This is a genomic window from Bradyrhizobium sp. Crot121, from assembly GCF_059512385.1.
Genome location: NZ_JCAMOR010000065.1, coordinates 1 through 45,945 on the forward strand (window position 1 = coordinate 1; position 45,945 = coordinate 45,945).

A 45,945-nucleotide genomic window follows, 5' to 3' on the forward strand; every position below is an offset into this window, starting at 1 on the left:
GCGCAGCGCGCCACCCATAGCGCCGTAGCAAGCGCGGCTTGCTTGGAGGGCAGACCGCGGCCCGTTACCCCATCTACAATTCAGCGGTGGCTGATCACACCTGCGGCGTGCCCTGGCGCCATTGGCCACCGGCGATCTTGGCGGCGGCGATCACCGCCTGGGTGCGGCTTTCGACGCCGAGCTTTCGCAGGATTGCTGATACATGCGCCTTGATGGTGGCTTCGGAGACGCCGAGCTCGTAGGCGATCTGCTTGTTGAGCAAACCCTCCGACAGCATCATCAGGACGCGCACCTGCTGCGGCGTCAGCGTCACCAGCCGGTCGCGCAGCCGCGCCATCTCGGGATCGCCGGCCGACGAGAGGTCCGTGTCGGCGGGAACCCAGACGTCGCCGTCCATCACCTTCATGATGGCATCGCGCAGCGTATCGACGCCGAAGCGCTTCGGGATGAAACCGGACGCGCCGAAGTCGAGCGAGCGGCGGATCGTGGTGGCATCATCGCTGGCTGATACGATCACCACCGGAATCGCCGGATATTGCGCGCGCAGATAGATCAGGCCCGAGAAGCCGCTGATCCCCGGCATGGTCAGGTCGAGCAGAATGAGGTCGACGTCGGCGTCCTTCTCGAGCAAGGCGGTGAGCTCGTCGAACGAACCTGCTTCGGTAATGGCAGCCGAACTGACGACGCTCGCGACTGCCTGCCGCAGCGCATCGCGGAACAGCGGATGGTCATCGGCGATGACGAGATGGGTCTGGACAGCAGCAGTCATCGGTATCTCTTGAGCGGGTCGCCGCCCCCTTTTTTATCCTTGTCCTCCGACCGAAGGCTGCGTGCAAGCCGTAATTCTACCGTCTGTCGAAGCAGTTAATGCGCGCGCTTGTGCGTCGCAACACGCGGGCCGAAGTCCGGATCGGGGACCGCACGGCCGGCGTGCTCCTCGCGGCACGAAAGGTCGTGAAGAGAGCCGAAAGTCGTATTGGGGCGGCTTTTGCCGCGATGTTACCCTCTTTCCAAGCCCGTAGCTCATCCGGCCGAACGCGGCAGGCGAGTTTAGCAGCAATAATTTGGGGGGAATGATCCAGATGTCCACAATGACTGCAAGTTCGGCGCGCCGCGCCGGGATGACGAAGGATGAACGCTTCGTCATCCTTGCCTCCTCGCTCGGTACCGTCTTCGAGTGGTACGACTTCTACCTGTACGGATCGCTGGCCAGCATCATCGGCGCGCAGTTCTTCTCGGCCTATCCGCCGGCGACTCGCGACATTTTCGCCCTGCTTGCCTTCGCCGCCGGCTTCCTGGTGCGTCCGTTCGGCGCCATCGTGTTCGGCCGCGTCGGCGACATCGTCGGCCGCAAATACACGTTCCTCGTGACCATCCTGATCATGGGTCTGTCGACGTTCATTGTCGGCCTGCTGCCCAACGCGGCCACCATCGGCTTTGCCGCGCCGGTCATCCTGATCGCGCTGCGCCTGCTGCAGGGCTTGGCTCTCGGCGGTGAATATGGCGGTGCGGCAACTTATGTCGCCGAGCACTCCCCGCAAGGCAAGCGCGGCTACTACACCTCCTTCATCCAGACCACGGCCACGCTCGGCCTGTTCCTGTCACTGCTGGTGATCTTGTTCACCCGGACAATGACCGGCGAACAGGCCTTTGCGGAATGGGGCTGGCGCATTCCGTTCCTGGTGTCGGTGCTGCTGCTCGGCATCTCCGTCTGGATCCGGCTGCGATTGAACGAATCGCCGGTGTTCCAGCGCATGAAGGACGAGGGCAAGAGCTCCAAGGCGCCGCTGACCGAGGCCTTCGCCAACTGGGCCAACGCCAAGATCGTGCTGCTTGCGCTGATCGGCGGCACCATGGGCCAGGGCGTGGTCTGGTACACGGGCCAGTTCTACGCGCTGTTCTTCCTGCAATCGATCCTGAAGGTCGACGGCTACACCGCCAACCTCCTGATCGCCTGGTCGCTCCTGCTCGGCACCGGTTTCTTCATCGTGTTCGGCGCCCTGTCCGACAAGATCGGCCGCAAACCGATCATCCTCGCCGGCTGCGCGATCGCGGCGCTGACTTTCATCCCGATCTTCAAGATGATCACCACCAACGCCAACCCGGCGCTGGAGAAGGCCATCGAATCCACCAAGGTCGAAGTGGTGGCCGATCCCGCAGGCTGCGGCGATCTGTTCAACCCGGTCGGCACCCGCGTGTTCACTGCGCCTTGCGACACCGCGCGTGCCTACCTCGCCCAGTCGTCGGTGAAGTACGCGACGACATCAGGCCCGGCCGGCTCGGGCGTGAAGGTCGTCGTCAACGGCAAGGAAGTTCCTTACGCTGACGCCAAGACATCCAATGCTGCGGTGCTGGCGGCGATCCAGGCAGCGGGCTATCCGAAGACGGGTGACGCCGGCATCGTGAAGATGTCGAACCCGTTCGACATCTTCCGTCCGCAGGTCGCGGCCGTGATCGGGCTGTTGTTCATCCTGGTGATCTTCGTCACCATGGTCTACGGCCCGATCGCCGCGATGCTGGTCGAACTGTTCCCGACCCGCATCCGCTACACCTCGATGTCGCTGCCCTATCACATCGGCAACGGCTGGTTCGGTGGCTTGCTGCCGGCAACCGCGTTCGCGATCGTGGCCTCCACTGGCGACATCTATGCCGGCCTCTGGTACCCGATCATCTTCGCAGCGATCACCGCGGTGGTCGGTTTCCTGTTCCTGCCGGAGACCAAGGACGTCGACATCAGCAAGACCTGAGACGAAGCGCGCTTGAAGCGCTTGCTCGATCGGCCGCGGAGCGATCCGCGGCCGATTTTGTTTGAGCATCTCCGAGTTCGTAGCCCGGGTGGAGAGACGATCTGCATCATCTTGTGCTGCCGATGAACTGCAGCACGACCTCGCGCCGGTGAGGCCTCGTGCGATGCTCGATCAGGTAGATCGCCTGCCAAGTGCCGAGCGCAAGTTCGCCATCCAATACCGGAACCTGGAGCGAGGTCGACGTCAGCATGGTCTTGATATGCGCCGGCATGTCGTCGGGGCCTTCGGTGTCATGGCGCCATCCGCCATCCTCCGGCGCCAGGCGGCGCAGCGCGGTGAGGAGATCCTCGAGCACGGTCGGATCGGCATTCTCCTGGATGGTGAGCGACGCCGAGGTGTGGCGGATGAACAGCGTCACTTGCCCCTCGGCGCCGCGCGCCTCGCGCAGGAATTTTGCGACTTCCGAGGTGAGGTTGGTGAAGCCGACGCCCGGCGTATGAACGGTCAGTAGCGCTGACACGATGGTGGTGACACTGACGGTTGATGGAGCGCTGCGCGAGAGTGAGGTCATGAACGAAGCCGTCGTAGGAGTAGGTAGGATGGGTAGAGCGCAGCGAAACCCATCAACCTTGGTCATTGTGGAGCGATGATGGGTTTCGCTGCGCTCTACCCATCCTACGAAGGAATCAAATCTTCCCCGACGTGTCGCGCTGCACGCGGTTGGCCATCTCGACCAGACGGCGCCAGGCGCGCTCGAGGAAGGACATCACGCGATCCATATCCTGATCGCTCGGCAACGGGATTTCGATCCTGCGTCCGCCCTCGGCGACCTTCGGCTCGCCCTGCTTCAACGAGTCCGATTTAGGCAGCGCCTCGTCGGTCTTGCCGGTGGTGGCCTGATCCCGCTGCGCGAGCTCGGCCCTGAGCGTCTCGTTCTCGGCCTGCAGCCGGCCGATTTCTGCGTCCATCGCGGCGCGCTCGTCAGGCACGGCATAACAGGCCCAGCCTGTCCCCGAATTATTGTTGCAGGTTGAGACCGTGCCGGTCCGCGTGTCGAGCCGCAGCACGCCATCGGCGGTGGTCGACAGCGCGTAACGGCCGTTCTCGGTATCCGGCCGGGATTGGGCAAAGGCTGTGCCGCTCAGGCTCAAGCTCAACGCCACACCGGCCAGGACCGTGGAAACTTTCGAGGATGACGTGGCGTTTCGCATCGGCTTCCTCCCGCAAGATGAGCGTGCCCCTACACCTCCGACGTATAGGGCGGCCTGCCCGACTTCAATGCATCGGCGAGCAAATCCAGCCGGTCCTGCCCCCAAAACACCTCGCCATCCAGCACATAGGCAGGCGAGCCGAATACGTCGGCCGTTATCGCATCCTGACGGTTCTGCTCATAGGCCGCGCTGATTGCCTCCGAGGCGGAACGTTCCACCAGCTTGCTGCCGGGCAGGCCCGCTTCGTCGGCAAGGCGCACCACCGTCGCGGGATCGGCGAGATCGAGCTGATCCTCCCAGACCGCGACAAAACCGCGCTTCAGAAAAGGATCGGGATCGAAGCCGGCCTCGATTGCAGCGATGACGGCACCATCGGCAAGGCGGGCATTGAACGGCCAGTGCGCGGGCTTCAGATGAAACTGCAATCCGCGCCGGTCGCGCCAGCGCTGCAATTCCACCATCCGATAACGTTGCCGCACCGGATGACGCTTCAGCAGCGGCAAGCCGCCGGTCTCCGAGAACAAGTCGACCAGCACCACCGGCTTGTAGTTCACCTTGAGACCAAAGCCAGTGACGAGATCGCGGAACGGCCGGTCGCCGATATAGGCCCAGGGAGATTGAAACGAGAAGTAGTAGTCGACCTGGCGCGACATGGCGGCTCCGAGCGGGATTGGTGCGACGATGCGCCCATCCCAACAGAGCGTCCCGGCCGGTGCAAGACCGCCGCTGCCTGAATGTCAGCTGTTGCGTTGCGATGACAGGTCGCAGACATCTGGAATATCTTCAAAGAAGTGCAATCGAATCAATGCGCTAACTAGTTGTTACGCAATCTTGACTTGATTGGACACGGTAAGTATGGTCCGCGCGGCTTTTGAGGGTGGCGGCGCAATTTCCATCAACCGCAGTATCGTTTAGTGTCTGCCGCATGGCGGAAAACAAAAACGACAACGCAAGTGGAAATCGCGACCAGTCGTCGTCCGACGAAGCTGCGCTTTCCGCAAGGCTCGGAAGTCTGGATCATCGGTTGTCCGAAATTCGCGACAGCCGCAAAATCAGGACTGATCAATCCGGAACAGAAAGCGGAGACGGTGCCGCCAAAGCTTCCGCGATGGCGCTCGGTTTCCGGCTTTCCTCGGAATTGGTCGCGGGCGTTGTCGTCGGGGCGGTGATTGGCTGGGGATTCGACCGTCTGCTGTCGACATCGCCGTTCGGTCTCATCGTGTTCCTGCTGCTCGGCTTCACGGCCGGCGTGGTCAACGTGGTGAGGTCTGCTGGCGTGGCCTCAGGCAAGCGCTGAGTTCTGGCGGAAGTCACGACATCTGTAATTCGATTGCCGGCGGATAAGCCGGGGGACCAAGAGCCGCGCGGATGAAAATCGATCCGATCCACCAGTTCAATATCGAGCCCCTCTTCACGATCGGCCATATCGGCGATCACACGATCGCCTTCACCAATTCGACGCTCTACATGTTCGTGGCGGTGGCGTTGATCTCGGTGCTGATGCTGGCAAGCGGCCGGCAGCTGGTTCCGGGGCGCCTGCAGTCGGTCGCCGAAATCTCTTACGAGTTCGTCGCCAGCACCATCCGCAGCACCGCCGGCGCGGAAGGCATGAAGTTCTTCCCGCTGATCTTCTCGCTGTTCATGTTCATCTGCGTCTCGAACCTCGTGGGCATCATCCCCTACACGTTCACGATTTCGAGCCACCTGATCGTCACCGCAGCGCTCGCGCTGCTGGTATTCTTCACCGTCCTGATCTACGGCGTCTACAAGAACGGGCTGAAGTTCTTCAAGATTTTCGTGCCGTCCGGCGTGCCGATCTACATCCTGCCGCTGGTCATGTTCATCGAGATCCTGTCGTTCTTCCTGCGGCCGGTCTCGCACAGCGTGCGTCTGTTCGCCAACATGCTGGCCGGCCATATCGCGCTGAAGGTGTTCGCGGGTTTCGTCGCGATGCTCGGCGTCTCGCTCGGCGCCGTCGGTTGGCTCGGCGGCGTGATGCCGCTCGCCCTCACGGTCGCATTGACCGCCCTCGAATTGCTGGTCGCTTTCCTGCAAGCCTATGTGTTTGCGATCCTGACCTGCATCTACCTCAACGACGCCATTCATCCGGGACACTGAGCGGTCCGGGGAATTTCCACCCACATCTGTCTTTCTCTCCAAGGAGCAAACTATGGAACCGGCAGCAGCTAAACTTATCGGCGCGGGCATCGCGTGCATCGGCATGGGCGGTGCGGGCGTCGGCGTGGGCGTCATCTTCGGCAACTATCTTGCCGCCGCGGTGCGCAATCCGTCCGCCGCCCAGGGCCAGTTCGGCAACCTGATCTTCGGCTTCGCCGTGACCGAAGCGCTCGGCATCTTCTCGCTGCTGATCGCGCTGCTCTTGCTGTTCGTTCCGCTCTGAGCGGTACACTCTTGCGCCGCCTGCGGGCGGCGTCCGTGACAGCTACAGGAGAACTCCATGGCTGAGAGTCATGGCGAAAAATCAGGCCAGAAGGCCGGCGCCCACACCGAAGCCGATGGCGGCCACGGCGGAGGTTTCCCTCCGTTCGATTCGTCCACCTTCGCCTCGCAACTGGTGTCGCTGGCGATCGCCTTTGTCGCGCTCTACATTATCGTGTCGCGTTTCGCGCTGCCGCGTGTCGGCGGCGTGATCGAAGCGCGCCAGAACATGATCGAGGGCGATTTGGCGGACGCGCAGAAGCTCAAGGATGAGTCCGCCGCTGCGCTGAAGGCCTATGAGAACGACCTGGCGGCCGCGCGCTCCCGCGCTCAGGCCATCAGCAACGAGACCCGCGAGAAGCTGAACGCGGCCTCCGAAGCCGAACGCAAGGTGCTGGAGGACAAGCTTACGGCCAAGCTCCACGACGCCGAGAAAACCATCGCGGCGACACGGGCGACGGCGATGAGCAATGTCCGCGGCATTGCGGCGGATGCGGCGACCGCGATCGTGCAGCGGCTGACCGGCGCGGCGCCGGATGGCGCTGCGGTGAACAGCGCCGTCGACGCCTCGCTGAAGGGACAAGCCTGATGTTGACCGAGCCGGAAACCTGGGTTGCGATCGCCTTCGTCATCCTGATGGTGGTGTTTGCCTATCTTGGCATCCATCGCACGGTGCTGAAGGCGCTGGACAACCGCAGCGAACGCATCAAGGCCGAACTCGATGACGCTCGCCGTCTGAAGGAAGAGGCCGCAAAGCTGCTCGCCGAATACAAGGCCAAGCGCACGACTGCCGAGCGCGAGGCGGAGGAAATCGTCGCGAGCGCCAAGGCGGACGCCGAACGCATCGCGGCTGAAACCAAGACGAAGATGGAAGATTTTGTCGCGCGGCGGACCAAGACCGCCGAGAACAAGATCGCGCTCGCCGAAGCCCAGGCTCTGGCGGATGTCCGTGCTGCTGCGGCGGATGCCGCGGTGACAGCGGCGTCCACCATCCTGTCGCAGTCGGTCAAGGGCTCCATTGCCGACGACCTCCTCGCCAAGGGGATCGCCGAGGTTCGTTCCAAGCTGAACTGAGCGGCTTCAACGCCAATCAAAAAGCCGGCGCGAGATGATCGCGCCGGCTTTTTTTGTTGTCTTGCTCGTTTGTTGTGCCGCTCTCTGGTCATCGCCCGCGAAGGCGGGCGATCCAGTACTCCGCGGCGTCTCGACCAAGCTACGAGCGCTGTCGTGTACTGGATACCCCGCCTTCGCGGGGTATACGGGCTCCGCGTGCTGGCCGCGCAACCTTCCGCTACTTCTTCCGCGCTGCCTTGGGCTTTGGCTCGGGCTTCAGGGCCTGCGGGTCGAAGCCGATGTAGAAGATGTAGTTCTCGGCAACGTCGGCTGACGGCGCCGGAAAGGTCAGATCCTCAGCCACCAGCGTAAAGGGCTCGCTGCCGCTTTCGCCCATCGTCACTGTGGTCTGATAGGCCTTGGTCGCGATCGTCTTTTCCGAGACGCCGCCCTGCACGACGGCGACGCGCAGCGGCACCTGAACGGTCGGCGGGGCGCCGGCAGGACCGACGATGATCCGGCCCTGGATGCCGATCCGCGCCGTGATGTCGCCGCCATTGAGCGCGCATTCGCGGGCGGTGCGGGTGATCGTCGCCTGGAACCTGAGGTCGCTGCCGACCGGTTCCTTGCCGGGCGCCCCCACCGCGTAAGTCGAGGCACCGGAACGGATCGCCACCGGCGGACAGAGGACGTCCGATTCGTTGCTCTGGCTCCCGGCGGGCGCTGGCGGCTTCTCAGCCGGCTGCTCCTCGGACTTGCCGCCGCCGAACAGGCTCTTGAAGCGATCGGTCAATGACTGTGCCGCCGCCGGCGCGGCCAGGGTGCCGCAACCAAGCGCAGTCGCCACCACAGAGGCGATCGCGGCCCTGATCACACGATGTCTTGCCATGAGAATCCCTGCCATCCCATTTCCCGCGGCGTTATAGCAGCGCAATGGCGGCGAACCCAAGGCGCTAACAAAGGCGCGACCGAGGCGCCAGGAACCCGAGGGCTAGCCCCGGAAATCCTCGTGCAACAGGCCAAACAGCAGGTGATCCTGCCAGATGCCGTTGATACAGAGATAGCGCCGCGCTGAGCCCTCGCGGGTGAAGCCGCATTTCTCCAGCACGCGGATCGAGGGCGCGTTGGAGGGGATGCAGGCGGCCTCGATGCGGTGCAGATTGAGCTCGCCGAACAGCGAAGGCAACAGCACCCGCAGCGCCGTGGTCATGTAGCCGCGATGCGCATAGGGCTCGCCGACCCAATAGCCGATGGTGCCGGCCTGCACGATGCCGCGGCGGACATTGGCGAGCGTGATGCCGCCGACCATCACGCCGTCCACTTCGCGGAAGATGATGAAGGGATAGGAGCGGTCGGCGGCGATATCCTCGGCGTAGCGGCGCAGGCGGCGGCGGAAGCCGGAACGGGTCAAATCATCGGACGGCCAGATCGGCTCCCAAGGCGTGAGATAGGCGCGGCTCGATTCGCGTAGCTGCGCCCATTGCGGAAAGTCAGCCATTTGCGGCGCGCGTAGCAGCAGGCCATGACCCCGCGGCATCAGTGCAGCCGGTCCGCTGGACGGCAAACGAAACAGGGCCATGCCCTTGAACTCCCCTGCCCGCTAGCGGGCTGCCGGTCTATCTTTTAGGGCATGATCTTTTCGGAAAACCGGTCTCCACTTTTCCGGATCATGCCCTTCCGTTTGGGCATGATCTCTTCGGAAAACCGGAGACCACTTTTCCGGATCATGCCCTAGTGCAGGAGCGTCTTCGCCTTCGACTGGGTTAATCCTTCCGCAAAAGACACCGCGGTGTCCAGACCTCTACCGCTGCCGAGCGCCACCACCGCCGGCCGGCTGCGCGCGAGCAGCGCACGGGCGGCATTGCGGGTCGATTCGACACTCACCGAATCGATCCGGCTGACCAGTTCGTCCACCGTCAGCGGCCTGCCATAGGCTAGCACATGGCGTGCCAGTTGCTCGGCGCGGGAGGAACAGCTCTCCAGCGCCATCAGCAGCCCCGCCTTCATCTGCGCCTTGGCGCGCGCGATCTCGGCCTCGGTCAGAGTCTCCACGGCCTCGTTCATCACGTCCACGATCACCTCCATCATTTCCGGCGCATCCGACGGGTCGGTGCCGGTGTAGAGGCCGAAGAAGCCGGTGTCGCTATAGGGGGCATGGAAGGTGTAGATCGAGTAGCACAGTCCTCGCTTCTCCCGCACCTCCTGGAACAGCCGCGACGACATCCCGCCGCCGAGCGTGTTGGTGAACACCTGCAGCGAGAACAGCGACAGGTCGGTCTGCGGCACGCCTTCCAGCGCCAGCGTCAGATGCGCCTGTTCGAGGTCGCGGTGCACGACGCGGGAACCGCCCTTGCCGAACATCGCCGCCTGCGGCTTCGGCGCGGGCGCCGCGTCGAAATTTGCGAACTTCTGCGTTGCCTCTTCGACGATCCGCTTGTGGTCCACCGCGCCGGCAGCGGAGATCACCATATCGGGCCCGCGGTAATGCGTTGCGAGGTAGCTGCGCAGCATGTCGCGGTCGAACCCCTTCAGCGTCTTGGCGGTGCCGAGCAGGGAGCGGCCCATCGGCTGGTCGGGGTAGCAGAGCTCGTTCAGGTGCTCGAACACGACGTCGTCGGGCGTATCCTGCGCCGCACCGATCTCCTGCACGATGACGCTCTTCTCGCGCTCGAGCTCATCCGGCACGAAAGAGGGATTGGCGAGGATGTCGGCGAGCACGTCGAGCGCCAGCGGCACGTCCGCCTTCATCACGCGCGCGTAATAGGCCGTCGTCTCGGTCGAGGTGCCGGCGTTGAGATCGCCGCCCACGGCCTCGATCTCCTCGACAATCTCGCGGGAGGAGCGGCGCGTCGTGCCCTTGAATGCCATGTGTTCGAGCAGGTGGGAGATCCCGTGCTCGTTCGGCTTCTCGTCGCGTCCGCCGACGCCGGCCCACACGCCGAGCGCGGCCGTCTCCAGATGCGGCATGGTGTCGGTGACCACGGTCAATCCGGACGGCAGCTTGGTGATCTCAACGCTCATCCGGTTACTCCCTGCTTGGCGGCGCGGCTCACCGACAATACGAACTTTTCGACTTCCGCCTGATCGCTTTTCATCACCTTGAGGTGTTCGGGTTTGGTCATCAATCCGTCGAGCCAGGCCGGCAATTGCGGTCGCACCCCGCAGGCGGCCTCGACCGCATCGGGGAACTTGGCCGCATGCGCGGTCGACAGCACGATATTTGGAATCCTCGAATCGGCGCTATCGCGGTCGGCAACCGCCAGCGCCACCGCGGTGTGGGGATCGACCAGATCCCCGGCCTCGCGCCAGGCGGCACGGATCGCGGCCGCTGTCTCGGTCTCATCCGCCTTGCCTGCGTCGAACTCCTCGCGGATCGCAGCTAACATCGCAGCCGGCAACACGAAGCGGCCGGACTGCTTCAGCGAATCCATCAGCCGCCGCACACTGTCAGCGTCGCGCCGGCTTGCCTCGAACAACAGCCGCTCGAAATTCGAGGACACCTGGATGTCCATCGACGGCGAGGTCGTGGCGTGAACCTCGCGGACCTCGTAGATGCCCGTCTTCAGCGTGCGCGGCAGGATGTCGTTGACGTTGGCCGCGATCCGCAAGGATCGGATCGGCAAGCCCATGCGCTTGGCGACGTAGCCCGCAAAGATGTCGCCGAAATTCCCGGTCGGCACCGTGAAGTCCACCGTCCGCTCCGGCGCGCCGAGCGCGACCGCCGAGGTGAAATAGTAGACCACCTGCGCCACGACCCGTGCCCAGTTGATCGAGTTCACGCCTGACAGCGACACCGCATCGCGGAAGTCGTGATGGTTGAACAGCCCCTTCACGATCGCCTGGCAATCGTCGAAGGTGCCTTCAATCGCCAGCGCATGGATGTTGGCGGCGCCGGTCGTCGTCATCATCCGCCGCTGCACCTCGGAGATGCGCCCTTGCGGGAACAACACGACAAGGTCGACATTTTCGAGATTGGCAAAGGCCTCGACCGCGGCGCCGCCGGTGTCGCCTGATGTCGCGACCACGATCGTGGTGCGCTGTGAACGTTTCGCCAGCACGTGATCCATCAGCCGCGAGATCAACTGCATCGCGACGTCCTTGAACGCCAGCGTCGGGCCGTGGAACAGCTCCAGCAGGAATTGATTCGGGCCGATCTGGTCGAGCGGCACGACGGCGGGATGGCGGAACGTCGCGTAGGCTTCGTTCGCCATGCGACCGAGATCGGGATCGGAAATCTCGCCGCCCGCGAACGGCCTGATGACGTCGACCGCGACTTCCCAATAGGGCCGTCCGAAGAAGCCGGCGATGGTTTCGCGCGACAGGACCGGCCAGCTTTCGGGCACGTACAGGCCACCGTCGCGGGCAAGCCCGGTCAGCATCACATCACAGAAACCAAGAACCGGGGCCTCTCCCCGGGTCGAAACATACCGCGTCAAACCGCCCTCCAAAGGCTCAAGCCTTTACCTTAAGCCCTTGATATCATGGAATTTATCGAGTTCTCGCTGCGCGGACCCGAAGCGCCACCATAAAGGGTTTTCGTGCCAAGGGGAAACCGCTTCTTGTGCGGCGCTGCCGCAAAGCAGGGCAGGCTAGACGGAGGTGCGCCGTCAAGCGCGCTGGGATGCGCTAGTCCATCGCTGGCGCGGTGCGGTTCTTTCTTTCTCGCACCTTTCTACAGGCCCGTGGTGCACGACCGGCAAGACTCGATCGCTCGCCGATCTCTGGCGCGTCGGAACCATTGCCGTTTCTTCCCGTTTATGTCCGCCATTGAGGCCAGCGCAGCAGCGATCAGCGGCGCGGCCGACGCTCCGGCACATTGGATCAGAAGCTCTAGGAATCGCCTGCACCGCCCTGCTGTTCCCGAATTGCCCCGGCAGAAGCGAATGCAAGCGATGGGAACGGTCGCGCCTTCGGGCGCGACCAGTTCCGCAGGCGGTGAGGATCAGCCCAACGCCATTTCGACGGCGATACGGATCAGGTCGGAATGGCTCTTGGCGCCCAGCTTCTGCTTCAGAAGCGAAGTGGTGTTGGCGACGGTCTTGTAGGAGATGTTGAGCGCCGCGGCGACCTCGCCGATCTTGTCGCCCCGGCCAAGCAGCCGCAGGATTTCCAGTTCGCGCGGCGACATCAGCGAGGCCGGATTGGCCTTGATGGCGGCGCCCGAAAAGGTCACGGCTTCGGCAAGGTGCGGCGATATGTAATTGTCCCCTGCCGCGACCTTGCGGACGGCTTTCACGAACACCCTGGGATCGTCGGTCTTTGAAACATAGCCCTGGGCGCCTGCTTCCACCGCGCGGACGACGAAGGCCGGATCGTCGTTCATGCTGAACATGATGATCCTGGCCTCTGGATCCTCCTTGCGGATCCGGCGCATCAACTCGAACCCGGAAACATCCGGGAGGTTGATGTCGATGACGGTAACATCAGGCTTCTTGCTGACATAGGCGCGGTGTCCCGACTTGGCGTCGGTGGCTTCCTCGATCTTCACCGAGCTGTCGGAAGCGAACAGCGACCGGCACCCGGACAACACTACCGGGTGGTCATCGACAATCAATATTCTTGTGGCCGGTTTCGGCGTATCTTGCATCACTTGCATTCTGTATCCAGAACATAGGTCCCCGGGAACCGGTGAAAAGAAAAAACCACCGGAGCGAATTAGAATTATCCAAATGTGGAAAAAATGTTCGCTCCGAACGCGGTTCTTCCTTCCGCTCGGTATCATGTTCGTGGCGGCGCTCCTGATCGGAGCGGGTTCGCTGCAGCTTTTCGTGCCGGAGCAACTGTCGGACGAGAGCGCACCGGCCGCACGTTCGGCCAGGGTGGTTGCCGACGCGCTCAACAGCGCGCTTCGGACCTCGGCCAATCCGCAAGCGACGCTGGATGCCTTTGCGCAAGCGCTCGGCACCTCCGAAGCCATCCGCTTCCAACCCGACGGTGCAAGCCACCCGCGGCCGCGGGTCGAGGTGCAAACCCCGATCGGACGGGTGCCGCGATGGTTCGTGGACCTGCTCACGATACCGGAGGTGGGCGCATCGTTCCCCGTCCGGATCGAAGGCAAGCAGGTCGGTGAGATCATTTTCTCGCCCGACCTGTCGGCCGATATTTTCGAGAAATGGATCGGCTTTGTTGCGATCACATTCTCCGTGGTTGCGCTGACGCTGCTCACCGGCGCTATCGCTTATTTCACCTCCGGCGCCGTGCTGCGTCCCCTGCAGGATCTCGGCGAAGGCCTCACCCGCATGCGCGGGGGTGATTATAAGCAGCTCATCCCCCCGTCGGGCCCGCCGGAGATCCGCCGAAGCGCCGAGGAAGCCAACGAACTTGCCCGCACGCTGAGCTTGCTGAGCCAGGACAATCGAGGTCTGCTGCGCCGGATCGTCTCGCTGCAGGATGACGAGCGGCGCGATATGGCGCGCGAACTGCACGACGAGCTCGGACCGCTGTTGTTCGGCATTCGCGCCAAAGCGGTTGCGCTGCTCGAAGCTCTCCCGCATGGCAACCTGCAACTTGCGGCCTCCGTCGACGGCATCCTGCAATCGGTCGAAGCGCTGCAGCAGGCCAACCGCCGCATCCTCGACCGGCTGCGGCCGCTCTACATCCAGGACTTGGGGCTGGAAAAAAGCATCGAGACGTTACTGCAATATGCGCGCGCGCAAGCGCCCGGGCTCAAGCTCGTCTCGCACATCGACGGCAGGCTGAATGCGATCGAGGGTCTGCTCTCGCAGACCGTCTATCGCGTGATCCAGGAGAGCATCACCAACGTGCTGCGCCATGCCCGAGCCCGCTCGGTCACCGTGGAGGCTTCGATGAAGGCGGCGGAGCTGATCGTGGAGGTATCGGACGACGGCATCGGCCTTCCCAAGGACTCCGTCTTCGGCCGAGGGCTGACCGGGATGCAGGAACGGGCCCGCGCGCTGAGCGGCACGCTCGAGCTGGTGCGCGAAGACGGACGGACCATCGTGCGCTGCCTCCTGCCGGTCGGCGACAGCGCGCTTGGCTGATCGCCGCGCTCGGCGCGGCATGATCTACGCGCGACGTTGGCCGCGAAACCACAATGCGAAGACGATCAACACCGCCACGGCGAGCGTGAACCAGGTGATGGCGTATTGCATGTGGTCGTCCTTGAGATTGACCTTCAGCGGTCCCGGCTTGGGAATGCCGCTGTCGGGCACGGGCGACTCGAGATCGATGTAGAAGGGCGCGACGGCCTTGCCGCCCTCGCCCCAGCCGAGCGCGCTCGCCATCGCGAGATGATTGCGGACGAACCATAGGCGTTTTGCTGGATTTTCCTTCGGTGTCAGCGAGCCGGCCCCCTCGGGAAAGCGGAGATAGCCGCTCAGCTTGACCGGTTCGCCCGTGATCAGCGGCGCGACCGCGCGATCCTGTTGGGCACGATCCTGCATCGTGTTCTGCACAAAGCCGGCATTGATCACGGCGATCTCGCCGTCAGGCAGGCGCGCCGGCAGAAACGCCCAGGTGCCGGGACCGGAAATGTCGTCACGGACCGCGGAGCCAGAACTGAATACCATCGCATCCGGCAGCTTCGCATAGGTTGCAGTGAAAGTGACGCGGCGGAATTCGTCGCTCACTGGACGTAGCGCGGCCCATTGCGAAGGCTGCGGCAGCGCTTCGGGCGCCGCCGCCAGGCGCTCGTTGAGGGCCGCGATCAGCGCATGCTTCTCGACCCGGCGCTGCAACTGCCAGATCCCGAGGCCCGTGAACACCACCACCAGGATCAACGTGAAAATGCCGAAGCCAGCGGCGCCGCGCCGTTGCGTGGATGCTGCGGTCATTTCTGCTCGCGCTTGATCAGCCGGCCCTCCGCCGCCTTGTGGTGGAACTGGAGTGCGATCAAAAGCGATTTCATCGAACGCAGCGGCAGCAACGTGACGACGACGATGAGCGGCAGCCAGAGCACCGCATGCACCCAGAACGGCGGCTGGTACTTGACCTCCACAATCAGCGCACAGGCAACGACGATCGCGCCGGCCAGCATGATGATGAAGATCGCCGGCCCATCGCCGGAATCGATGAAGGCATAATCCAGCCCGCAACTCTCGCAGCGCGGAGCCAGCGTGAGGAAGCCCGCATAGAGCTTGCCCTTGCCGCAGCGCGGACAGCGGCAGGCGATGCCGCGGAGCGCGCTCTCGGTGACCGTCGGGGGAGTGTCGGCTGGCATCAAGTCGTTCGATCTTTACTCGCGAAAGCAAAAGGGCGGCCATCTGGCCGCCCCTTGTAGCACGTCACGGCGGGTTAGTGCGCGGCGTGCGCCATGGTTTCGGCGCCGCGGCCCCACACGTAGATGCAAATGAACAGGAACAGCCAGACCACGTCGACGAAGTGCCAGTACCAGGCGGCGAACTCGAAGCCGAGGTGCTGCTTCGGCGTGAAGTGGCCAGCATAGGCGCGGAACAGGCAGACCAGGAGGAAGATGGTGCCGATAATCACGTGGGCGCCATGGAAGCCGGTCGCCATGAAGAACACGGAGCCGTAGACATTGCCGCCGAACGAGAACGTCGCATGGGCGTATTCATAGGCCTGCACGCAGGTGAAGGCCGCGCCGAGCAGCACGGTGAGGATCAGGCCGTATTTGAGGCCCTGGCGATCGTTTTCCAAGAGCGCATGGTGGGCCCAGGTCACCGTGGTGCCGGAGGTGAGCAGCAAGAGCGTGTTGAGCAGCGGCAGGTGCCAGGGATCGAAGGTCTCGATGCCATGCGGCGGCCAGGTGCCCGGCACGGCGCAGGCGCCGGCGGCGGTGCCGGCGCCGCAACCGAAGATCGCGTCGCGGGCGGCATGGACCGGATCGGCCGGGAACAGCGCGGCGTTGAAGAACGCCCAGAACCAGGCGACGAAGAACATCACCTCGGAGGCGATGAACAGGATCATGCCGTAGCGGTGATGGAGCTGCACCACACGGGTGTGGTCGCCCTTGTACTGGGCCTCGCGGATCACATCGCCCCACCAGCTCGCCATGGTGTAGAGCACGCCGATCACGCCGATGCCGAACACGATCGGCGCGCCCGTGAACATGTGATGCATCCAGCCGATGGCGCCGAAGCACATGATGAAGGCCGAGATCGAGCCGACCACCGGCCAGGGGCTCGGATCGACGAGATGGTAATCGTGATGCTTGACGTGCGCCTCAGCCATTGCAGTCTCTCCGTTCGCGTGCCGTCAGGCACGTATTCGTCTCAGAAATTCAAAGATTGCCCTTGCGCTTGTCCGACTCGCCGGAGGCCACTGGCTTCGGGACCGGATCGCGCACGGAATAGAAAGTGTAGGACAGGGTGATCGATTTCAGGCTGTCGTTCTCGCGGTCGGCAACCAGCGCCGGATCGACATAGAACACGACAGGCATCTCCCGCTTCTCGCCCGGCGCCAGGGTCTGCTCGGTGAAGCAGAAGCAGTTGATCTTCTGGAAGTAGGCCCCGACCGTCAGCGGCGCGACATTGTAAGCCGCCTGGGCCGTCGTCGCCCGCGCCGACTGGTTGGTCACCGTGTAGAAGACGGTGACGACCTCACCGATCCTGACTTCGATCTCGTTCTGCTCGGGCTCGAACTTCCAGGGCAGGCCCGGCGCGACATTGGCATCGAAGCGAACCTCGATCTTGCGGGCGAGCGGACCCTCCGCCGGCGCAGAGGTCGCAACCTGGGTGGTGCCGTTGAAGCCGGTGGCGCGGCAGAACCAGTTGTAAAAGGGCACCGCCGCATAGGACGCGCCGACCATCAGCACGACGACGAAGCCGCAGATCGAGGCAACCACCGCGTCACGCGTCAGCGTGCGGCGGGACGCCTTTTGGCTCGTGCCGGACTGCCTGGGCGTGGTCGTCTCTTGCGCCATCTCGATCACATCTCAGATCGGCCGCACCAGGACGGCCGGGCCCTTGACCAGGGTGACCGCGAAGAACAGCACGACCAGGACACCGAGCGCGAGCGCAATGGCGATCGAGCGCTGGCGGCGGCTCCTGAGCTGCGCCTCGGTAAGGACAATTCCTTCTTGCTCGCGTTTGTCATCCATTGCGTGTTCATGCGCTCCTTACCCGACCCATGATGCAACGGTGCGGAAGGCAACCTCGACCAGCAAGGTCGCGAACAGCGCGAACAGATAAAAAATGGAGAAAGCAAACAATTTGCGGCAGGCGCGATTGGCTTCCTTGCCCTCGCGGCGGCGATAGACGTCGACCGCGAGCCAGAGCATGCCCGACCCGAGCAGGAGCGAGGCGACGCCATAGACCGCATCGAAATAGCCGAGCGGCCACGGCGCCACCGCGATCGCGACAAGCACGATCGTGTAGAGCAGGATCTGCAGCCGGGTCGCGTCGGGACCGGCGACCACGGGCAGCATCGGCACGCCGGCGCGGGCGTAGTCGTCGCTGCGGAACAGCGCCAGGGCCCAGAAATGCGGTGGGGTCCAGAAGAAGATGATCAGGAACAACAGCACGGGCTCGATCGACAACGAGCCGGTTGCCGCCGCCCAGGCCACCACCGGCGGCAGCGCGCCAGCGGCACCGCCGATCACGATGTTCTGCGCAGTCCAGCGCTTCAGCCACATCGTGTAGATCACGACATAGAAGAAGATCGTGAAGGCCAGCAGCGCGCCCGCGACCCAGTTGACCAGGATGCCGAGCGTCATCACCGAGAAGAACGCCAGCGTCAGGCCGAAGGCGGTGGCTTCTCCACTTGTGATGCGGCCGCGTGGGATCGGCCGGTTGGCAGTGCGCGTCATCAACGCGTCGATATCGCCTTCATAGGCCATGTTCAGCGCGCCGGAGGCGCCGGCGCCGACCGCGATGCAGAGGATCGAGGTGAAGGCCAGCACCGGATGGACGTGACCAGGCGCGATCATCAGGCCGACCAGCGCGGTGAAGATCACGAGCGACATCACCCGCGGCTTCAGAAGCGCGATGTAGTCGCCGACCTCGGCCTCGGAGATCCGCGGCAACTCGATGGCATTGTGATCGACAACCGACACGATGGTCTCGTTCCCTTAAAATCAAGCAGAGAGCGTGACGCGCCCCTAAGGGCGCGTCACTGTTTCCTTTACTGCACGCGCGGCAGCACTTCGAACTGGTGGAAGGGCGGCGGCGAGGACAGCGTCCATTCCAGCGTGGTGGCGCCGGCGCCCCACGGGTTGGCGGCCGCCTGCTCCTTGCGGACGAAGGCGTCGATCACGCCGTAGATGAAGATCAGCACGCCGAAGCCGGAGATGTAGGAGCCGACCGAGGAGACCAGGTTCCAGCCGGCGAACGCGTCCGGATAGTCGACATAGCGGCGCGGCATGCCCGACAGACCGAGGAAGTGCTGCGGGAAGAACACCAGGTTCACGCCGATGAAGGTGAACCAGAAGTGCAGCTTGCCGATGGTCTCGCTGTACATGTAGCCGAACATCTTCGGGAACCAGTAGTACCAGCCTGCGAAGATGCCGAACACGGCGCCCAGCGACAGCACGTAGTGGAAGTGGGCCACCACGTAGTAGGTGTCCTGCAGCACGCGGTCGACGCCGGCATTCGCCAGCACGACGCCGGTGACACCGCCGACCGTGAACAGGAAGATGAAGCCGATCGCCCAGATCATCGGCACCTTGAACTCGATCGAGCCGCCCCACATCGTGGCGATCCAGGAGAAGATCTTCACGCCAGTCGGCACCGCGATCACCATGGTGGCGGCGACGAAGTAGGCCTGCGTCGCCGACGACATGCCGACCGTGTACATGTGGTGCGCCCACACCACGAAGCCGATGCCGCCGATCGCGACCATCGCGTAGGCCATGCCGAGATAGCCGAACACCGGTTTGCGCGAGAAAGTCGAGACGATCTGGCTGATCATGCCGAAGGCCGGCAGGATCAGGATGTACACTTCAGGATGGCCGAAGAACCAGAACAGGTGCTGGAACAGCACCGGGTCGCCCCCGGCATCGGGCGCGAAGAAGGCGGTGCCGAAGTTACGGTCGGTGAGCAGCATGGTGATGGCGCCGGCGAGCACCGGCAGCGACAGCAAGAGCAGGAACACCGTCACCAGGATCGACCACACGAACAGCGGCATCTTGTGCAGCGTCATGCCTGGTGCGCGCATGTTGAAGATCGTGGTGATGAAGTTGATCGCGCCCAGGATCGAGGAGGCACCGGCGAGGTGCAGCGACAGGATCGCAAAGTCGACCGCCGGCCCCGGATGGCCCGAGGTCGACAGCGGCGCGTACATGGTCCAGCCGGCGCCGACGCCGTTGGCGCCCGGCTCGCCCTCGACGAAGGTCGAGATCAGGAGCAGCGCGAAAGAGGCCGGCAACAGCCAGAACGAGATGTTGTTCATGCGCGGGAACGCCATGTCGGGCGCGCCGATCATCAGCGGCACGAACCAGTTGCCGAACCCGCCGATCATCGCCGGCATGACCATGAAGAAGATCATGATCAGGCCGTGCGAGGTCACGAACACGTTGTAGGTATGGGACTCGTGGAAGATCTGCACGCCCGGATACATCAGCTCGGCGCGGATCGCGATCGACATCGCAGCCCCGATGATGCCCGCAATGACCGCGAAGATAAGGTACATCGTGCCGATGTCCTTATGGTTCGTGGAGTAGAGATAGCGGCGCCATCCGGTCGGATGGCCGTGATCATCATGGGCGTGATCGTGTGTCGCTGCGCCTGTTGCCATGTCCTAGATCCTTAAGCCAATTCCCTTTGGACCTTTGCGGTCCCATCGCCCTTATTCTTCCGATGCGCGCCCGCCCCCGGGCTTGCAGCCTTACCGCGACGCCTGACCAATCGAGGCGTATGAATTCGCCGGGCTGCTGGCAAATTTCTTCTTCGCGGCGTCCACCCAACTCGCGAATTCCTGATCCTCCACGACCCGCACCGCGATCGGCATGAACGCATGATCCTTGCCGCACAGCTCGGAGCACTGGCCGTAATACATGCCGGTCTTGGTGGCCTTGAACCAGGTCTCGTTGAGACGGCCCGGGATCGAGTCGATCTTGATGCCGAAGGCCGGCACCGCAAACGAGTGGATAACGTCCGCGCCGGTGGTCTGGATCCGGATCACCTTGTTGACCGGCACCACCATCTCATTGTCGACGCCGAGCAGCCGCGGCTGCTTGTCCTGGGCAAGCAGCGAGTCGAACTCGAACTTGCCGTTATCCGGGTAGGCGTAGGACCAATACCACTGCTTGCCGGTGACCTTGATGGTCAGGTCCGACTTCGGCACGTCGAGCTGCAGGAACAGGAGGCGGAACGACGGCACCGCAATGCCGACCAGGATCAGCACCGGAACCAGCGTCCAGGCCACCTCGATCAGCGTGTTGTGGGTGGTCCTGGAGGGGACCGGATTCGCGCGCGCGTTGAACTTCATCACCACCATGACGAGCAGCGCCAGCACGAACAGCGTGATCACAGTGATGACCACCAGCAGGAAGTTATGAAACCAGACGATGTTCTCCATCACCGGGGAGGCCGCCTGCTGCAGGGTGACTTCCCAGGGCGCCGGCTGCCCCAATTCGGCGAATGCCGTCCCGCCGGCCGCGAGCGCCATGCCCGCTACCGCACCCCCCAGCAACCGCCGGCCCATCAGGCCCATCGACATCCTCATGCCGCTCGCGCTCCCTATGATTTATCCCCTTAGCACCCCCGCCACACGGCGTGGATGCAGCACGATCCGCCCTCACAAACGGCCTGCCGGACGCACTTTCGGAAAGTACAGGGGCCAGATCGTTAGAACGCGTCGAAATCTAGCCTCTCAAACCATAATTCGCAGGCGCTCGCAATGCAGTAGTAGGGCCTCAGGCCATGCGCGATCGGCTATTCCCGTGATGTGACATTTTCTCGATAAATCAGGCGATAGCGCCACTTCCGCGGGCAACGCCGCTTGACAGGGCGATTGCTGGATGTACCCACAGGCTGGGCGCTCCGCAGGAACCTGATTCGCGCGAAGCGTCCCCACCGCGGCGCGAGATTTGCTTGGGGATCGCCTTCAAGGCGCCGTCATTGCGGTATCAGTCGTTTTGCGTGCCGCCGGCAGCCGGGCAATGCACCCGACCTTGGCCGGGGAAACCAAGCCGGCATGGCCGGCCATCAAAGGATCGACCCGGATGGGCGCTTTGAAACATCACAGCGGACGTAGCTGGAGTGCCGCCAACTGGCTGGGCGGCCTCCTGGCGCTCGTGTTCATGTTAGGCCTGCTGCAAGCGGCCCACGCCCAGGGGGCGGTCCGCTCGGTCCATGGCGATTGGCAGATCCGCTGCGACACCCCGCCGGGCGCCCAGAGCGAGCAATGCGCGCTGATTCAGAGCGTGGTCGCCGAGGACCGTTCCAATGCCGGCCTCACCGTGATCGTGCTGAAGACCGCCGACCAGAAAAGCCGCCTGATGCGCGTGGTCGCGCCGCTCGGCGTCCTGCTTCCCTCCGGGCTCGGGTTGAAGCTCGACAATCAGGACGTCGGCCGCGCCGGTTTCGTCCGCTGCCTGCCCAACGGCTGCGTCGCCGAAGTTGTGATGGACGACAAGCTGCTCGGCCAGCTCAGGGGCGCCAAGACCGCGACGTTCATCATCTTCGAGACCCCCGAAGAGGGCATCGGCTTTCCGCTCAGCTTGAACGGGCTGGCAGAGGGGTATGACAAGTTGCCGTGAGGCGACCTCTCCCGAATTGCTGCAACAGCGCCTATCTTGAACGATGATGTCCCGGCCAAGCCAAACATGAACGGGATGTAATTGCGTTGAATTCGGAGTCGTCATGACCAGTCCCGCCACAACCTCCCTGCTCGACCGCGCCAATCTCGACCGCGATGCCGTGCGCCGCGAGCTCGCGCGCGGGCTCCAGGGGGCGGACGACGGCGAATTGTTCCTGGAATTCGGACAGACCGAGGCCCTGGTGTTCGACAATGGGCGCTTGAAGCAGGCGACTTATGACACCAGCCAGGGGTTCGGCCTGCGCGCGGTGAAGGACGACGCGGTCGGCTACGCGCATTCCTCCGACGTCTCGCTGCCGGCGCTGATTCGCGCCGCCGATGCGGTGCATGCGGTGCGCGGCGGCTATTCCGGCAGCTTCGCCGCGGCGCCCGCGCACACGAATGTGAAGCTTTACGGCGACGAGAACCCGCTGGATGCGCCTGGCTTCGAGGCCAAGGTCAAGCTGCTCGGTGAGATCGACGCCTATATCCGCGACAAGGACCCGCGGGTGCGGCAGGTTTCCGCGAGCCTGACTGCGACCTGGCAGGTGGTGGAAATCGTCCGGCCGGACGGCGAGAGCTATCGCGACATCCGGCCGCTGGTGCGGGTCAACATTTCCGTCGTTGCGGGTCAGGGCGACCGGCAGGAGAGCGGCAGCAAGGGTTATGGCGGCCGCGAAGGTTACGCCCGTTTCATCGAGACCAAAGCCTGGCGCGACGCTGCCGACGGCGCGCTGCGCGAGGCGCTGGTCAACTTGGAATCGGTGCCGGCACCGGCCGGCGAGATGGACGTGGTGCTGGGCGCCGGCTGGCCCGGTGTGATGCTGCATGAAGCCGTCGGCCACGGGCTCGAGGGCGATTTCAACCGCAAGAAGACTTCGGCCTTCGCGGGCCTGATGGGCCAGCAGGTCGCCGCCAAGGGCGTCACCGTGGTCGACGACGGCACCATGGCCTCGCGCCGCGGCTCGCTCTCGATCGACGACGAGGGCACGCCGACCAACCGCACCGTGCTGATCGAGGACGGCGTCCTGGTCGGCTACATGCAGGACCGCCAGAACGCGCGGCTCATGAACATGAAGCCGACCGGCAATGGCCGGCGACAGAGCTATGCCCACGTGCCGATGCCGCGCATGACCAATACCTACATGCTGGCTGGCAACAGCGATCCCGCGGAGATCCTCGCCTCGGTGAAGAACGGCATCTATGCCGCCAATTTCGGCGGCGGTCAGGTCGACATCACCTCGGGCAAATATGTGTTCCAGTGCACCGAGGCCTACAAGATCGAGAACGGCAAGCTGGGAGCGCCGCTGAAGGGCGCGATGCTGATCGGCAACGGCCCGACCGACCTCAACCGCATCACCATGATCGGCAACGATCTCGCGCTCGACACCGGCATCGGCACTTGCGGCAAGAACGGCCAGGGCGTGCCCGTGGGGGTCGGCCAGCCGTCGCTGCGCATGGAGCGGATCACCGTAGGAGGAACCGGCTAGTGAGCAACAACGAAGTGGCGGTCAGCAAGCCGACAAGCTGGCGTTCGCAAGCAGCGCAACTCGCGGCGATCGTCGCTGTCGTGTTCCTCGCCAAGGGCGCGATCGCCGAGCCGTTCTACGTGCCGTCAGGCTCGATGGAGCCGACGCTTCTGATCGGCGATGCGCTGGTCGCGTCGAAATACCCTTACGGTTACGGGACAGCCTCGCTGCCGATCCAGATCACGCTCCCGGAGTCGAGCGGCCGGCTGTTCGGCGAGCCGCCGCAGCGCGGCGACGTCGTGGTGTTCCGCTGGCCCGGCGACCGCTCTCAGGCCTGGGTCAAGCGCGTGGTCGGCCTGCCCGGCGACCGCATCCAGATGCGGCAGGGCCAGCTCTTCATCAACGACCATCCCGCGACGTTGAAGCCCGACGGCATCGGCGAAGCCGAGGACGACCGTGGCCACACCGAAACCGCCTATCGCTATATCGAGACGCTGCCGAACGGCGTCAGCCACGCGATCTTCAAGATGCGCGACAATGGCCGCCTCGACAACACGCCTGAGGTCACCGTGCCGCCGGGAGAACTGTTCGTGCTTGGCGACAACAGGGACAATTCCGCCGACAGCCGTGTCTCCGTGCGCGACGGCGGCGTCGGACTACTGCCGGTCAACAACCTGATCGGCCGCGCCGACGCAGTGGTCGGCTCATGGGACATGGGCATGCGCAGCCAGCCGGTCTGGACCTGGCCGTCAGGCTTTCGGTTCGCGCGGTTCTTTACCTCGGTGCACTAATGCCAGCTCCTCATGGTGAGGAGTGCGTCTTCGCGCGTCTCCGGACGATGCTTCGCATCGCCGGGAGAACCATGAGGCCCGTGGCCCATCCCTCGTGACGCCGCTTCGCGGCTCCTCGGGATAAGGGAGACGATGGGGCTACCCGCATGACCTTCGACGACGTCAGGAAAATCGCGCTGGCGTGGCCGGAGGTCGAGGACGGCACCTCCTACGGCACGCCGGCATTGAAAGTGCGCAAGAAGATGCTCGTGCGCCTGAAGGAAGACGGCGACAGCCTGGTCATGCCTGCCGTGCCGCAGGACGAGCGTGACATGCTCATCGAGAGCCGGCCGAAGATATTCTACTTCACCGATCATTATCGCGACTATCCGATCGTGCTGATCCGACTGTCGAAGGCGAGCCGCAGCATCGTCGAGCCGCTGTTGCGCCGCTACTGGCGCATGCTGGCATCGAAGGCTGCGGTGAAAGCTCACGATGTTAATTCGTAGGGTGGGGCAAAGCGACGCGTGCCCCACCATCCCGAGCAGAGTGCTGGTGGTGGGCACGCGTCGCTTTGCCCACCTTAGGGGACTACTCATCCTACGGAGCCTCATGAATCGAGACGAATTCCTCGCGGCGGCGCTGCGCAATCCCGCCAATGCCGCCATCGCCGATGAGCTGCTGCGGCTGGCACTGCCCGACGCGTGGCTCGTGGCGGGGTGCCTGGCGCAGACGGTCTGGAACGTCAGGACGCATCGTGCGGTCGATTACGGCATCAGCGACTACGACATTTTCTATTTCGATTGCGATACATCCTGGCAAGCCGAGGACCGGATCATCAAACGCGTGCATGATGCGGTTCGGCACCTCGGCGTCGCCGTCGAAGTGCGCAACCAGGCGCGCGTCCATCTCTGGTATCCCGAAAAGCACGGCCTGCCCTACCCGCCATTGACACGCTCGACCGATGGCATCGACCGGTTTCTTACCAAGAACACCCAGATCGGAATCCGCCGCACGGCGGAAGGCTATGAGGTCTATGCGCCCCACGGATTCGATGACGTCGCCAACATGATCGTGCGGCCGAACCCGGGAGCGAATTTTTCGGCGGCGAATTACGAGAAGAAGGCGGCGAGGTGGAAGGCGCTGTGGCCGGAGATCAGGGTACTGCCGGCGGACCACTGACAAGAATTACCGCACCACGCCCGAGGTGAATCCGGCCTTGCGTCGCGGCGGCTTGATGTCCTTTTTCAGGAAGCAGTGCGGCTCGCGGCCGGCATAGCCGGGGCGCGCAAAGGTCCAGGCGCGACACTTGTTGTCGGCGGCGCAGGCGGCCTTGCAGATATCGTCGCCCTCGCCTGCTTTCAGGTCGAAGCTCTTGTAGTCGCCGCCGAAACGATCGATCGAGGTCTCGACCGTGCCGTTGCGCGGCTCGACGACGCCGGCGCCGCGCACGCCGGCGACGCAGCAATTATTCTGCGCGCGCTGCGGCACGCTGTTCTTGAGCCAGCACACCGCGCCGGTGGTGATGTCGGTCGGATAGTTGAAGCTCCAGGCCCGGCAGCGGCGATCGCGCTCGCACAACAGCGCGCAATCGGCCGGGTCGCCCGAGGCAACGGGCGAACTGAGGTAATCTCCGCCGGGGCGATCGAAGTTGACCTGCGCCTGCGCCGGCCGCGACGTCGCTACGGCCGCCAACAAGGCGAACGTCACCACACTCGCCCAGAAGAGGCGGCCAATTCTCATATCCAACGCTTTCGACTGTCCCCCGCGCTCACCGCGGGTGGTCATTTGAGCGCCGCCAACCTGTACGCTGGATGAACGGCTCAAAAATGCGGCAAGCTGGCACACCAGTTGCTGTGACGGCCGGCCTGCGTGTGGCGTGAGCGCCACGCAGGCAAAGAACATGCATCAAAACAAGCGGATAGGGTTAGAACGCGCATTCATCATAGGCCGGCTCGACGGAGCCGTTCCAGGCGCCGTTGAACTTGTCCAGCAGCTCTTCCGCCGGCGTCCGGCCACAATCGATGATCCGCTCCAGCGGCTCGAGATAGCGGCTCTCGTCGCGGCCGATCTGGTCGATGCGGTTACGCCGCCGCAAACCGGCATGTGACAGTTTGAGACACTCTTTAGCGATCTCGAACAGATAGCGGTCCTTGATCCGCGCCTTGAAGCCGAAGCGCGGCACGTCGTCGCGCAGCGCCTGCCGCTCCCGCGCGGTCCAGTTCCGCACCAGATCCCAGGCCGCATCCAGCGTGTCGTTGTCATAGAGCAGCCCGACCCAGAATGCCGGCAATGCCGGCAGCCGGCCCCATGGCGCGCCATCGGCGCCGCGCATTTCCAGATAGCGCTTGAGCCGCACCTCCGGAAAGATCGTCGAGAGATGATTGGCCCAGTCCGACAGGGTTGGACGCTCGCCGGGCAATGCAGGATTCTTGCCCTCGAAGAAATCGCGGAACGAGGTGCCGGAGACGTCAAGATAGTCGTCGCCGCGCTTGACGAAATACATCGGCACGTCGAGGGCATAATCGACCCAGCGCTCGAACCCCATGCCGTCCTCGAACGCCCATGGCAGCATGCCCGAGCGCGCATTGTCGGTGTCGCGCCAGATCTCGGACCGGAACGACAGGAAGCCGTTCGGCTTGCCTTCCGTGAACGGCGAGTTGGCGAACAGCGCGGTCGCGATCGGCTGCAAGGCAAGCGATACGCGCAGCTTCTTCACCATGTCCGCTTCAGAGGAGAAGTCGAGATTGGTCTGCACCGTGCAGGTGCGGTACATCATGTCGATGCCGTATTTGCCGACCTTCGGCATGTAGCCGGTCATGATCTTGTAGCGGCCCTTGGGCATCACCGGGATCTCTGCCCGAGACCAGGACGGCGTCATGCCGAGGCCGAGAAAGCCGATACCGAGCGGCGTTGCGATCTCGCGCACCTGCGCCAGATGCGCCATCAATTCGCTCTGGGTCTGATGCACGGTCTCGACCGGCGCGCCGGACAATTCGAACTGGCCGCCCGGCTCGAGCGAGATCGCGCCTCCCCCGGTGACGTCGTAGAGACCGATGATGTTGCCGTTCTCCACGATCGGCTCCCAGCCGAGCAGGAGCTTCATGCCGTCGAGCAAGGCGCCGATGCCGCGCGCCCCTTCATACGGCACGGGCTGATGGCCCTGCAGCGTGAACGGCGTCTTCTCATGCTCGGTCCCGATCCGGAAATCGGCAGGATCCTTCACGCCCGCCTCGATCCACGCGACCAGTTCGTCGCGCGATTGGAGTGGCGTCATATCGATCTGGTCACGCGCCATACGAATTCCGATACTGAAGCGCTTCGATCGAATGCGCGCGGTGGCAGGGGCATCCACGAACCAGGCGGCCCGCGGATGCTGGTGGCAACAATGATATCATCGGGCAGTCACGCCGTCTCTTATCGCAGGCGACTTGGCGTCGCTGCAGGAACATCCCAGCCGGTCCAGAAGCGCGCAGAGCTTGACCGCGTCGACGTCAGACAGTTTCGACCCGACATGCTTCTCGATCGCCGCCGAATAGGCGCCCCACATCCGCTTCTGCAATTCACGTCCCGCCTCGGTAATCTCGACGAATTGGCCGCGCTTGTCGACCTTGCATTCGCGCCTCGCCGCCAGCCCCTCGTCCACCAGGCGATCGATCAGCCGCGACGTCGAATATTGCGGCAGCAGCATCTGCCGCTCCAATTCCACCGGCCGCAACTCTCCCGACGGCGCGCGCGACAACTCGAGCAGGGCATCGTACCAGGCGAGCGGCGGAAAGCCGGCCTTCTTCAGGTCCTGCTCGACGGCGTCGAGCACCCGGCTCTGCACCCGCATCAGGCGGATCCAGGCGGCGGTCGCCTCGGTCGATGGTTTGCGTTTCATGGCCTAGTCCGTCATCGTCGGTACAAAGTCTACCGTACTGAATGCACCTGCATCAATCTTGACTGTTCATGCAGGTGCATTTAGTCGGTCCGACGCCCAAGGCCAACAACAAAAAGGCCTACAAGAATTCGAGAGGAGATCTCCGATGAAATTATACTATTCGCCCGGCGCCTGCTCGCTTTCGCCCCATATCGCGCTCCTGGAAGCCGGCCTGCCCTACGAGCTGGTCAAGGTCGATGTGCGCGCCAAGAAGCTGGAAAATGGCGACGATTTCCTGAAAGTGAACCCCAAGGGCCAGGTGCCGGCACTGGCGCTCGATTCCGGCGAACTGGTCACCGAGGGGCCCGTGATCGTGCAGATCATCGCCGACCGTGCCGCGGCCAAGAACCTGGCGCCGGCCCATGGCAGCGCCGAGCGCTACAAGCTGCTCGAGTGGCTCAATTTCATTACCACCGAGCTGCACAAGAATTTCAGCCCGCTGTTCGCGCCGGTCCTGTCCGACGACACCAAGGCGTTCTTCAAGGACCGCCTGATGGGCAAGTTGAAATATATCGACGGCCAGCTTGCCGGGCGCGACTACCTCCTCGGCAGCCAGTTCACCGTCGCCGACGGCTATCTGTTCACGATGCTGGCCTGGGCCGACCGGATGAAGTTCGACCTGTCGGGCCTGCCCAACCTCACCGCCTACAAGGCCCGCATCGCCGCCCGGCCCAAGGTGCAGGAAGCGCTCACCAAGGAAGGGCTGCTGAAGGCGTAAGCTGTCGTCCCGGCGAAAGCCGGGACCCATAACCCCAGGGCGTCATTGTTGCGCTTGATGGGCCCCCAGCCTGCTCAACAACGCAGTCCGGTGGTTATGGGTCCCGGGTCGCGCTTCCGCTTGCCCGGGACGACGAGTCACTCCGCAGCCTGCGCCACCGGCTTCTTCGGCGGGAAGCGGCCGTAGAAGGTCTCGCCCTTGGCCGCCATCTCGACCAGGAGCTTCGGCGGGGCGAAACGGGAGCCGTATTTGGCCTCGAATTTGTGGCAGAGCTCGACGAATTTCTTCGTCCCCATGAAGTCGATATAGGACAGCGTGCCGCCGGTGAACGGCGCGAAGCCGAAGCCCAGGATCGAGCCGACATCGGCTTCGCGCACGTCGGTGATGACGTGATCCTCCACCGTGCGCGCGGCTTCCACCGCCTGCACCACCAGGAAGCGCTGCTTCAATTCCTCGACATCGAGCGTATCCGGATCGAGGTGCTTCGGCTGCAGGCCGGCGAGGCCCGGCCACAGGCTCTTCTGGCCCTTGCCCTTCTCCGGATAGTCATAGAAGCCCTTGGCGTTCTTGCGGCCGAAGCGGCCCTGCTTCTCGACCATTTCAACCATCAGCTTCTTGTGGTCCTGATTGACGGCGTTGGGGCCGAGATCGGCTTCGGTCGCCTTCATGATCTTCAGGCCGAGATCGAGCGCGACTTCGTCCGACAGCGACAGCGGCCCGACCGGCATGCCGGCCATCTTGGCGGTGTTCTCGATCATCGCCGGCGGCACGCCTTCGAGGAACATCTCGTTGCCTTCCGCGATGTAGCGCATCACGCAGCGGTTGGCGAAGAAACCGCGGGAGTCATTGACCACGATCGGCGTCTTGCCGATGGCGCGGACATAGTCCAGCGCGGTGGCGAGCGCGACGTCGCCGGTGTTCTTGCCGAGGATGATTTCGACCAGCATCATCTTCTCGACCGGCGAGAAGAAGTGGATGCCGATGAACTTGCCCTGGTCCTTGAATTCCTCGGCCAGCGAATTGATCGGCAGCGTCGAGGTGTTGGACGCGAAGATCGCGTCGCCCTTCAAGAGCGGCTGCGCCTTGGCATAGGTGTCCGCCTTGACCTTGCGGTCCTCGAACACCGCCTCGATGACGAGCTCGCAGTCCTTCAAAACGTTGTAGTCGGCGGTCGCTGTGATGCGCGACAGCAGCGCATCGCGCTCGGCCTCCTTCGCCCGGCCCTTGGCGACGAGACCGTCGATCACGCTCTTGGCGTGCGCCTTGCCCTTGTCGGCGCTCTCCTGATCGCGATCAACAAGCACTACGTCGATGCCGGCCTTGGCTGAGACGTAGCCGACGCTGGCGCCCATGAAGCCGGCGCCGATCACGGCGAGCTTCTTCACCTTGGTCGGCGGCACGCCGGCGGGGCGGCGGGCGCCCTTGTTCAGTTCCTGCATCGACAGGAACAGCGAGCGGATCATTGCCGCCGCTTCCTTGGAGCGCAGCACTTGCGTGAAGTAGCGGGACTCGACGCGCAGCGCGGCGTCGATCGGCAACTGCAGGCCTTCGTAGACGCAGCTCATGATGGCGCGCGCCGCCGGATAATTGTCGTAGGTCTCGCGGCGGTAGATCGCATTGCCCGCCGGGAACATCTGCATGCCCATCTTCGAGAAGACAGGGCCGCCGGGCAGCTTGAAGCCCTTCTCGTCCCACGGCGCGACCGCCTTGCCGCCGCCCTTGATCCAGTCCTTGGCGGCCTTGATCAGGTCGGCAGGCGGCACGATCGCGTGGATCAGGTTGAGCTGCTTGGCCCTTGCGAGGTTGATCGCCTCACCCTTCAACAGGAGCTGCATCGCATCCTGCGGCGCCACGATGCGCGGCACGCGCTGGGTGCCGCCGGCGCCCGGGAACAGGCCGACCTTGATCTCGGGCAGGCCGAGCCGGGTCTTCGGATTTTCCGCGGCGACGCGATAGTGGCAGGACAGCGTGATCTCGAAGCCACCGCCGAGCGCGAGCCCGTTGATCGCCGCGACCCACGGCTTGCCCGAGGTCTCGATCGAGCGGAACACCTGCGAGAAACGGCGGCTCTGCTCGAACAGCACCTGGTTGGCCGCGACCTCGCCCTTCTCCTGCAACAGCTGCGCATAGGTCCGGCTCATGCCCTCGAGCATCGACAGGTCCGCGCCGGCGCAGAATGCGTCCTTGCTGGATGTAATGACGACGCCCTTGATCGCGGCATCGGCCGTGGTCTGCTTGACGATCTCCTCGAGCTCGAGGACCGAGGTCTCGTCCAGCACGTTCATCGAACGTCCCGGAATATCCCAGGTGACGAGCGCGATGCCGTCGGCGTCGGTTTCGAATTTGAAATTCTTGAAGGCCATGTGGTGCTCCCTCGATGCCGGCTGCCGGTAAGGCGCTGGCAGTTGTCCTAATGCTCGGATCGTAGGGTGGGCAAAGGCGCACTTGCGCCGTGCCCACCATCACTTGCTGAGAATTCGATGGTGGGCACGCTTCGCTTTGCCCACCCTACAACGATGTCGCCTTAAACCCGCTCGATGATCGTCGCGGTGCCCATGCCACCGCCGATGCAAAGCGTCACCAGCGCGGTCGACTTGTCGGTGCGCTCGAGCTCGTCGAGCACGGTGCCCAAAATCATTGCGCCGGTCGCGCCAAGCGGATGGCCGAGCGCGATCGCGCCGCCATTGACGTTGATCTTGGCGTTGTCGATGTCGAACGCCTGGATGTAGCGCAGCACCACCGAGGCGAAGGCTTCGTTGAGCTCGAACAGGTCGATGTCCGACTTCTTCATGCCGGAGCGGGCGAACAGCTTTTCGGTGACGTCGACCGGCCCGGTCAGCATCATCGCGGGCTCCGAGCCGATATTGGCGAAGGCCCGGATCTTGGCCCGCGGCTTCCGGCCGAGCTTCGCGCCCGCTTCCTTGCTGCCGAGCAGCACCGCGCCGGCGCCGTCGACAATCCCCGAGGAATTGCCGGCGTGGTGCACATAATTGACCTTCTCGATCTCCGGATGCGACTGCACCGCCACCGCATCGAAACCCGCCATCGCGGCCATGGCCGCGAAGGACGGTTGGAGCTGCGCCAGCGACTGCATCGTCGTCGTGGGCCGCATATGCTCGTCCTTGGCGAGGATGGTGAGGCCGTTGACGTCCTTCACCGGCACGACCGATTTGTCGAACCGGCCTTCGTCCCAGGACTTCGCCGCGCGCTGCTGGCTCTGCACCGCGTAGGCATCGACGTCGTCACGGGAGAAGCCGTATTTGGTCGCAATCAGGTCGGCCGAGATGCCCTGCGGCATGAAATAGGCCGGCACCGCCATCGAGGGGTCCATCGGCCAGGCGCCGCCGGACGCGCCGATGCCGACACGGCTCATGGATTCCGCGCCGCCGCCGATCACGAGCTCATGCTGCCCGCTCATGATCTGGGCCGCGGCAAAGTTCACAGCATCAAGGCCCGAAGCGCAGAAGCGGCTGATCTGCACACCCGGCACCTTCTCGCCGAGGCCGGACTTCAGCGCCGCGAAGCGGGCCATGTCGGAGCCGGCCTCGCCGACGGGATCGACGATGCCGAGCACGACGTCGTCGACGACGTCCTCGGCAATGTTGTTGCGCTCCTTCAGCGCCTGCAGCGGCACGGTGGCGAGCGCCAGCGCGGTGACTTCGTGCAGCGCGCCGTCGGGCTTGCCGCGGCCGCGCGGGGTGCGAACGTGATCGTAGATATATGCCTCAGGCATGACGCCCTCCTTAGATGAGGATCATAATATATAGCCGAACCGGCCGAAGCCGCGAGCCAGCTGCCGAAGATTCTTCAGAATGCTTCGGCCGCCAATTCCATCGTGGTACCGCTGCCGCTCTGGATGCGCGCGAGATGCACGGCCGTCTCCGGCAACAGCTTCTCCATGAAGAAGCGGCCGGTCACGAGCTTGGTCGAGAGGTAAGACGTTGCGCCGCCGGCGGCGATCTTGTCCTGCGTCACCTTCGCCATCCGCGCCCACATGTAGCCGAGCGCAACCAGGCCGAACAATTTCATGTAGTCGGTCGCAGCAGCGCCGGCATTGTCGGGCTTGGTCATCGCATTCTGCATCAGCCAGCCGGTCGCCTGCTGCAGATGGCCGAGCGCGGCCGAAAGTGGGGTCACGAACGGCTTCATGGCTTCGTCCGCGCCGTGCTCCTTGGCGTAAGCGCCGACTTCGCCGAAGAACGCCATCACCGCGCGGCCGCCGTCACGCGGCAGCTTGCGGCCGACCAGATCGAGCGCCTGGATGCCATTGGCGCCCTCATAGATCATGGCGATGCGGGCATCGCGCACGAACTGCTCCATGCCCTGCTCGGCGATGTAGCCGTGGCCGCCATACATCTGCTGCGCCAGCACGGTGTTGGCGAAGCCGGTGTCGGTGAGCACGCCTTTGAGGACCGGCGTCATCAGGCCCATATGGTCGTCGGCTTCCTGGCGGTCCTTGGGATCGTTGGAGCGATGGGCGACGTCGCTCTTCAGCGCGGTCCAGATCACCATGGCGCGCGCCGCCTCGTTGAAGGCGCGGATGGTCAGCAGCGTGCGGCGGACATCAGGATGCACGATGATCGAGTCGGCCGGCTTCTCCGGCTCCTTCGCGCCGGTCAGCGAGCGGCCCTGCAGGCGCTCGCGCGCATAAGCCACCGCGTTCTGGTAAGCGACCTCGGACTGCGCGAGCCCCTGCACGGCGACGCCGAGCCGGGCCTCGTTCATCATCACGAACATGCCCTGCATGCCCTTGTTCTCCTGGCCGATCAGCCAGCCGGTGGCATTGTCGTAATTCATCACGCAGGTGGAATTGCCGTGAATGCCCATCTTGTGCTCGATCGAGCCGCAGGTGACGCCGTTGCGTGCCCCGAGCGAGCCGTCCGGATTGACCAGGACTTTCGGCACCACGAACAGCGAGACGCCCTTGATGCCGGCCGGCGCGCCGTCGATGCGCGCGAGCACGAGGTGGATGATGTTCTCAGTGAGATCGTGCTCGCCGGCGGAGATGAAGATCTTGGTGCCCGTGATCTTGAAGCTGCCATCGGCCTGGCGCACGGCCTTGGTGCGCAACAGCCCGAGGTCGGTGCCGCAATGCGGCTCGGTGAGGTTCATGGTGCCGGTCCATTCGCCCGCCACCATCTTCGGAACATAGGTCTTCTTCTGCTCGTCCGTGCCGTGCACCAACAGCGCTGCGGTCGCGCCCATGGTGAGGCCGCCATACATGGAGAACGCCATGTTGGCGGAGATCTGGAATTCGTTGACCGCCTGGCTCAGCGTCACCGGCAGGCCCTGCCCGCCATATTCCGTCGGCGCCGAGAGTCCGAGCCAGCCGCCTTCGGCCACCTGCTTGTAGGCTTCCTTGAAACCTTTCGGCGTCGTCACCGAGCCGTCGTCATGGCGCTTGCAGCCTTCGAGGTCGCCGACGCGGTTGAGCGGCTGCAACACTTCTTCGGAAAGCTTCGCCGCCTCGCCCAGGATCGCTTCGCGCACGTCGGCCGATGCATCGGTGAAACCTGGCAGGTTATCGTAGCGGTCGATCTGGAAGACATCGTTGAGCAGGAAACTCACATCTTCGACTGGGGCTTTGTAGATCGGCATAGTGTGCTCCGGCAGGCAGTTTTTGAAGTTGGCGCCGCAGGCAAAACCCTCGCGACGCTGCGACCACTAAAGGTTCCCGAAACAGACCTTAGACCTTTCGGCGTTCCGGGAAAGCGAATATCGGGATCAGGATGGCGACTTAGGCTGCGACTTGGCGGCGCTGGCCTCGCCGGCCTGCCGCATCAACTCTTCTCCCATCAGCCGGTGCAGCAGGTTGATCGCCTTCAGCGGGCGCACCATCACCTTGAAATGCGTGATCCGTCCTTCTGCATCGAACGTGATGATGTCGACGCCGTTGATCTGAATGCCCTCGATCTCATTCTCGAATTCGAGCACCGCGCCATTATCGCTGCGCCATTCGCCGCGATAGGTGAAGCCAGGGCCACCCAGCACCTTTTCCGCGCTCGACAGATATTTGAAGGTGATGTCGCGTCCGCGCTGCGGCGTGTGTACGACGGGGCTTTCGAATACGGCGTCGGGGTGAAGCAGATCCCAGAGCGCTGCGCGATCGTGGGATTTCATGTAGGCGTACCATTTGTCGAGGCCGGTCATTGTCAAAGACGTCTCCTCTTGGCGGAACGTGCAATGGCCCGATCTTGGCGAGCCCGTAAAGTCCTGGCCGTCGATATGCACATTGACGCATATGCGCCTATGTGCATAAAGTCAAGGATGGTCGAGGAGGTAGAAAAGGAGTGGCGACCAGTGGCGCTGGGTGACGCGATCCTCGCATGCCTGACCGAACGTCCGATGACGGGCTACGAGCTCGCCAAGACGTTCGATGCTTCCATCGGCTTCTTCTGGAAGGCGGACCACCAGCAGATCTATCGCGAGCTTTCCAAGCTGCGCGACCGCGGCCATGTCCAGGCCCGCGAAGTCGTCCAATCGGGCAAGCCCAACAAGCTCGTCTACACGCTAACGCCTGAAGGCAAGGCTGCGCTGCGGCACTGGGCCGCGCGGCCGAGCGTCCCGGCATCGATCAAGGACGATCTCCTGGTGCGGCTCTACGCGCTCGACAGCGTCGATATCGAACCGCTGCGCACCGACCTGATGGCGCGATTGGAACACCACCGCGACCGCTACGAGCGCTATGAGCGCCTGCTCAACAAGCGGTTCCCGCAAGGCGTGGCCTCGCCGGCCGATATGGGCAAGCTGCTCGGGCTTCGTATCGGCCTTCGCCATGAGCAGGTCGTGGCGGAGTGGTGCGAGGAGGCCATCGATGCCCTCTCCGCCCTGGCCAATCGGACGACCGTTCAGCCGCTCAAAGCGGGCCAAGGCGACGACAAGGCGTAAGGCCGAACCGCCTCCTTCGTCGTCCCGGGACGACGGGCATCGCGACGCGAGTTCCGCGCAGAGGTAACTTTAGAGCCCCGCAGCGCCGTTCCTTAACCCGTTCTTTACCCTAACGCGAAAAAGTCGACGGCTAAGGCAGACGCCTCGCGCGGAATTCGATTGTCTGGTCAATCGGGACGTACGGGGAGGCTGCAGGCGTGGGTGTGGACGCCTTAGTCGGGACCGGACGGAATCATGAATTCGCGCGTATCGTGGAGTGTTGACGGCATTGATCCATCCGTCCGCGAGAGAGCCGAGGCCGCGGCTCGCCGGGCCGGCATGTCGCTGAACGACTGGCTCAATTCCACCGTGGGCGAGCCGGCGCCGCCGGATCTCCGCAATGACCAGGCGCGGCCCGCGATGCCGAGCCAGGCAAGCCGGGACGTCGCCGACATTCATCAGCGGTTGGATGCGATCACCCAGCAGATCGATCGAATCGCGCGGCCCGCGCCGCGCAATGATGCCCCGCGCAACGACGCTGCGCGCGGCCAGTCCAACGTCGCGCGCCAGCTCAACGACGCGATCTCGCGGCTCGATGCTCGGCTGTCGCAGATCTCAAACCCCGCCGCGGCGCGCCAGCCCCAGATGGCTGCGGCGCAGCAGCCCCCGATGCCGGAGCGGCAGCGCCAGGCGGAAGCCGTCGAGCGTGCCGCCGCAAAGGTCTACCGTCCTTCGCCGCCGCTAAGTCCCGCCTCCTTCGATTCCGCAATCGCGGAGATCACCGCGCGCCAGAACGAACTCGATGGTCCGCCGCCGCGGCAGATGCCGCCGCGCCACGCTCAGCCAGCGGGTGCAGCTCAGCCGACGGGCCCAAGCGTTCCGCCAATGGCCGCGCATGCTCCTCCGGTTGCACCGGCACCTGCCGCGCCGGCACCGGCCGGCCCGGACTTCTCCTCGCTGGAGCGTTATCTGATCAAGATCACGAGCCAGATCGAGGCACTGCAACGGCCCGATCATATCGAGCAATCGATCGCCGCGTTCCGGAGCGAGCTTGCGGAAATCCGCGCCGCGCTCACCGAGGCGATGCCGCGCCGCGCGATCGAATCGCTCGAAGGCGAGATCCGCTTGCTGTCGCGGCGCATCGACGACAACCGGCAGAACGGTGCCGACGGCCAGGCGCTCTCCGGCATCGAGCGTGCGCTGTCCGAGATCCGCGAGGTGCTGCGCTCGCTTACGCCCGCCGAGCAGCTCGCGGGCTATGACGAGGCGATCCGCAATCTCGGCGCCAAGCTCGATCTGATCCTGCGCGCCAACGACGATCCCTCGACGGTGCATCAGCTCGAGAGCGCAATCGCCGCGCTCCGCGCGATCGTCTCCAACATCGCCTCCAACGACGCACTGGCGCGGCTCGCCGAGGATGTGCAGACGCTGTCGGCCAAGGTCGACGAGCTCGCGCGCGCCGGCAATCACGGCGATGCCTTTGCGGTCCTCGAACAGCGGATCGCCGCCCTGGCCGCGACCCTGGAAAGCCGCGAACGCCCGGCACCGACCGAACACTCGCAACATCTCGAAGACGCCCTGCGTGCGCTGTCGGAGCGCATCGACCGCATGCAGGTCGGCAATGACAGCGCCTCGGCATTCGCCCATCTCGAACAGCGTGTCTCCTACCTGCTCGAGCGCCTCGAAGCCTCTCCCAATCCTCAGTCCGGCAATTTTGGCCGCATCGAAGAAGGGCTGCAGGACATCCTGCGCCATCTCGAACGCCAGCACGCCAATTTGGTGTCACTGGCCGAGGCGAGCCGCAACGCAGGCGCACCGGCGCCGCAGCCGCTCGACCCTGGCCTCGTCGACATGGTCAAGCGCGAATTGTCCGATATCCGCTACAGCCAGTCGGAAACCGACCGCCGCACCCAGGATTCGCTCGAGACGGTGCACAATACCCTCGGCCACGTGGTCGATCGCCTTGCGCTGATCGAGAACGATCTGCGCGACGTTCGCTCCGCGCCGGCCCCGTCAGCGGCGCCGGCCGAGCCGCCACGCGCCTCGATGCCGCAGCCAATGGCGCCGCAGCCCGAATTGCCGAATCCGGCGATGCAGCAGCGCTTCACGGCGCAGGAGCACTTCGCCGCGGCGCCGCGCGACTTCCATGCGGCTACTCCGCCGGAGGCTGTACCCGTTCCGCCGCCGTTGCCGCCGCGCGCCATCAGCGAGATCTTGGAGCCACACGCCGCGGTTCGCACCGCGCTCGAGCCGGACCTGCCGCCGGATCATCCGCTCGAGCCGGGCACGCGCCCGACCGGACGGGTGTCGACGCCCACCGAGCGGATCGCCGCGTCGGAGAGCGCGATCAGCGAGATTTCGACAGACAAGAAGGAGCCGGTCTCTACGTCGAGCTTCATTGCCGCCGCACGCCGCGCCGCCCAGGCCGCGGCCGCCCAGGCTGCCAATGAGAAGGGCGGGCGCGGTGGGGCCAAGGCCGCAGCCAAGGCCAAGCCGGTCGACAAGGCTCAGGGCAAATCCGAGGGCAAGGAGCCCTCGACCATCACGTCAAAGATCCGCTCGCTGCTGGTCGGCGCGAGTGTGGTGGTCATCGTGCTCGGCGCCTTCAAGGTGGCGATGATCCTGCTCGACAGCGGCGCCTCGTCGCAGATGCCGATGGAGAGGTCGAGCGACGCTCCCGCCTTCGCGCTGCCGCCGGCCGACAGTGCGGCCGTCGCACCCGCGCCAGCGCCGGCACCCGCGGCGCCCCTGATGACCTCGCCGACCCCGCTCGGCCGGCAATCCAACAACAGCACCGCGCCGAACATGCTCGACGGCTCGCAGGTGACGATCCCGCCGGCGCCGGTGCCTTCGCCATCGCCCGTTGCGAACAACGACATCACCGGCTCGATCCGCGTGCCGTCCGCCGCGCCGATCGGCGGCAGGCTCGCGATGGTGCAGGTGCCACCGAGCGAGCGGCTGCCTGACGGCATCGGCGGCCCGGTGCTGCGCGCCGCGGCGCTGAGGGGCGATCCGGCCGCCGCCTACGAGGTTGGCGTGCGCTTCGCCGAAGGCAAGGGCGTTCCGATCAACTATGACGAGGCCGCAAAGTGGTACGAGCGCGCCGCGCAGGCCGGCGTGATCCCCGCGGTCTTCCGGCTCGGAACCTTCTATGAGAAGGGACTCAGCGTGAAGAAGGATATCGACACCGCGCGGCGTTACTACGTGCAGGCCGCCGAGCGCGGCAACGCCAAGGCGATGCACAACCTCGCGGTGCTCGATGCCGATGGCGGCGGCAAGGGCGCCGACTACAAGGGCGCGGCACAGTGGTTCCGCAAGGCCGCCGATCGCGGTGTCGCCGACAGCCAGTTCAATCTCGGCATCCTTTATGCACGCGGCATCGGCGTCGAGCAGAACCTGGCCGAGTCCTTCAAATGGTTCAGCCTGGCCGCAGCCCAGGGCGACGCCGACGCCAGCCGCAAACGCGACGATGTTGCCAAGCGCCTCGACGCGCAATCGCTCGCAGCGGCCAAGCTCGCGATCCAGACCTTCACCGCCGAGCCGCAGCCCGACGACGCCGTCAACGCAGCGACCCCGCCCGGCGGCTGGGACGCGGCGACGGTGCCGCCCAATGCGGCCAAGCCCGCGGCCCGGGCAGCGTCGCCGAAGCGCACCGCCTCGATCGCGCATTAAAATTATGACAGATGCACGACGCCGCGGTGCTGCGTCGCCATATGTATCTCAGCGCTGAAGCTGTGTAGAAAGGCCGCGCCCCCGCGGGGGTAGCTGCCAGCGCCGAGAGAACCAGTTTGTCAGCCCAAGACCACGAAGGTCGCTACCGAAGCTCGCCGACCGGGCCCCGCGTAGCACCACCACGCCAGTCGGTCGATCAGCCCAAAGCGCGGCCGCCTCAGCGGCCCGCCTGGCGGTGGTCGATGTGGTCGATTGTCATATTCGCCCTCCTGATCTCCGGCGTCGGCATCCGCGCCTATCGGGACCTGTCGCGGCCCGACGCCTGGGCCTATTGGAGAGACCAGTATTTCTCGCCGAGCCTGAGTTCGAAACTGATCGGCAAGACCGATCTCGGCGGGCCTATCGGCTCGCGGCCCGCTTTGGCCATCAAGGGAGAGATCGGCCCAGCCGCCGCAAACTGGTTCCGCGACAGGCTGGATGAGGCCCATCTGGCGCCCGGCGACGTTGTCCTTCTGTCATCTCCGGGCGGCGACCTCAATCAGGCGCTCATCATCGGCGAAATGATCCGTTCCCGCGGGCTGACGACCGCCGTCGGCGTTGCCGATGCTTCGGGCCAGGTCCGCCCGGCCTATTGCGCCAGCGCCTGCGTCCTCGTCTATGCCGGTGGCACCACCCGCTACGGCCTCGAGGGCTCGATGCTGGGCGTCCACCGGTTCGTCACCACGGCGCCGGTTGCCGACCCCGTCGCCGACACCCAGCGCGTCACCGGTGCCGTGCTGCACTACATGACCAGGATGGGCGTATCCTCCACAATCGTCGAGGCGATGTCACAAACCAGGGACATCCGCTGGCTCGGCACCAAGGAAGCCGAAGCGATGAACCTGGTCACCGATCCCATCGGCCGGCCGTAAGGCGCGGGCGCGACAAAAAACTCCGCATCGGCGGATTCTATAGTCCCTCGTCGCGGCGATTTCGGTTATTCAAGGGCGCGGCAACCGATCCGCGTCCGCTTCCGCGCCGGATTCCGCTGCCCGCAAGCTCGATCAGAAAACCGCGCCGTGGGCTGGCCATGCGCCAGCCCCGCGGCATTATAAGAAGCGACCGCGCGTGCAGCTCTACCTCCCGATCGCCGATATTCCCGTCAATATCTTCCTCGTGCTGGCGATGGGCGCGGCGGTCGGTTTCGTCTCCGGCATGTTCGGTATCGGCGGCGGCTTCCTGATGACGCCGCTGCTGATCTTCATCGGCATCGCGCCGGCGGTGGCGGTTGCCTCGGTCGCCAGCCACATCGCGGCCTCCTCCTTCTCCGGCGCGCTCTCCTATTGGCGCCGCCGCGCCATCGATCCGGCGCTGGCGCTGATCCTGTTAAGCGGCGGCACGATCGGCACCGCGCTCGGGGTGTGGACCTTCACCTATCTGCGCTCGCTCGGTCAGCTCGACCTGATGATCGGGCTGTCCTACGTCGTGCTGCTCACCGCGGTCGGCACGGCGATGGCCTATGAGGGACTGCGCGCGATGCTGCGCAGTCGCCGCGGCGGCGCCGCCACGCTGCGCCGCCCGGGCAGCCATGGCTGGATCCACGGCCTGCCGCTGAAGATGCGCTTCAAGCGCTCCAAGATCTATCTCTCCATCATTCCCGTCATCTTCGTCGGCCTCGTGATAGGCTTCATCGGCGCCGTCATGGGCATCGGCGGCGGCTTCATCCTGGTGCCGCTGATGATCTACCTCTTGCGGGTGCCGACCTCGACCGTGATCGGCACCTCGATGGTGCTGACGCTGGTGACGATGATCTTTGCGACCCTGCTGCACGCGGTGACCAACCACCTCGTCGATGCCGTGCTGGCCCTGATCCTGATGGTCGGCGGCGTCACCGGAGCGCAGTTCGGCGCCCGCGCCGGCCAGAAGATCCGCGGCGAGCATCTGCGGCTGTTGCTCGGGCTCCTGGTGCTTGCGGTCGGCATCCGCTTTGCGGTCGAGCTCGTGATCCGCCCCGCCGATCTCTTCACCATCCGCGAATCCGGCGGGGCAGCGCCATGACCGCCCGCGCACTCCTCGTTCTCGCCGGCCTGCTCGGTGCGATCCTCGCCACCAGCCCGGCCTGCGCGGAACGGCTGATCGTCTCGGTCTCCAACCACCGCGTCACGGTAACGCCGAATTATGCCGGCGAGGAACTGGTGCTGTTCGGCTCGGTCGAGAGGGATGCCGACACCCCACCCGGCCGCACCAATTACGACCTCGTGGTGACCGTGGTCGGACCGCGCGCCGACATGGTGACGCGGCGCAAGGAGCGCAGATTCGGCATCTGGATCAACAGCGACTATCGTCAGTTCCTGCAGGTGCCGACCTATCTCGCGCTGTTCTCCAATCGCCCCTTCGACCAGATCGCTTCGCCGGAGGTGCAGCGGCGTCAGCAGCTCGGGCTCAACAACGTGCTGCTGATGCAGCGCGTCAGCGGCGACTATGCCGACGTCGTCCCCGACGACGTCTTCCGCAGCGCCTTCGTGCGGCTGCGCACCGAGCACGGGCTGTACCGCGAGGAGACCTCGGCAGTCACCTTCCTGACCCCGACCCTGTTCCGCACCACGATTCCGCTGCCGGCGGAGGTGCCGATCGGCACTTATAATGTCGAGATCAAATTGTTCACCGATGGTGCGCTGGTGACCAAGGCCAATACCGCGTTCGAGATCGTCAAGGTCGGTTTCGAGCAGTTCGTGGCCAATACCGCGCGGCAGAACGGCCTTGCCTATGGCCTCGTCACCGCCGCCATGGCGCTGATGACCGGCTGGATGGCCTCGATCGTGTTCCGGCGCGATTGACGTCACGACGCGAACAGTCCGACGCCCATCGCAACCACGCTCAGCAGCATCGCTCCCGTCGACAGCCATCCGAGCCAATACAGCGGACCGGTGATGATATACCGGTCCATCACGTCATGGCGGCGCGCCATCACCATCAGCAGCACCATCACGGGAACGGCGAGTACGCCGTTGATGACCGCGCTCCAGTACAGCGCCGAGATCGGGTTGATCGGCGTGAAATTCAGCGCGATGCCGAAGCCGGCCGCCAGCGCCAGCACGGCATAGAATGCGACGGCCTCCTTCGGCTTGCGCGCCAGGCCCACCGGCCAGCGACGTCCCTCCCCAACGGCATAGGCGGCTGAGCCCGCAAGCACGGGAATAGCGAGCAGCCCGGTGCCGACGATGCCGAGCGCGAAGATCGCTTCTGCGAACGGGCCGGCGATGGGACGCAGCGCCTCTGCCGCCTGCGCCGAGCTCTGGATGTCAGTCTTCCCCGCCACATGCAAGGTCGCGGCGACCGTGACGATGATCGAGATCGCGATCAGGTTGGAGAGCGCCATGCCGACGATCGTATCGGCGCGGATGCGGGAAAACTCCTTCCGCGCCCCATAGTGCTTTTCGATCAGCGGCTGCTTTTTGGCGTCGACGCGCTGGTCTTCGGCTTCCTGCGAGGCCTGCCAGAAGAACAGATAGGGCGAGATCGTGGTGCCGAAGATCGCGACGATGGTGGTGAAATAGTTGTCGTTCCAGGCGAGCCTTGGAATCAATATGCCGGCGAGCGCCTCGCCCCAGGAGATGCGGGCGAAGGCAAGGGCCGCAACATAGGCGAACAGGCTGAGCGTCAGCCATTTCAGCACCGCGACATAGCGCTTGTAATCGAGGATGATCTGAGCGGCCACCGAGGCCACCCCGAACAACAGCACGTAAAGGATGGGATGCCCGCCGACCAGCAGCGTCGTCGCATCCGCCATGGCGCCGAGATCGGCCGCGATGTTGATCGTGTTGGCGATGAACAAGAGCGTGACCACGATGTTGAGCAGCCACAGCGGATAGTGCCGGCACACATTGCCCGAAATGCCCCGACCGGTGACGCGGCCGACGCGCGCCGAAATCTCCTGGATCGCCACCATCAGCGGAAAGGTGAACAGCATGGTCCAGCCGATCCCGTAGCCGAACTGCGCGCCGGCCTGGCTGTAGGTGCCGATCCCGGACGGGTCATCGTCGGAGGCGCCGGTGATCAGTCCGGGGCCGAGCGATTTCAGGAAGCGCTTGAGCTCGAAGGGCTGGCGCGGCTTGGCATTCGGGGCCGGCTTGTTGCCGGGCTTTAGGTGATTGCCTGTCGATGCCTTGTGTTGCGCCATACCCGGTCCAGTCGCCGCGACAACGAACCGGAGGTGGTTCGGTTCCCGGCGCTGTATCTGGCTGGCCGCTATGGCACAAGCAAGACAGGCCGTCAGGCGCGCGATGCCGCGATCGGACGGGTCACGAGATAGATGCCGAGCGCGACCGGGATGATGCCGAGCAGGTCGCGGGACTCGACATGCTCGCCGAGCACGAGGAAGGCGAACAGCATGCCGAGCGGCGGCATCAGGAAGTGATAGGCGCTCGCGGCGGTGGCGCCACACACTTTGAGCAGATGAAACCACAGCGCGTAGGCCAGGATCGATCCGCCGAACACCAGGAAGGCGAACGCGCCGAGCAGCCGCGCGCTCGGCACGATCTCGGAGACGCTGGAGAGCGCGAACGCGAATGGCAACAGCACAAGCCCGCCGGCGAGATTCTGGATGCCATTGCCGACCCACAGGCTGCCCTTGGGAGACAGCAGCTTGAACAGAATGGTGCCGGTGACGATGGAGGCGAGCGAGGCCAGCGTGAACACGATGCCTTCCATATGCTCGGTGCCGACGGAGAGCCGATGCCAGACGATGAAGGCGACACCGGCAACGCCGAGCATGAGGCCCGCGACCTTGCGCCAGGTCAGGACTTCGCCAAGGAACAGTGCCGCCAGCACCGCCGTGAACACCGGATTGGCCGAGACGATCAATCCGCCGATGCCGGCGGAGACCGTCTTCAATCCGGTATAGCCAAGCCCGAGATAGAGCGCGTTGTTGGCAACGCCGAGCACCGAATAAACAGCGACATCGCGCCAGGAGAGCTGCCAACCCTCGCGGCGCAGCGCCAGAAAACCGAGGATCAGGATGCCCGCGAGCGAAAATCGCGCCGTGAGCAGGATCAGCGGCGGACAATCGGTGACGCCGATCTTGCCGGCGATGAAGGCGTAGCTCCAGAGCAGGCAGAACAAGGCAATCAATAGCGGCAGCGGGTTGAAGCCCTGTCGGGGAGCCGCGATCGAAGGGGCGAGCGACATGAGAGTTCTCCTTGGCCCTTCCATCTAGGCCCTCGCCTTCCCATTTGGAAATTAAATGATAGACTGGCAGCCAGTGGATTTTTGAATAGGTGCCGCCATGTTCGATTTGGAACTGCTGCGCAGTTTCGTCTCGGTGGTCGATGCCGGCGGCTTCACCCGCGCCGGCGAGCGGGTCCACCGCACCCAATCCACCGTCAGCCAGCAGATCAAGCGGCTGGAGGAGGATGTCGGTCAGCCGCTGCTGATCCGCAACGGCAAGGATGTCACCCCGACCGAAGCCGGCGAACGGCTGCTGTCCTACGCGCGGCGGCTGCTCGCGCTTGCCGAGGAGGCGCGCGATGTCGTGACGCGGCCGACCTATCAGGGCGCGATCCGGCTCGGCATCCCCGAGGATTTCGCCGCCTATCGGCTGACAAAGCTGCTCGGCGCGTTCTCGCGTTCGCATCCGATGCTCCGGCTCGACGTGCGCGCCGACCAGAGCATGCACCTGCAGCGCGATCTCAATCGCGGCGAGCTCGACCTCGCGCTGCTCAAGCGCACCGCCGGCGAGAAGGGCGCGATCGCGGCCTGGCCGGAGCGGGTGCACTGGGTCACCAGCAAGACGCATCCACGCGACACCCGCAGCGGCTCGGTGCCGCTGATCGGATTTCCGGCCGGCTGTCTCTACCGGGCCGGCGCGATCCACGCGCTGGAGAGCGCGGGCCGCCCCTGGCATATGGCCTATACGTCCTCGAGCCTCTCCGGCATCCAGGCCGCAGTCGCCGCCGGCATGGGCCTGAGCATCCTGTCGGAGATCGCGATCCAGGCCGATCACCGCGTGCTCACGGCAAAAGACGGTTTTGCGCCGATCGACCGGACCGAACTCGCCCTGCTCGCCTCCCCCGCCGCCAGCCCCGCCACACTGCGGCTTGCCGACAGGCTCGCGGAATTCTGCGACACCGTGCAGGCGAAAGCGGCGTAGGAGCCGTAGGGCGTGCGCCGTAGGATGGGTAGAGCGAAGCGAAACCCATCGCGACGGAGTAAGCCGCACGAATGATGGGTTTCGCTGCGCTCTACCCATCCTACGATTCTACGATTCCGAGAGGAGAGATCACGATTCAAATTTCAAACAGCGTGAGGATGTGAGTTCGCGTTCTCGCGGCGAGTTACGCCCGAGCTTTGCGTCACTTTCCACCCTCTTCGATAGCAGAGGGCGCAGGGAAAGCCGGGTGCTGGTTGCACCCGTGGGTCCCGTGCAACAAAAAGCACGGGGGTAG

The 45,945-nt window shown here is 64.5% G+C and carries 45 protein-coding genes; 19 read left to right on the forward strand and 26 right to left on the reverse strand.

Annotated elements, in window-relative coordinates; all coding sequences use genetic code 11:
• Nucleotides 1-94: 94 nt before the first annotated feature.
• A complete protein-coding gene (locus tag AC5ZGW_RS35220) occupies nt 95-769 on the reverse strand; it encodes a response regulator (protein ID WP_130227304.1) in 675 nt (224 codons plus the stop codon).
• A gap of 352 nt (nt 770-1,121) precedes the next feature.
• Between AC5ZGW_RS35220 and AC5ZGW_RS35225 the strand changes: the two genes are divergently transcribed.
• Complete coding sequence (locus AC5ZGW_RS35225) at nt 1,122-2,747, forward strand: MFS transporter (RefSeq protein WP_207231062.1); 1,626 nt, start codon at nt 1,122-1,124, stop codon at nt 2,745-2,747.
• A 106-nt stretch (nt 2,748-2,853) separates the two neighbouring features.
• Here AC5ZGW_RS35225 and AC5ZGW_RS35230 read toward each other — a convergent pair whose 3' ends face one another.
• The 3 genes from AC5ZGW_RS35230 to AC5ZGW_RS35240 all read right to left on the reverse strand — a co-directional run bounded on the left by AC5ZGW_RS35230 (nt 2,854) and on the right by AC5ZGW_RS35240 (nt 4,611).
• Nucleotides 2,854-3,318, reverse strand: coding sequence for a secondary thiamine-phosphate synthase enzyme YjbQ (locus AC5ZGW_RS35230; RefSeq protein ID WP_130227302.1), 465 nt, complete (start codon nt 3,316-3,318; stop codon nt 2,854-2,856).
• A gap of 115 nt (nt 3,319-3,433) precedes the next feature.
• The gene (locus AC5ZGW_RS35235; protein ID WP_130227301.1) at nt 3,434-3,958 is read right to left on the reverse strand and encodes a hypothetical protein; all 525 of its coding nucleotides are present in this window, start codon (nt 3,956-3,958) and stop codon (nt 3,434-3,436) included.
• Between the two features lie 29 nt (nt 3,959-3,987).
• A complete protein-coding gene (locus AC5ZGW_RS35240; protein WP_130227300.1) occupies nt 3,988-4,611 on the reverse strand; it encodes a 2-hydroxychromene-2-carboxylate isomerase in 624 nt (207 codons plus the stop codon).
• Nucleotides 4,612-4,883: 272 nt separating this feature from the next.
• On the opposite strand from AC5ZGW_RS35240, the gene AC5ZGW_RS35245 reads away from it, so the two are divergent.
• The 5 genes from AC5ZGW_RS35245 to AC5ZGW_RS35265 all read left to right on the forward strand — a co-directional run bounded on the left by AC5ZGW_RS35245 (nt 4,884) and on the right by AC5ZGW_RS35265 (nt 7,471).
• Nucleotides 4,884-5,255, forward strand: a complete 372-nt coding sequence (locus AC5ZGW_RS35245; RefSeq protein ID WP_130227306.1) for an AtpZ/AtpI family protein — start codon at nt 4,884-4,886, stop codon at nt 5,253-5,255.
• Nucleotides 5,256-5,326: 71 nt separating this feature from the next.
• Nucleotides 5,327-6,076, forward strand: coding sequence for a F0F1 ATP synthase subunit A (locus tag AC5ZGW_RS35250; RefSeq protein ID WP_130227299.1), 750 nt, complete (start codon nt 5,327-5,329; stop codon nt 6,074-6,076).
• Between the two features lie 52 nt (nt 6,077-6,128).
• Nucleotides 6,129-6,359 (forward strand): F0F1 ATP synthase subunit C, encoded by a 231-nt coding sequence (locus AC5ZGW_RS35255; RefSeq protein ID WP_027537362.1) that lies wholly within the window; start codon nt 6,129-6,131, stop codon nt 6,357-6,359.
• 57 nt (nt 6,360-6,416) lie between these two features.
• Nucleotides 6,417-6,986, forward strand: a complete 570-nt coding sequence (locus AC5ZGW_RS35260) for a F0F1 ATP synthase subunit B family protein (protein ID WP_130227298.1) — start codon at nt 6,417-6,419, stop codon at nt 6,984-6,986.
• Entirely contained in the window at nt 6,986-7,471 is a 486-nt protein-coding gene (locus AC5ZGW_RS35265) for a F0F1 ATP synthase subunit B family protein (RefSeq protein WP_130227297.1), read from the forward strand. Before AC5ZGW_RS35260 ends, AC5ZGW_RS35265 begins: the two co-directional genes overlap by 1 nt.
• A 217-nt stretch (nt 7,472-7,688) precedes the next feature.
• On the opposite strand, the gene AC5ZGW_RS35270 is transcribed toward AC5ZGW_RS35265, so the two are convergent.
• The 5 genes from AC5ZGW_RS35270 to AC5ZGW_RS35290 all read right to left on the reverse strand — a co-directional run bounded on the left by AC5ZGW_RS35270 (nt 7,689) and on the right by AC5ZGW_RS35290 (nt 13,037).
• On the reverse strand, nt 7,689-8,339 hold the full coding sequence (locus AC5ZGW_RS35270) for a hypothetical protein (protein WP_245474819.1): 651 nt from the start codon (nt 8,337-8,339) through the stop codon (nt 7,689-7,691).
• 102 nt (nt 8,340-8,441) lie between these two features.
• Nucleotides 8,442-9,029, reverse strand: a complete 588-nt coding sequence (locus AC5ZGW_RS35275; RefSeq protein WP_130227295.1) for a GNAT family N-acetyltransferase — start codon at nt 9,027-9,029, stop codon at nt 8,442-8,444.
• Between the two features lie 152 nt (nt 9,030-9,181).
• Nucleotides 9,182-10,471: a M16 family metallopeptidase gene (locus tag AC5ZGW_RS35280; RefSeq protein ID WP_130227294.1), complete on the reverse strand. Its 1,290-nt coding sequence runs from the start codon at nt 10,469-10,471 to the stop codon at nt 9,182-9,184.
• Nucleotides 10,468-11,886 carry a threonine synthase gene (thrC, locus tag AC5ZGW_RS35285; protein WP_165435315.1) on the reverse strand — a complete coding sequence of 473 codons (1,419 nt, stop codon included), beginning with the start codon at nt 11,884-11,886 and terminating at the stop codon, nt 10,468-10,470. Before thrC ends, AC5ZGW_RS35280 begins: the two co-directional genes overlap by 4 nt.
• A 506-nt stretch (nt 11,887-12,392) precedes the next feature.
• A complete protein-coding gene (locus AC5ZGW_RS35290; protein WP_028167930.1) occupies nt 12,393-13,037 on the reverse strand; it encodes a response regulator transcription factor in 645 nt (214 codons plus the stop codon).
• A gap of 82 nt (nt 13,038-13,119) precedes the next feature.
• On the opposite strand from AC5ZGW_RS35290, the gene AC5ZGW_RS35295 reads away from it, so the two are divergent.
• Nucleotides 13,120-14,451, forward strand: a complete 1,332-nt coding sequence (locus AC5ZGW_RS35295) for a histidine kinase (RefSeq protein ID WP_130227292.1) — start codon at nt 13,120-13,122, stop codon at nt 14,449-14,451.
• A gap of 24 nt (nt 14,452-14,475) precedes the next feature.
• Here AC5ZGW_RS35295 and AC5ZGW_RS35300 read toward each other — a convergent pair whose 3' ends face one another.
• The 8 genes from AC5ZGW_RS35300 to coxB all read right to left on the reverse strand — a co-directional run bounded on the left by AC5ZGW_RS35300 (nt 14,476) and on the right by coxB (nt 21,031).
• The gene (locus AC5ZGW_RS35300; RefSeq protein WP_130227291.1) at nt 14,476-15,243 is read right to left on the reverse strand and encodes an SURF1 family protein; all 768 of its coding nucleotides are present in this window, start codon (nt 15,241-15,243) and stop codon (nt 14,476-14,478) included.
• Nucleotides 15,240-15,629 (reverse strand): DUF983 domain-containing protein, encoded by a 390-nt coding sequence (locus AC5ZGW_RS35305; RefSeq protein ID WP_130227290.1) that lies wholly within the window; start codon nt 15,627-15,629, stop codon nt 15,240-15,242. Before AC5ZGW_RS35305 ends, AC5ZGW_RS35300 begins: the two co-directional genes overlap by 4 nt.
• Nucleotides 15,630-15,703: 74 nt before the next feature.
• Nucleotides 15,704-16,600 (reverse strand): cytochrome c oxidase subunit 3, encoded by an 897-nt coding sequence (locus tag AC5ZGW_RS35310; protein WP_028167934.1) that lies wholly within the window; start codon nt 16,598-16,600, stop codon nt 15,704-15,706.
• 49 nt (nt 16,601-16,649) lie between these two features.
• Nucleotides 16,650-17,291, reverse strand: a complete 642-nt coding sequence (locus AC5ZGW_RS35315) for a cytochrome c oxidase assembly protein (RefSeq protein ID WP_130227289.1) — start codon at nt 17,289-17,291, stop codon at nt 16,650-16,652.
• Between the two features lie 12 nt (nt 17,292-17,303).
• Entirely contained in the window at nt 17,304-17,468 is a 165-nt protein-coding gene (locus tag AC5ZGW_RS35320) for a cytochrome c oxidase system small membrane protein (protein ID WP_028167936.1), read from the reverse strand.
• Nucleotides 17,469-17,486: 18 nt separating this feature from the next.
• Nucleotides 17,487-18,422: a heme o synthase gene (locus AC5ZGW_RS35325; protein ID WP_130227288.1), complete on the reverse strand. Its 936-nt coding sequence runs from the start codon at nt 18,420-18,422 to the stop codon at nt 17,487-17,489.
• A 68-nt stretch (nt 18,423-18,490) separates the two neighbouring features.
• A complete protein-coding gene (gene ctaD / locus AC5ZGW_RS35330) occupies nt 18,491-20,101 on the reverse strand; it encodes a cytochrome c oxidase subunit I (protein WP_028167938.1) in 1,611 nt (536 codons plus the stop codon).
• 90 nt (nt 20,102-20,191) lie between these two features.
• Nucleotides 20,192-21,031 carry a cytochrome c oxidase subunit II gene (gene coxB / locus AC5ZGW_RS35335; RefSeq protein WP_130227287.1) on the reverse strand — a complete coding sequence of 280 codons (840 nt, stop codon included), beginning with the start codon at nt 21,029-21,031 and terminating at the stop codon, nt 20,192-20,194.
• Between the two features lie 499 nt (nt 21,032-21,530).
• Here coxB and AC5ZGW_RS35340 point away from each other — a divergent pair, with 499 nt between their 5' ends.
• From AC5ZGW_RS35340 to AC5ZGW_RS35360, 5 genes are all read left to right on the forward strand, one after another.
• Nucleotides 21,531-22,067 (forward strand): invasion associated locus B family protein, encoded by a 537-nt coding sequence (locus AC5ZGW_RS35340; protein ID WP_028167940.1) that lies wholly within the window; start codon nt 21,531-21,533, stop codon nt 22,065-22,067.
• 103 nt (nt 22,068-22,170) lie between these two features.
• A complete protein-coding gene (gene tldD, locus AC5ZGW_RS35345) occupies nt 22,171-23,595 on the forward strand; it encodes a metalloprotease TldD (RefSeq protein WP_130227286.1) in 1,425 nt (474 codons plus the stop codon).
• Nucleotides 23,595-24,365: a signal peptidase I gene (gene lepB, locus AC5ZGW_RS35350; protein WP_130227285.1), complete on the forward strand. Its 771-nt coding sequence runs from the start codon at nt 23,595-23,597 to the stop codon at nt 24,363-24,365. Before tldD ends, lepB begins: the two co-directional genes overlap by 1 nt.
• Before the next feature lie 146 nt (nt 24,366-24,511).
• Nucleotides 24,512-24,853 carry an MmcQ/YjbR family DNA-binding protein gene (locus tag AC5ZGW_RS35355; RefSeq protein WP_130227284.1) on the forward strand — a complete coding sequence of 114 codons (342 nt, stop codon included), beginning with the start codon at nt 24,512-24,514 and terminating at the stop codon, nt 24,851-24,853.
• Nucleotides 24,854-24,956: 103 nt separating this feature from the next.
• Nucleotides 24,957-25,526, forward strand: coding sequence for a nucleotidyltransferase family protein (locus tag AC5ZGW_RS35360; protein ID WP_130227283.1), 570 nt, complete (start codon nt 24,957-24,959; stop codon nt 25,524-25,526).
• A gap of 6 nt (nt 25,527-25,532) precedes the next feature.
• Here AC5ZGW_RS35360 and AC5ZGW_RS35365 read toward each other — a convergent pair whose 3' ends face one another.
• The 3 genes from AC5ZGW_RS35365 to AC5ZGW_RS35375 form a co-directional block, all read right to left on the reverse strand.
• Nucleotides 25,533-26,087: a PAN domain-containing protein gene (locus AC5ZGW_RS35365; RefSeq protein ID WP_165435316.1), complete on the reverse strand. Its 555-nt coding sequence runs from the start codon at nt 26,085-26,087 to the stop codon at nt 25,533-25,535.
• Nucleotides 26,088-26,271: 184 nt separating this feature from the next.
• Nucleotides 26,272-27,642, reverse strand: coding sequence for a glutamate--cysteine ligase (locus AC5ZGW_RS35370; protein WP_028167945.1), 1,371 nt, complete (start codon nt 27,640-27,642; stop codon nt 26,272-26,274).
• A 96-nt stretch (nt 27,643-27,738) separates the two neighbouring features.
• Nucleotides 27,739-28,227, reverse strand: a complete 489-nt coding sequence (locus AC5ZGW_RS35375) for a MarR family winged helix-turn-helix transcriptional regulator (protein WP_028167946.1) — start codon at nt 28,225-28,227, stop codon at nt 27,739-27,741.
• Nucleotides 28,228-28,372: 145 nt separating this feature from the next.
• Between AC5ZGW_RS35375 and gstA the strand changes: the two genes are divergently transcribed.
• The gene (gene gstA / locus AC5ZGW_RS35380) at nt 28,373-28,984 is read left to right on the forward strand and encodes a glutathione transferase GstA (protein WP_130227282.1); all 612 of its coding nucleotides are present in this window, start codon (nt 28,373-28,375) and stop codon (nt 28,982-28,984) included.
• Nucleotides 28,985-29,121: 137 nt separating this feature from the next.
• Here the strand turns inward: gstA and AC5ZGW_RS35385 are convergent, their stop codons facing one another.
• The 4 genes from AC5ZGW_RS35385 to AC5ZGW_RS35400 form a co-directional block, all read right to left on the reverse strand.
• On the reverse strand, nt 29,122-31,347 hold the full coding sequence (locus AC5ZGW_RS35385) for a 3-hydroxyacyl-CoA dehydrogenase NAD-binding domain-containing protein (RefSeq protein ID WP_130227281.1): 2,226 nt from the start codon (nt 31,345-31,347) through the stop codon (nt 29,122-29,124).
• A gap of 161 nt (nt 31,348-31,508) precedes the next feature.
• Nucleotides 31,509-32,717: an acetyl-CoA C-acetyltransferase gene (locus AC5ZGW_RS35390; protein ID WP_028167949.1), complete on the reverse strand. Its 1,209-nt coding sequence runs from the start codon at nt 32,715-32,717 to the stop codon at nt 31,509-31,511.
• A 74-nt stretch (nt 32,718-32,791) separates the two neighbouring features.
• Nucleotides 32,792-34,582, reverse strand: coding sequence for an acyl-CoA dehydrogenase C-terminal domain-containing protein (locus AC5ZGW_RS35395; RefSeq protein WP_474419376.1), 1,791 nt, complete (start codon nt 34,580-34,582; stop codon nt 32,792-32,794).
• Nucleotides 34,583-34,708: 126 nt separating this feature from the next.
• Entirely contained in the window at nt 34,709-35,134 is a 426-nt protein-coding gene (locus tag AC5ZGW_RS35400) for a nuclear transport factor 2 family protein (RefSeq protein WP_130227280.1), read from the reverse strand.
• Nucleotides 35,135-35,284: 150 nt separating this feature from the next.
• On the opposite strand from AC5ZGW_RS35400, the gene AC5ZGW_RS35405 reads away from it, so the two are divergent.
• The 5 genes from AC5ZGW_RS35405 (at nt 35,285) to AC5ZGW_RS35425 (ending at nt 42,339) form a co-directional block, all read left to right on the forward strand.
• A complete protein-coding gene (locus AC5ZGW_RS35405) occupies nt 35,285-35,872 on the forward strand; it encodes a PadR family transcriptional regulator (RefSeq protein WP_130227279.1) in 588 nt (195 codons plus the stop codon).
• 234 nt (nt 35,873-36,106) lie between these two features.
• Nucleotides 36,107-39,523 carry a hypothetical protein gene (locus AC5ZGW_RS35410; RefSeq protein WP_496114033.1) on the forward strand — a complete coding sequence of 1,139 codons (3,417 nt, stop codon included), beginning with the start codon at nt 36,107-36,109 and terminating at the stop codon, nt 39,521-39,523.
• Nucleotides 39,524-39,765: 242 nt separating this feature from the next.
• A complete protein-coding gene (locus AC5ZGW_RS35415; protein ID WP_245475166.1) occupies nt 39,766-40,434 on the forward strand; it encodes a COG3904 family protein in 669 nt (222 codons plus the stop codon).
• Nucleotides 40,435-40,630: 196 nt separating this feature from the next.
• Nucleotides 40,631-41,560 carry a sulfite exporter TauE/SafE family protein gene (locus tag AC5ZGW_RS35420; RefSeq protein WP_130231337.1) on the forward strand — a complete coding sequence of 310 codons (930 nt, stop codon included), beginning with the start codon at nt 40,631-40,633 and terminating at the stop codon, nt 41,558-41,560.
• Entirely contained in the window at nt 41,557-42,339 is a 783-nt protein-coding gene (locus AC5ZGW_RS35425) for a TIGR02186 family protein (protein WP_130231339.1), read from the forward strand. The genes AC5ZGW_RS35420 and AC5ZGW_RS35425 overlap by 4 nt, the downstream gene beginning before the upstream one ends.
• A 2-nt stretch (nt 42,340-42,341) precedes the next feature.
• Here the strand turns inward: AC5ZGW_RS35425 and AC5ZGW_RS35430 are convergent, their stop codons facing one another.
• Together AC5ZGW_RS35430 and AC5ZGW_RS35435 are read right to left on the reverse strand one after the other, a co-directional pair.
• Nucleotides 42,342-43,682 carry an NRAMP family divalent metal transporter gene (locus AC5ZGW_RS35430; RefSeq protein WP_130231340.1) on the reverse strand — a complete coding sequence of 447 codons (1,341 nt, stop codon included), beginning with the start codon at nt 43,680-43,682 and terminating at the stop codon, nt 42,342-42,344.
• A 92-nt stretch (nt 43,683-43,774) separates the two neighbouring features.
• A complete protein-coding gene (locus tag AC5ZGW_RS35435) occupies nt 43,775-44,689 on the reverse strand; it encodes a DMT family transporter (RefSeq protein ID WP_130231342.1) in 915 nt (304 codons plus the stop codon).
• A gap of 97 nt (nt 44,690-44,786) precedes the next feature.
• On the opposite strand from AC5ZGW_RS35435, the gene AC5ZGW_RS35440 reads away from it, so the two are divergent.
• Nucleotides 44,787-45,650 (forward strand): LysR substrate-binding domain-containing protein, encoded by an 864-nt coding sequence (locus AC5ZGW_RS35440; protein ID WP_130231344.1) that lies wholly within the window; start codon nt 44,787-44,789, stop codon nt 45,648-45,650.
• The last annotated feature ends 295 nt before the right edge of the window (nt 45,651-45,945 follow it).

Excerpts from the sequence above, each read along its gene's own strand:
- coxB (WP_130227287.1), bottom strand. The coding sequence starts at position 21,031 with ATGAGGATGTCGATGGGCCTGATGGGCCGGCGGTTGCTGGGGGGTGCG.
- AC5ZGW_RS35435 (WP_130231342.1), bottom strand. The coding sequence starts at position 44,689 with ATGTCGCTCGCCCCTTCGATCGCGGCTCCCCGACAGGGCTTCAACCCG.
- AC5ZGW_RS35395 (WP_474419376.1), bottom strand. The coding sequence starts at position 34,582 with ATGCCGATCTACAAAGCCCCAGTCGAAGATGTGAGTTTCCTGCTCAAC.
- AC5ZGW_RS35370 (WP_028167945.1), bottom strand. The coding sequence starts at position 27,642 with ATGGCGCGTGACCAGATCGATATGACGCCACTCCAATCGCGCGACGAA.
- AC5ZGW_RS35255 (WP_027537362.1), top strand. The coding sequence starts at position 6,129 with ATGGAACCGGCAGCAGCTAAACTTATCGGCGCGGGCATCGCGTGCATC.
- AC5ZGW_RS35375 (WP_028167946.1), bottom strand. The coding sequence starts at position 28,227 with ATGAAACGCAAACCATCGACCGAGGCGACCGCCGCCTGGATCCGCCTG.
- AC5ZGW_RS35430 (WP_130231340.1), bottom strand. The coding sequence starts at position 43,682 with ATGGCGCAACACAAGGCATCGACAGGCAATCACCTAAAGCCCGGCAAC.
- AC5ZGW_RS35415 (WP_245475166.1), top strand. The coding sequence starts at position 39,766 with ATGTGGTCGATTGTCATATTCGCCCTCCTGATCTCCGGCGTCGGCATC.
- AC5ZGW_RS35305 (WP_130227290.1), bottom strand. The coding sequence starts at position 15,629 with ATGCCAGCCGACACTCCCCCGACGGTCACCGAGAGCGCGCTCCGCGGC.
- AC5ZGW_RS35225 (WP_207231062.1), top strand. The coding sequence starts at position 1,122 with ATGACGAAGGATGAACGCTTCGTCATCCTTGCCTCCTCGCTCGGTACC.
- ctaD (WP_028167938.1), bottom strand. The coding sequence starts at position 20,101 with ATGGCAACAGGCGCAGCGACACACGATCACGCCCATGATGATCACGGC.
- AC5ZGW_RS35365 (WP_165435316.1), bottom strand. The coding sequence starts at position 26,087 with ATGAGAATTGGCCGCCTCTTCTGGGCGAGTGTGGTGACGTTCGCCTTG.
- AC5ZGW_RS35245 (WP_130227306.1), top strand. The coding sequence starts at position 4,884 with ATGGCGGAAAACAAAAACGACAACGCAAGTGGAAATCGCGACCAGTCG.
- AC5ZGW_RS35410 (WP_496114033.1), top strand. The coding sequence starts at position 36,107 with ATGAATTCGCGCGTATCGTGGAGTGTTGACGGCATTGATCCATCCGTC.
- AC5ZGW_RS35400 (WP_130227280.1), bottom strand. The coding sequence starts at position 35,134 with ATGACCGGCCTCGACAAATGGTACGCCTACATGAAATCCCACGATCGC.
- AC5ZGW_RS35220 (WP_130227304.1), bottom strand. The coding sequence starts at position 769 with ATGACTGCTGCTGTCCAGACCCATCTCGTCATCGCCGATGACCATCCG.
- AC5ZGW_RS35385 (WP_130227281.1), bottom strand. The coding sequence starts at position 31,347 with ATGGCCTTCAAGAATTTCAAATTCGAAACCGACGCCGACGGCATCGCG.
- AC5ZGW_RS35425 (WP_130231339.1), top strand. The coding sequence starts at position 41,557 with ATGACCGCCCGCGCACTCCTCGTTCTCGCCGGCCTGCTCGGTGCGATC.
- AC5ZGW_RS35290 (WP_028167930.1), bottom strand. The coding sequence starts at position 13,037 with ATGCAAGATACGCCGAAACCGGCCACAAGAATATTGATTGTCGATGAC.
- AC5ZGW_RS35240 (WP_130227300.1), bottom strand. The coding sequence starts at position 4,611 with ATGTCGCGCCAGGTCGACTACTACTTCTCGTTTCAATCTCCCTGGGCC.
- tldD (WP_130227286.1), top strand. The coding sequence starts at position 22,171 with ATGACCAGTCCCGCCACAACCTCCCTGCTCGACCGCGCCAATCTCGAC.
- AC5ZGW_RS35390 (WP_028167949.1), bottom strand. The coding sequence starts at position 32,717 with ATGCCTGAGGCATATATCTACGATCACGTTCGCACCCCGCGCGGCCGC.
- gstA (WP_130227282.1), top strand. The coding sequence starts at position 28,373 with ATGAAATTATACTATTCGCCCGGCGCCTGCTCGCTTTCGCCCCATATC.
- AC5ZGW_RS35315 (WP_130227289.1), bottom strand. The coding sequence starts at position 17,291 with ATGGCGCAAGAGACGACCACGCCCAGGCAGTCCGGCACGAGCCAAAAG.
- AC5ZGW_RS35280 (WP_130227294.1), bottom strand. The coding sequence starts at position 10,471 with ATGAGCGTTGAGATCACCAAGCTGCCGTCCGGATTGACCGTGGTCACC.
- AC5ZGW_RS35275 (WP_130227295.1), bottom strand. The coding sequence starts at position 9,029 with ATGGCCCTGTTTCGTTTGCCGTCCAGCGGACCGGCTGCACTGATGCCG.
- AC5ZGW_RS35295 (WP_130227292.1), top strand. The coding sequence starts at position 13,120 with ATGTGGAAAAAATGTTCGCTCCGAACGCGGTTCTTCCTTCCGCTCGGT.
- AC5ZGW_RS35250 (WP_130227299.1), top strand. The coding sequence starts at position 5,327 with ATGAAAATCGATCCGATCCACCAGTTCAATATCGAGCCCCTCTTCACG.
- AC5ZGW_RS35340 (WP_028167940.1), top strand. The coding sequence starts at position 21,531 with ATGGGCGCTTTGAAACATCACAGCGGACGTAGCTGGAGTGCCGCCAAC.
- AC5ZGW_RS35355 (WP_130227284.1), top strand. The coding sequence starts at position 24,512 with ATGACCTTCGACGACGTCAGGAAAATCGCGCTGGCGTGGCCGGAGGTC.
- AC5ZGW_RS35320 (WP_028167936.1), bottom strand. The coding sequence starts at position 17,468 with ATGGATGACAAACGCGAGCAAGAAGGAATTGTCCTTACCGAGGCGCAG.
- AC5ZGW_RS35235 (WP_130227301.1), bottom strand. The coding sequence starts at position 3,958 with ATGCGAAACGCCACGTCATCCTCGAAAGTTTCCACGGTCCTGGCCGGT.
- AC5ZGW_RS35260 (WP_130227298.1), top strand. The coding sequence starts at position 6,417 with ATGGCTGAGAGTCATGGCGAAAAATCAGGCCAGAAGGCCGGCGCCCAC.
- AC5ZGW_RS35440 (WP_130231344.1), top strand. The coding sequence starts at position 44,787 with ATGTTCGATTTGGAACTGCTGCGCAGTTTCGTCTCGGTGGTCGATGCC.
- AC5ZGW_RS35310 (WP_028167934.1), bottom strand. The coding sequence starts at position 16,600 with ATGGCTGAGGCGCACGTCAAGCATCACGATTACCATCTCGTCGATCCG.
- AC5ZGW_RS35230 (WP_130227302.1), bottom strand. The coding sequence starts at position 3,318 with ATGACCTCACTCTCGCGCAGCGCTCCATCAACCGTCAGTGTCACCACC.
- AC5ZGW_RS35300 (WP_130227291.1), bottom strand. The coding sequence starts at position 15,243 with ATGACCGCAGCATCCACGCAACGGCGCGGCGCCGCTGGCTTCGGCATT.
- AC5ZGW_RS35270 (WP_245474819.1), bottom strand. The coding sequence starts at position 8,339 with ATGGCAAGACATCGTGTGATCAGGGCCGCGATCGCCTCTGTGGTGGCG.
- AC5ZGW_RS35265 (WP_130227297.1), top strand. The coding sequence starts at position 6,986 with ATGTTGACCGAGCCGGAAACCTGGGTTGCGATCGCCTTCGTCATCCTG.
- AC5ZGW_RS35360 (WP_130227283.1), top strand. The coding sequence starts at position 24,957 with ATGAATCGAGACGAATTCCTCGCGGCGGCGCTGCGCAATCCCGCCAAT.